This is a genomic window from Bacillus sp. RC252, assembly GCF_044909215.1.
Lineage (GTDB): Bacteria > Bacillota > Bacilli > Bacillales > Bacillaceae_G > Bacillus_A > Bacillus_A mycoides.
Map to the genome: position 1 here is coordinate 173015 of NZ_JBIYDV010000005.1, position 57671 is coordinate 230685.

A 57671-nucleotide genomic window follows, 5' to 3' on the forward strand; every position below is an offset into this window, starting at 1 on the left:
TCATTAATACAGGACCATAAATACGAGAATTCTTGAGCATTTCTTCTCCCCAATTCGTATACAACCATTTGTTCATTTTCCCTGGCAACTTTTCTATTAACATGTTTTGAGCAACTCGTTCGTTTGGTAAATCAAGTACTCCATATCCTTTAGCACTGTAACTTTTCTTATTTGAAATACTTAACGTTTTCTTCTCAAATCCCCAATCTATTTCCGCCTCATAATTATCAGTTTTACTATCAAATCCATCTTTTTTAGCCACTTCTAGTGCTTCTTGAATTACACCATTTTGAATAGGATATCTTTTTTTATATGTTAGCTCAAAATCTTTACTAAATTCTTTCTTTCGAATTCTCGCAAACCAACCTTCATTACTTAAATTTTTATTTGCCGTATCTAAAAATTGCACCTGTATTCTTTCATAATTTGTACCAGCCTGAAAATGTTCTAGTACCTCTTGATTCACCTCTTTGTTATAACCTAATACTTGTTCTGGCTTTAATAATAACTTCACTTCAAAGCTAGGTTTCATTGGACTAGCAGCAAAACCTTCCTTAACGTTATAAAGGAAACTACAAAAGAAAATACTTACGAATACAAATACTTTTTTCATATACCGATCTCCTTTACATTTTAAATTACTTCTATACGTTCCATTGCAAGTGAATATATATTTTCATATCCTGCTGTACTAAGCTTTTGCTGTAATCGATCCGTATCCTCTTTCAGTGCGTGTACTAACACCGTATGTTCTGGTAATAATGTATTTAACATCGCCTTAACGTCACTTATACTTTGATGAACCTTATATGGAACTCGCTCTACCCTACATTCTCTACTTACACATTCTTTCATCACCTTTTCTGCAAAACTCCCTTTAGCAATATGTCCAGTAAAGATAATGGAATTTCGTTCTTCATGCCGAAGCTGTTCATAATATAACTGTGCTCGTTTCGTTTGCATATTCGCATCACTCATTACAACTATTCCGTAACTATTTTGCATACAAATGTCATTATCCATAACTATTATGTTTCTTTTTAAACTCTCCACAACCCGTTCAAGTTTTTCATTATTTTTTAGCCAATCTTTATATATGAACATTTCTTCAAAACCAACCAAAATTTCTTTATCTACTATAAGCGGAAACTCTTTATATCGTTCATATAAATACAATACTATATCTTGCGCCCTACCAAGTGGAGGCAGTGGTAGTAATGCTATTCCTTTATTGTGCGCAACTCGTTCAATTTCTGCACATAATTCGTCCACTCGTTCATTTTGCGAAACATCATCAGTGTGATAAGCGGCATCTACAATTGCAATTTTTATATCGCTTCGCAAATTTTCAGGTAAATTAGCTCGTAGTATATTAGATTCTGCTGAATAATCACCAGAATAAAATACGTATGTATTACACATATCCACTAAAAACCAAACAGCTCCTAATACATGCCCACTATACCCCCATTGAAACCTCAACGTTGGTGTAATCTGTATCCATTCATTTGGATTACTAATCTCATCAATACATACATAATTTAAATCTTTAATATTTTGATCGTTATAAGGTAAATTCCACCCTTTTGAAAGATTGTAGTTTCCCCATTTTTCAAAATAAGCTGGAAGTTGCTCCTTCGTATAACGAGTTGTCCAAATTTTTTTCTTATATCCATACTTCGTCAATAAAGGTAAACCCATCGTATGATCTTCATGAATATGTGATAAAAATACTGCATCCAAAAATGGAACAACTTCTCTTTCTATTTTGGGATAACTATCCTCATATGATCGATTAATACCACAATCAAATACTATTTTTGTCTCTTTATTTTTTACAAAATAGCAGGAACGACCGTATTCTCCCGCTCCTCCCCATACTTCCATCCTCATCATGCTACCCCTTTTCGTTTTTGCTCCATATGTTGCAGAAGTAATAAGCACATTGTTGTAAGCCCAACAGAAACAACAGCCATTGCCATTCCTATAGATACTTCTCCTTGTTCAAATTGAGCAAAAATAAACGTTGCTGACGTTTCTACTGATGGAGGTAGTACGAGAAGCGATGCTACTAACTCTCGTATCGAAATCGTAAATGTCATCGCCCATCCAGCAAGAATTCCTGGAATAATAAGCGGCAATATTATTTTTCTAAAAATATAAATGTAATTCCCGGAAAAAATACTTCCTGCCTGTACAAGAGAATCATCAATTTGTCCGAGCGATGCTTTTACATACTGCACCGTATAAGGTAAAAAGAGAACAACATACGTTACGATAACCATGACTGGTGTATTGTAAATTGACATAGGCATATAGGGTGAATTCCAAAATAAAATAAGCCCTACAACCATCACTATTCCTGGTAACATATTCGGTAACATGCCGCACATATCAAGCCATTTTTCAGAGGACTTTTTCCCCTTTCGAATCATAAGCGCCAAAAATACGCCAATAATTACAGCAACAATCGCCGTTACGAGTGAAAAAAGAAAACTGTTCCATAAAGCTTCTAATCCCGGAGAACCAATTGTAAATAATGCTTCATAATGGCTTGTTGTAAAGTTATTAAAATGTAAGCCACCGCCTCTTAACTTCGACAAAGAAGCAATAAGTATAGAAAAGTATGGGATTCCAATTGCTACTATTAGTAAACCAATTACATAAACCCATGCTATAACGCGCGCAAATATAGACAAAGTATACCTTTTAGATTTCACACCTTTTCCACTAACCATTGCATATGTATACTTTCGATTCAATACATTTTGCATATACCAAATGAGCATACACGCACTAAGTAATAAAGAAGATAATGCTGTGGCACTGCCAAAATCAATCGGCCAACTAGAGATAAATTTATGAATCTCAGATGTTAACACATGGAATCCTATTCTACGTCCGAATGTAGCTGGTGTTCCAAATTCAGCAATCGTCTTTACGAAAATGAGTAAAGCACCCATTACATAACTTGATAACAATAACGGTAGTATTATTTTTCTTAAACGATAGAAAAAACTTCCACCATGAACTGCTGCAGCTTCTTCTTTACTACTCCCAATCTGAAGTAACGTGTTTTTCAACATGAAGTAAAGGAATGGGAATAAATGCAGACTCATAATTAAAACCATACCGCCTAAACTAAAAAACGATGATGAAATCGGCTTTAAAGCCGGAAAAAATTGTTCAAAATAACCGTTAGGTTGCATGAACAAAATCCAGCCCATCGATCCGATATAGGGCGGGGTCATAAATGGGATCATAAAAACAATATCTAACTTACTATACTTTCCTACATCTGTTTTGCTCATAATGAACGCCAATGGAAACGCAAATATTGTAGCGCCTATTACAACGAGTACACCTAGAAGCATCGAATTTAGAAAAATCCCAGCTAATCCACCACTCTGCATGACTTCAAAAGGCTTTAAAAAATTCCAACTGCTATTTTCATATACACTAGAAAATAAAATGAGAAAAAGCGGAATGACGATTAACATCGCCACAAGTAACAACGCTACTGTCATTCCAACTTGTCTTACTGATACGAATCGATTTACCATGTAATCACCATCTTATTGAAATACTTTCTTAAATTGTTTTGCTATTTCATCTTGTTCTTTCTCAACTGTTTTCCAATCAATATTTAATACTGGAATCTCTTCTACATTCGGTCTATTTTCAGCTTTTATATCTTTTCTACCTGGCAACAAATACGCTTTAGAAACTTGTTTTTGCACATCATCTGATAATAAATAATCAATAAACTCTTTTGCACCTTCTACATTTTTACTATCCTTCATAATGCCTGCTGCACGTGGACTAATGACTGTTCCGCTTTTTGGATATACGATATCGACCGGTTCACCCTTTGCTTTTGCACTGTACGTCATATAGTCAACACCTGCGATTACCATATCTTTCGCACCTGTTACAACTGGGTCTAACGCTTCTTGGTTTGCCCCAGCTACTGTAACTTCATTTTTCTTAAGCTGTTCAAATAAATTCCATCCATCTTGTCCATTCTTTTTCACATATCCTGTTACAAAGTCTAAAGCTGAACCTGAAAGTGCTGGATCTGGAAGATTCACTTTCCCTTTCCATTCCCCTTTCGTTATATCGCTCCAATCTTCAGGTGCTGTCTTCACATTTTTTGTGTTATACACAATTCCTAATGCTGAAGCACTATATCCAAAATAATGTCCTTTATCATCCGACCATTCAGAACGAAGCTTATCAGCTTGTTTTGCTTCTTTATAAGCTAACGTTTGCCCATCTTTTTTTAATCCTTCCATCGCTGGTAAAGAAGCAAGTACGACAACGTCAACGACTGGATTTTTCTTTTCAGCCTCCATTCTCGCTAAAATCTTACCTGTTGTTCCTTGAAACATTTCTACTTTTATCCCTGTTTTCTTTTCAAAGTCCTTTTGAATTTTTTCTGCTAATCCTTTTGGTCCTGCACTATATACAACGATTTTCTTTTCATTAGCGTTTTTATTTTTTGCATCTACACTGCCTGTCTTTGAGCTACAACCTGTTACTACAGCAGAAAATAGTAAAGTACATACAAATAAAGACTTAAGCGAACTGAATTTCTTCATACGATTCTCCCCCTATATGATGAATACATTTTTTTGGTACATATAACGATACCGGTTTACCAACGCTTAGCTTACTATTGTGATAAGCTGTCCATACACCGAGTGTCCCCATATTTACTTTTACTTCATAACGTTCTCCTACATATGTAACGTGCTGAACTTCACCTGTATACATTTCGCACAAGTCATTTTTTGTCCAGCTCACATGCTCTGGACGAATCATTTTTTTCCCCTCTACAAGCCAATTTGCCTTACCAACAAATTTTGCAACAAATTCATGAGACGGTTTCACATAAATGTCTTCTGGTGTTCCTTTTTGTAATACTTCACCCTGCTTCATGACAATAATTTGGTCTGACATTGACATAGCTTCTGTTTGATCATGTGTTACATACAATGCCGTTAAACCAATTGAATGAACGATGTCCATAAGTTCTAATCGCATTTCTTCTCGCAAAATTGCATCGAGTGCACTTAACGGTTCATCGAACAAAATAAAATGAGGTTTCGTTACAATTGCTCTAGCAAATGCGACACGTTGCTGCTGTCCACCTGAGAGTTCATGCGGATATCTTTTCTCCATACCTTGCAAACGAACTCGCTTTATCGCATCTTCTACCTTTTCTCTTAAGTGATTCGTTTGCTTTGTAGCCCTTAAACCAAATGCAACATTTTCAAATACAGTCATATGCGGCCATAAAGCAAAATCTTGAAATACCATGCCGATATTCCGCTCATGAGGAGATGTTTTTATCTTTTTAGCAGAAGAATACATGCACTTATCTCCAAAATATATTTCACCTTTATCCGGTTCCTCAAGCCCTGCAATCATTCTAAGTAAAGTCGTTTTCCCGCATCCTGAAGGTCCTAAAAGTGTGGTGAATTCCCCTTTTTTCATTACAATCTGTAACGGCTTTAACGCCTGTGTTTTCCCAAATGCCTTTTCTAATCCATAAATTTTAATATCCATCGTTTCACCTCTCTCCCCTCATTCTTAACCTGCTTTCATTCTATCTGGAAGTTTTATACTGAATGTTAATGTACTGTAAAGATTAAATTAAAAAATCTCTAATAAACTATTTATTTCTATAGATTTTTTCTATAGTTAGAAGAAAAAGGGGCCAACTTATAATGAATCTCTTAAAATTAGAAATTGTAGTGCTTATTAAGAAATACAAAAAGCTTACTATTGTTGCAGAAAAACTTGGCGTTAAACAACCTACTATTACGTTTCATATAAAAAGCTTAGAAGAGGAACTTGGTGTGCCTTTATTTGAATTACGTTCCGGAAGGTATTTCTTAACAGAAGCTGGTGAAGCGTTGCATCATTATGCTTGTAAAATAGATGCACTTATGAAAGAAGCTAGGCGGGTCACACAAGAGTTTAAAGATTTTAATAAAGGTGCTATAACAATTGGTGCTAGTTATGTACCCGCGACTTATCTTTTACCAGAAGTTGTTCACCAATTCCAATGCGAATTTCCAAATATAAAAATAACACTCATAGTAAAAACAGCTCCTGAAATTCGAACGATGCTACAAAATCATGAAATTGATCTCGGGGTAATTTCTGCGGCACCGTTTGACGAACCACTTCTAAAACAAATGAATGTAATGCCTGATACACTTGTTCTTGCCTTTTCCAAAGAACATCATCTTTCTAAAAGAACAAATGTATCATTACAAGATATCGAAAAAGAACGTATATTATTGCATCGTAACCCATCTACAACGAGAGATTTACTTACACAATGGACGTTAGCACATAACATTACATTCCAATCAGAAATTGAACTAGATTCATTAGAAACGATGAAACAAATTTTAAAATATGGTAATGGGGTTGCCTTTATTTCAAAACTTGCTATTGAGCAAGAAGTACAACGAAATGAGCTATGCTATATACCGATCCCTGATTTTGAATTTCAGCGTAATATTTATACCATTCATCATGAGGACAGATGGAATTCTAAAATAATTTCTTTTTTACTACATAGCATTACTTCTTTTGCAGAAAAAAATTAAAAGGCTGTCGTTATACACGACAGCCTTTTAAACTATAACTCTATTTGTTTTTCTTATCCTCAATTTTTGCTTGTGCCTCTTCAGCCTTATCTAATGCTTCTGAAACTTTTTTCTCTTTTTCTTTTACATCATCTATACTATCAACAGCTTTAATTAATTTATCGATTCCTTCTTCATTTACCTTTTTTCGTTTCGCTACTCTTTCATTTACTTTCTCTTCCACATCTTTTGCTTTTTGAAGCATATTCTCTGCATTTGATGTCACAGCTTTTTCAAGTGCATCATCTTTTTTCTTTTGTAACACTTCATTTGCAATATCTTTCGTTTCTAAATACTTACCGTCTTTTAATGCTGTCGCACCGCGATCTAGTAACTGAGCGACTTCTTTATATGCCTTCGCTTCATTTCCTGATTTCTCTTTTTCCGCTTTTTCAAACCACATAATCGCATCACTATATTTTTCATTTTTCAATGATTGCATACCTGTTTCAATATACGTGTCATAATTACTACATCCAGTCATTACGACTAACAGAAAAAGCATTACAAAACTTAATTTTCTCATGATGTTTTCTCCTTTTCTTTGCCTGCTCACTTTACTGTAACATACATGAAAAGGAGTTTCAAAAACTAAAATACTAATTTGGTCATTTTTATTATTTCCAGTCAATTTTTTATTACTTTCTTATTTTTAGGCCGACACATCCACTTGCTTTTTCGCCACTTGCTTTCTTACTCCAACTAATACAACTAATAATAACCCTCCACCTAATGTCATCATAACAATGCTAGTCGGTAACATATCTAATAATAATCCATATACAATCATTCCAAGCGGTGCGATTGCAGTAGAAATTGTTTCAAGTAGACCGAATACACGTCCTAAATAGTTTGGATCTGTCGTCTTTTGCATATGTACTTGCATCGGGATATTTACAACCATCATTGATATACCAGTTAAAATCATAAAAGTGATATAGTAAATAAAACTTGCTACTTTCGGAATGATAACTAACAACGGAAAGACTGTGCATAAACTCAAGCCCGCAAATAAAAACAGTCCAATATAAACAGAGCGAAACGGATTATTCACTTCTTTACGTACTGATAAAACAATTGCACCAATTAGCATCCCGACTGCTAACATTCCCTCTACAACACCGAGTTGCTTCGAGGATAAATGCAAATTTTTAATAATAATATATGGAAGCGAAACGAAAAGTGCACTCGCAAAAAAGTTTACCCCTACTGCAATTTTCATTAAACCATATATTTCATGCTGTCGTTTCACATATGAAAAACCTTCTTTTATACTCGTCAAGAAATGCTCTTTACTTTCGGCCAATTCTTTTTTATATAAATCAAATACGATGAATAATTGTACAATAACTGCTAAAAAGAATGTAATACTATTTAACAGGAAAAATGTTTTGATTGAAAAGAAACCAAATACAACTCCTCCAATAATCGGCGCTAAAATATTCGATAAAGATGATGCCGTCTGATTTAAAGCACTCGCTTTTTGAATACGCTCCTCATCTACTAAATTAGGAATAGACGAAGTTAATGAAACAGAATAAAAACTTGCACAAATTGATAATAATGCCGCTGATACATAAATAAACAGAAGTGATGGTCCAAATATAGTAGCAAGACTAAACATGATAAGCATTGTTAAGCTACTTAATAAATCAGTGCCAATTACAAGCCATCTTCGGTTCACACGGTCAGCTACAGCACCTGCAATTGGGCCACAGATCATTCTTGGTATTGATCCGCAAATAAGAGTAGTTGCAAACCCCATTCCTGAACCAGTTGTCTTTAATACGTATAATCCCATTGCAAACGTATAAATACCCGCCCCTAACAAGGACGTCATTTTTCCAATCATCATTAAAATAATATTTCTCGTTGCAATCTTCATTTCCCAATCATTTTGACCTATACTTACATCCCCCATTATGACACTCTCCCTTTAAAAGTTAAATTGTGCTAAACTTATTATATATACAACTTTCCAATTTTTACAACGAAAAGTTTAATTACATTTAACTTTTTGATTATAAAGGAGCATATGATGGCTACTCTCGGCGAGAAAATTAAAACGTTACGAAAAGAAAAAAAGCTTACTCAAACTGAATTAGCAGGTTCAGAACTGACAAAAAGTATGTTAAGTCAAATTGAAAATGGAAAAGCTACACCTTCCATGAAAACATTACAATACATCGCTGAAAAACTTGGATGCGAAACGAGTTTTTTACTAGAAGAAGATGATGTAGAAATTGTAGAAATCATTCAACAAATGGAACAACTAATAAAGGCAAATAAATGTGATGAAGTATATGAGACTTTACTACCTATCGTTCAAAAAGAGCTACCTTCTACTTTAAATACCGCTCGTTTATATAAACAATTTGTAACAGCTGCGGCGATTATGAAAGATTACAACATTGAATATTACGTTGAAAAGGCTACTTCTATTTTTGAAAAATATACGTTATACCGGGACAGTACGGAAACAAAATTAAAATTATCCTTTACGATATTCACACGTAAAAAATATGGTGAATGTTTACAACTTATAGCTAGTATTAGAAATGATTATGAGGAGAAACATTTAGAAATGGATCTCATTATACATATCGAGTTATGTTTATATGAAGCCATCATTTTACTAGCATGCGGCGATTATGAAACATGTGAAAAAACAATATTAGAGGCACTCGAGTTTTCAAAAAAGCATCAAGTATATTTTAAAACAGACGAATTTTATCGGATTTTATCTTACCAAAAAGTCATTACAGCTGATAAAGAACAATATTTATATTACATAAAAAAATCTGAGCAATTTGCCATTTTTACAGAAGATACTCTATCCATTGCGATTATTGATATTTTAAAAGCTTACTACTACAACACGATTACTAATGAATATACAATCGCATTAAAACATCTAGAACAATTTCGAGAGAAACTAAAAGATGAGCCACTTTTTCAAGACGACGGATTGTATTATCTTGAAAAAGGAAAAGCTTTATACGGATTGAAACATTACGAGGAAGCTTTACAAGCATTGCAACGTGGTATCATGCCGGATTATATGAACCATCCACTTGATCAAGCGTGGCTTACAACAGCAGGTGCATATCGTGCCCTTTGTTATGTAAAACTTAACGATAAAAAAAGGGCTCTGGAGGAAGCTACAGAAGCCGCTCAAAAGATACAATCCTACCCGGATTCCATCTTTTCTTCTTTTATTAAAGAAACATTACAAATAATACAAAAACTTTAAAAATGTCTCGAAATGGTATATTATTCCTCCTTTTTTGCAAAGATAATAATGATGGGAGGAATATAAATGAATATACAACGCGCAAAAGAGCTTTCCGAGTCATCTGAAGAAGCCAATGTCAGTTTTCAAGGCATGCCTGTTATGATTCAACACGTCGATGAAAGCAACGAAACCGCCCGCATATATGAAGTAACAAATCCAAAACGCGAATTAACAGTTCCAGTTAATAGCTTAGAGGAAATATAAGCAATGCCACTTCAATTTTCTAAAGTGGCATTTTTTTATTTCGAATTACTTATTAGCCCTCACAAGAAAAAGATACGTCAATTTCGAAGACAGCACATACGTGAACACCTTATGTCTCCGGGAACATTGCATATGAACGGAATACCAATTGAAGAAACAATTATCGATTATAGTGCAGGTAGGTGCCAAGTACAAACAAACGCCCCACTCACACTTGATCAAATGATACAAATCACAGTTAAAGAACGTGATATTCAAAATAAGAAAGCGCAAGTGCGCTGGATTCAAAAAAAAGGTCGTAAAATATATGCCGGATTTAAATTTACCTCCTAAAAAGAAAAGAAGCCTCGTGCTTCTTTTCTCTTTATTACGTGCTAAAATACAAACTATGAACTGATTTTAAAGGGGGAAAATGTATGGAGAATACTCCACAAAAAACTAGTCCTCATTATGCAGTTATATTCACTTCTAACCTATCAAATGATACAACAGATTATATTACCGTTGCCGGAAAAATGGAGGAGCTTGCGAAACAACAACCTGGATTTTTAGGTGTCGAAAGCGCACGTGATCATTCCGGACTCGGAATTACAATTTCTTATTGGGAGTCACTTGAAGCAATTGAAAATTGGAAAAGGAACACCTTACATAAAGAAGCGAAAAAAAGAGGCCGTGAGCAATGGTATGAAAACTTCCACCTGCGTATCTGCCTTGTTGAGAAAGAATATAAGTTTCATAGAGGTACATTGTAACTATGAAGAAAAAATTAGCTCTCGTTTCTGTTCATGAAATATACGGTGTGAACGATCATATGCATCATGTTATTGACCACTTCAATACATCTCATATAGATGTATTCTGTCCTAATCTTCTACAATTACAACAAGCATTTCATTATAGTGATGAAGAAAAAGCATATCATCATTTTATGAATCACATTGGATTTGATGATGGAAAAGAGCAAATTGAAGAACTCATTACTAGCCTTTCCAATAGTTACACACATATAGGACTTCTCGGTTTTAGCGTTGGGGCAACAATCGCTTGGCTCTGTAGTACCAATTCAAAAATAGATTTTATCATTGGTTGTTACGGTTCTCGTATACGCGACTATGTTCACGTGAAACCTTCGTGTGCTACATTACTTATTTTCCCTGAAAAAGAAACTAATTTTTCAGTATGCTCCTTAATGAAAACATTACAGCAACAAGATAATCCTTTATTAGAAATAAAACAACTACAAGGTGAACATGGATTTTTAAATCCATACACTGAAAAATATAACAAGGAATCTACAAAGCAAGCATACAAAATAATAGATTCGTTTCTTATGAAGACAATCTTATAAAGGAGCTTCATATGTCACTAACATTACTATTACTCATTTTCATAATAATTCCCTTTCTTTCAGCATTAGCTCTCATTTTTATAAACGTTAAAAAAGGGACATTATTAAAACGTCCCTACTTACAATCATTCATCGTATGCACTTTGTTTTTTTGCTAATTGGATATTATATTTAACAAATTTTTATTCATTACTACCTGAGAAAGTGAGTCAATTCATATTCCTGCCCATTTGGTTTTTCCTTTGCGTTTTAGGCTTTATCGTTTTCTCACGCGAATGGAAAAACAATCGTGTTTTCTCCGTATCTATCGGTTTTCTTTCCTTTATTAGTTTTCTATTTGGGTTATTGTTGTTAGTTACTTCCAGAATGTGACTATGAAATGGTATTAAAAACCTAATCGCTTTATTTCATTAACAGCTTTGACCTGAACTTGGTATAGTACCAAGTTCAGGCCTTTTAATTTCTCCTTAATTTTTATGTAATTATTATATCTCATCTATTTAACACTCTCTTCTTGAAATCATTCCACGGTCTTTTAAACTTAGAAATTCATAGTATCAAGGAATTGTTCAGCTGCTTCATTCTCCTCAATATACTTTTGAAGTCGTATATTCATGATCCCCATATAATCATACCAATTTTAATGAATTCATTAATCACTTTTTAACAATTGAACTATCTTATCTTAAACAAATTGAAACTATATGGCATTTTCTTAATGATTGTAAAACCATTGTAAAAATTATAAATCTTTATATCTTATTATTTACACGTGCATTTAAATAGATTATTCTCTTTATTGAGAAGGCCTCTCAATAATAAAATAACAGGGAGAAAAACATGAAAACAAAAATTTTTTCTATTATTACAGCTTTAACTTTAATGACATGTTTCGCTATACCAACATTAGCAGCATCTAGTAGTTACAGTTTTAAAATGGACTATCGAGTGGTGGATGGCAGTAAAAACAAACAGTTCCACACACTGTCTAAAGGAAGTGTATATATCAACGGGAGCGCATATGTATATTCTACTGATGGAGGAGCGATGGGACCTTACGATGTAAAATATACTCTGTACAGATCTGCATGGGGTTCGGACCCTAGTTATGGAACAGTTAATGGCGGCATAAATAAATCTTTCTCTGGTGCATACAATGTTGATACAAATTCAAATGAATACTACTTATTTATTTGGAAAACAAATGACGATGGACAGAATGTAAAAGGGAACGGAAAAATATCTAATTAAAATATTGCTACTAAACTATGATGTCTAATAATAGACATCATAGTTTAAATATGAAAATATGAGGGATTTTAAAAATGCTAATTGACTTTGATGGTTTTATTCTTATTGGAGCATTTATTATATGGTTATTTTCACTCCTCTTTTTTAAGTTACACCTAAAAAAGAGGAACATGTACTTACTATTTTTTTCAATATTTTATTTGTACCTTTGTGTAGTACTTAATTATACCCAATTCCCAATTATTATAGATGAAAATATGAAAAAAGAAATTGGACAAAATGTTTGGAGAGATGCTAATTTTATACCATTCAACACGGAGCATTTCGCTATAACAACATCGTTACTTAATATACTACTAACAATTCCTTTTGGCTTTGGTTTTCCTTACATAAAAAAGACGAATTTCAAACAAGTTGTTTTATCAGGAATTGTCTTAGGGTTCTTGTTAGAAAATCTACAACTTTTATCAGCACTTTATGCCGGATTCACTTTTCGATATGTCGATATAAACGATGTAATTTTTAATTGTATGGGTGTCATTTTAGGGTATGGTATATCAAAAGGCTTTACCCTTGTGTATAGAACATTTATACACAAACTTGATATTAAATTGAATTCCTTTTTAAGATATATTTATGAAACGAACAATTCCTCAACATGACTTCCCTTTTACATTAGCATGTTCTATAACGTTTTATAGAACATTATAAAGCAAAAAAAAATAGAAGAGAGAAAAGCCCAACATCAACTTTTCTTCCTTCTATTTTTACCTTTAGATTTCACTGTTACTGATTCACAAGGTGTGTAGTAAATTTGAGGTGTCGCCTTATCAACCACCATCATAAACGTAATAAAACCGATAATAAAGAAAATGAATACCGTTAATAAAATAGCGCCTATCGTTAAAAGTATCATAACACCACCCCTATATATTTCATGTTATTACACCTTTCGCTATTATATGAGCTGAATCCTTTTTAGAAAAATAAACGTAACAAAATAATTACAATGACTCCTGTTAATACTGTTCCTAATAAACTACGAGTATATATCGCTACGAAAAATGTAGGAATTGCCGCAATGATATAATCCCACTGCACTGTCTCATGCATAAATAATACTTGTGCTAAAAGTGCTGCTAATATCGCAATTGGTATGTAATTTAACCATTTTAAACCCCAGTCTGGAATTTGTAGTTTACTAAATACGAGAAGAGGTAAAATACGTGGTACGAGTGTGACAGCTCCGGCTGCTAGTAAAAGTAATAATACGTCCACTCTTACTTCCATTTTTCAATCACCACCCCGATTGTCGCAGCTAAAAGTGTTGCGATAATAACTGCTATACTATCTGGCATAAATAAGTGTGAAACGTATGCGATAATAATTGCTACAATTGCTACACTTAGATGAATGGCTAGTTTCGGTTTACTACTTATTAGCTGAAGTACAAATAATCCGATAAACATCGCTGGTAACGCATAATCCATTCCGTACGTATGAGGATCTGGTATCCACGCTCCAAAAAGCCCTCCGAGAACTGTAGCTAAAATCCAATTTAAATATGCTGTTACATTAAGTCCCATCATCCATTTCTCGCCTAAATGGCCTTTTTGTGCTGCTTGTTGCACTGCAACGCCGAAAGTTTCATCTGTAATTTGCGAACCAATTATTAAATTTTTAAAAAGAGGTATCTTGGTGAAGTAAGGTGCGAGTGCAGCACTCATTAATAAGTGACGTAAATTAACAAAGAACACAGTAAAAATAATTGCCGAAGCTGGGGCACCCGCTGCATACATACCCGCTAATATAAACTGAGCAGAACCTGCGTAAATTAATGTGGACATAAAAGCAATTTCTATGATCGAGAAACCTGCTGTTTTCGCAATAACACCAGCCGCTATACCGATGCTCAAATATCCAAATACAGTTGGTAAACAATCCTTTACACCTTGCTGAAATGAATCATCGCTCTGCAGTGTCATATGTGCTTGAGCTTTATTCACCATTATCTCCCTCCATTTCTTCTATAGTACGTTTTCCTGTTACGACATGAACTAAATCTATGTTTTCACGCCATAATGTATCTAATTTATCAGCTCCAAACTCCTTCGTAATCTCTTCCACCATAATGTCGTGCCGAACATATTCTGTAGCGACGAGAACTAAAGCTGGATCATACGTTGTAACGGCCCATGAAGTGCTATCATTTGAAAAGTTAGCAATTAATACTTCTTCCCCATCACGCGCGATAACAGTTAAATGACCACCCATTCTCTTTTCAACGACGTGAGGTGTCATATAATTATGGTGAAATGTCGCTCCTATTTTTGTTTCTGGAGCACCAAATAAAATTGAAAAAATATGTACGCCTTCCGCTTCCTTTTGATGAATGAATGGCTCAATCTCGTGCACTTGATCCTCCCATACAGAAATCCATAACTCTTCTTTTGCTCTATTAATTATATTGCATATTTCTTTCAAAACACGATCATTTGAGCGAATATGCGAAATTACATCAATTTGTCGCTCTTGTTCTAAACAATTTAATTTTCGGTCTAAAAATTCAAAGGACTTTTCAAAATCTTTTCGCATTCGATCCATTAATTCCGTAGCTGGCACTGGTACATATTTCACTGGTTCAGAAGGAACGATATGCACCGCTCCTTTATCCATCAACTTGCCAAGTACTTCATAAATCATCGAACGAGGTACGCCTGTTTGTTTACTCACTTCATAACCTGTTACTGGGGAATGTTTTAATAAACCAATATACGCTTTACATTCATACTGGGAAAAACCTAACTTTTGTAACTCCTTTATTATTTCATCCATCGGTAACCCCTCTCACAATTTATATAGCTCTAATTTCAAAACTACGATTTCACTTTCCATTAGTAGTTATTGCTATACCTACTAATATAAAAAAGAAGCCTCTACAAGTCAACTGACAATTCCGAATTTTTATTCGACATAAAAAGCCTTCTTTTGAAAGGCTTTTTGTGCATAATGAATTATTTCAACTGTAGAGCATTTGATATATTACCCTCCAAATGCTCACGTAAGGTTGAACCTGTATACTCTTCTCTAAATACACCTGCTCTCACGAATAAAGGAATGACTTCACTAAAGAATAAATCCAATGATTTTGGAGGTCCCCCTGGAATTGCAATAAATCCATCTAGTGCCCCTGCCTCAAATCTTTCCATAATTTGCTTACAAACATCTTGTGGTGTGCCTATAGCGACCCAATGAGCAGAACCAACAACTTCTGGTCGTTCTAGTATTTGCTCAACAGTTGGTTCATTTTTTATGATGAAATTCCGTAATAATTCGGCATGTGTTTTACTACGTACAGCTTGATTTCTACTTGGTAGCATATGTTCAGTAACCTTACTTTCTAACGGTATCCCTCTAACGTCTAACCCAAGAACCATTTCGAGTAAAGCGTACCTCTTCTCTTTTGTAAGATGTTGATGAGCTTGCCTGTGCATTTCTAGTGCTTCTTCATATGAATCACCAATAAAGAAATATAAACCAGGCAATACACGTATATCCTCTTGCTTTCGGCCATGCTTTTCTGCTCTTCTTCTTAAATCTTGACGAAGTTCGATTCCTGATTCTACACCTGGCATTGCGGCAAAAATCGCATCCGCAACAGAAGCAGCGAAATTCCGGCCTGACTCTGAAGCACCCGCTTGAAATAAAGGCATTTCCCCAGAAATATGTTGCGGGATATTAAGTGGACCCTTCACCTCAAAATGCTCACCACGATGCTCAATTGGCTGTACCATCTCTCTAATTGCATCTGCGTTGTCTTCTTTCAAAACTTCATAAGGATGACTCCTCCAAAGTTTTCTTACTAACTCTGTACATTCTGCCGCTTTCGCGTATCGTTCCTCAGATGGTGGCATCCCTACCTCACCAAAGTTTTCAGCACCATCAATTGATGTGACAATGTTCCATCCTACTCGGCCGTTACTAATCCAATTTAAAGATTGTAGTTGCCTCGCTAGTATATATGGTGGATAAAATGATGTTGAAGCGGTCGTAACGATTCCAATCTTTTCTGTTGCATAAGCGATAGCAGTAAACAATAGTGTCGGATCTAAAATTACATTCCCCTTATTACGAGCAATTAAATCGGGATGCGCTACTAAATAGTCAGCTTTAAAAACAAAATCTAACTTCGATTTTTCTGCTTGTTTTGCTAACTCTACTTGTTCATCTATCCCTGAATTAAACATACTCTCTTGTTCTTTCTTTCTAGAAATCAAACATAGTCCAATGCAAAGCTGTTTTTTTGTAGACATATGTACACACCTTCCCCTTATTTTTAATTCACCTAGTTAAACAAGTGATGCGACCATCACATCTTGTATTTTTTATAACACATAAAATGATAATGATTATCAATATCATTTTATGATGTTACTGAAATAAATGCAATAACAAAAAAGACTCCCGCTAATGGGAGTCCTTTATCTCAATATTTCATTTGCTTCTTTTTCATAAATTTTATCAAATGAAGTCATAATACGTTGCGATGCTTGAATCATTTTTTGACTCGACATAAGATCTGCCATCTCTTTCGTCATATCCACATTTGAATTTTCTAGCATATGATTTTTTACTATTCCTGTTCCGTTCGGTAAATCAGCGAGGTTACCTTCTGCTAGTGTAAAACTTTTATTTTCTCGTTGCACAAGGCGAGCATTCGTTTCTGCATCTACTGTTTTCGTTTGCAAGCGGCCAATATTATTTTGTGTTACTTCATCGTATAATGTACCGTCTGCTTGTACAGCTACCTTTGCTCCTTCTGGAATACGAATACGTTCATTATTCTCACCCATTACGAAAGCACCAGATGCTGTTTGTAAATAACGATCACTATTTAATGTAAAACTACCGTCTCTCGTTAAAAATGTTTCATCATTTTTAGATGTAACGAAAAATGATGATGTTCCGGCCGCACCGTCATCTAAAAAGAAATCTGTAGCACTATTTGTCATTTGTATATTTCCTTGCACTAAGTTCACATGCGTTGCAGCTGGTACGACAGCGTAATCAACCGAACCGATATTTGTCATCGCACCGTCACCGCGGCGATATGTGTCTTGCACATCAAATACTTTAGAAGTCATATTTTCTGCTTTAAATCCTGTCGTTTGGGCATTTGCAACGTTATTCGAATGAACATTAATATGCTGCATGTAATTCATCATACCCATAGAACCTATATAAAGACCGTTCATACTTGTTTGAATAAGGCAAGTGCCTTATTCTTCACCTCTTTTCTTACGATGTTTGTAACATTTGTTTTGCTAAATGTTCAGCTGTAGCGATATGTATATGTTGCTTCACGTCTTGTCCATCTGTCATTAATACAATTGGAGCTGATGATACAGCTGGAATTTTCAACAATTCACCACTGCTCGCTGTTTCATCAAATTTCGTAAACACGATACCATCTATATGAATATCTTTAAAGTTCGTAATAATTTCAATCATGTCTTTACTTTTCATGGAAGCTGATAACGTTAAACAAATATAATCTGGCTCTACTTGTCCCATCGTCTCAATCATCTCTTCAACTGTCTCTGACGTACGATAATTTTTACCAGCTGTATCTATTAATATATAATCGACGCGCGCTTCTTCTTTAAAATAACTGAGTGCCCTTGTCATAGCTGCTTCATCTCGCACAGCGATTACTTCTGACCCAATTGTTTTTACGTAATCTTGTAATTGCTGCACTGTTCCAATGCGAGAGTGATCTGTCGTAATAAAACCAACTGTTTTTCTCTTAGCATGAAACTGCCATGCCATTTTCGCAAGTGTCGTCGTTTTTCCAACACCAGTTGGACCTATTAATGCAATCGTTTGTACTTCTTTTTCAAATACGTTTTCAGTATTGAAATGAGATCTCATATCTTCCAATATGTATCCGATGACTTCCTCTTCTGTAATCATCGTTGCATTCTCAAACTTCACTTTTAATTTTTCAGCATATGCATGAATGAAATATTGTTCCACATCGTTTTGTTCTAACATCCGAATTACTTTTTGAATAATAAATGGCACAGATTCCTGCTTTTCTTTTTTAACAACTACTTCTTCTTTCTTTACAGGAACAGCTTGTTTCACAGTAGGCTGTTTTTTCGTTACTTTCGTCGCCTCCGTATGTTTCACAACGACAATCCCTTTTTCAAACAGTTGTAATAGTTTCTCTTTTTTTCTTGCCCATTCTTCACTATTTCCTGTTTGCATCGCTGCGTACGGCATAGAAGTCGTTACGTTTTCTAAATTGTGCAGTACCGATTGAATTCCATTTGCCTTCACAACTTCTTCTGAAGGTTCATTTACAACATCCATTAATTGGTCATGAAACTGAGTTACGCCTTCGTTACTTTCTTCCTGTTTATCTTCAGGAAAAGCGACTAACATTTCATAATTCTTCTTCCAAAAAAACGGGATGTTTCGTTTTACACTTTCATCGACAACGTAGTAATAATCTGTACCATATTGGTCAAATAACTTTCGATACAATTCATTTTTCGAAGCTGCTTTTATTCGCATTAACGCTTCTTTTTTTTCTGTACTTTCCATTACTTCACCCCCTACTATTCAATATAAGCAATTTGATCTACAACAATTTCTGGTGCTAATTCACTAATACATAATACTTTAGCTTCTATTTGATAACGTTCAAGAAGTCTCACAATCGCAAACCTGAAATCTTTTCTGCGTGTTAATAATACTGGCTCTCTTCCCATTAAACGAGCTTGTTTGAAAACGCGCTGTACTTGCTCTACTACTCGCGTTTCTAAATCTAAATCCCAGTTTAATAAATAACCTTGGTATGAATTATTAACAACATCCGCATCTAACTCGATTGAATCAGCGAAAAGCGCTGCATAAATTTTCCCATCAGGATTTTTCGCACTCTCACAAATAACTTTTGAAATACATTCACGAACAAATGCAGTGACACCATCAACATGGTTTTGATAAATTTCTTTCCCGTCAATAATACCTTCAATAATTGTCGGTAAATCACGAATTGAAATTCCTTCTTTTAGCAGTTGTTTAATAACATTTTGCACGAGTGATAAATCAATTTCTTTCTTCTTAATCTCTTCTAATAAAACGCCATTATCAGTTTCAAGCGAGTTAATCAAGTCTTTCACATGTTGACGCTGAATTAACTCATGAAGATTACGTCTAACGACAACATCTAAATGCGTAATTAATATGCTGAGTGGCTCTAACACTTGATAGCCTTTCATTTGTGCATCTTGTACCATATGCTCCAAAATCCAATATCCATCTTCACCGAAAATTGGATCTTTCGCTGGCTCTGCATCTAAATCAGCCATTACATTCGGTGTTTTCAGTGCTAATAAATAACCTGATTTTAAAACACCTTCAGCCGCCTTCGCACCTTTAATACGAATAATGTAACGTCCGCGTGGTCTAAAGCTCGTATTATCTTTAAAGTTAATTCCAGGAACGTTAATACCAAGGTCGGTAATAATCGACTTCCTCATAAGAACAACTTTATCACGAGCTGTTTCCCCGTTAATCTTCTGCTTTACAAGTGCCGCTAAATCTAAACCGAGCTCTACGATAATTGGATATTTATCTGTAAAGACTCCGAATGAATCTTCCACTTGCTGTAATTGCTCATCCTCGCCTTGAATCATTTCTAATTCTTTTTGAAGCTCGTCTTCTTTTTCTTTCTTTATTCGCTTTTTATTGCGAATTCCTAAGAAGATAATTGTTCCACCAACGAGAGCAAATGGTAGAAATGGTAGCGGGGTAAAAACACCCATTGCGATAAATAAACCACCAAGCGCATATACAACAACTTCATGCGCTAATAACTCTTTAAAGATTCCTTCAGTTACTGTATCTGCTGAACCGTCAAATACACGCGTTACGATAATACCTGTTGAAATCGCAAGCATTAACGAACCGATTTGGTTTACAATTCCGTCACCGACAGTTAACTGTGTATAGTGAATAGCCGCATCTGCAAAGCTCATTCCTTGCTGCATCATACCGACAATTAAACCGAAAATAATGTTTACGAATAAAATGACAATCCCGAAAATAACGTCCCCTTTAATGAACTTTCCGGCACCATCCATCGCTCCGTAAAACTCTGTTTCCATATTTAATTTTTTTCGTTTCGCCTGTGCATCTTTTTCTGTAATAAGACGCTGATTCAAGTCAGCATCGATAGACATTTGTTTCCCTGGTAAAGAATCAAGTGTAAAACGAGCTGCTACTTCAGCTGTACGAGACGCACCGTTTGCAACGATAAACTGGAATATGATTAATACTATAAAAATAACGATACCAATTAATAAGTTCCCGCCAATTACGAACTGGCCGAACTCTTCAATAACATGACCCGCATTTCCGTCTGTTAAAATCGCTCGCGTCGTCGAAACGTTAATCGATACGCGGAAAATCCCGATTAATAACAACATCGTCGGAAATGACTTTAATTCATCCCACTCGTTAATACTTGTAGCTCGCATATAAATAAGCACTGACATACTTAGTAGAAAAACGATAACGATATCAAGTATAAATGGTGGAAGTGGAATTAAGAGCGCCACAACGAATGACGCTGCTAAAAAGATAGAAAAATAGGTTCTTGCAGAATCCATCTTAAACAAAGAGATCCCCTCCAAACGCGCTATTATACTTCAAGTTCTTTCGTTTGAATTAAATAGCGCATAACTTCAATTACAGCTACATATAAATCTTCTGGAATCGTCTCATCTTCCTCGACTTGATAATATAAAGAACGAGCGAGCGGACGGTTTTCCACCATTGGTATTTCTTGTTCACGGGCAAGCGTTCGTATATATAATGCGAGCTCATCTTCCCCTTTTGCAACGACAACAGGCGCCGCATCAACTTGTTTATTGTAACGAAGCACCACTGAAATATGCGTCGGGTTGTTCACAATAAACGTTGCACCATCCATCTTCTTCGCGATTGTCCCTTGCAAGATGGCATGCATAAAGTTTTTTCGTTTCCCCTTTACTTGCGGGTCCCCTTCATTATCTTTATGCTCTTGTTTCACTTCTTCTTTTTTCATCTTAATATCTTGTTCGTACTCCCATTTTTGATAAATGAAATCAATAATAGAAAGAATGATTAAAATAATTAAAATGGCTAAAAAGATAAATTTAATTTGGCTAATAATTTCAGTAAGTGACGCTGTCCAGTTAAATCCAATCATACTAACAATCTTCTCTAAATTCTTTTTAAAGAGAACGTACGAAACGTAACCGATTAATCCCATATAAAACAGTGATTTCAAAATATCTACTAAACTTTTACGACTAAACAATCTCGTAAAATAGTTTTTCGGATTAATACGTGATGCTTTCGGCTTAAGTACTTTAGAAGAAAATAAGAAACCGACTTGAATCATATAATTGAATAAATGAAAAGCGTATACGAGTATTAATATAGGAGCTGATACTTTCAGAAGTAATATGCCCATTAAATAAAAATACTCGGTCGAATCTGTATTTTTTCCAATTTGATCAAACAGCACCGCTACGGAATTCGCAATCTCAAAACCGAGCCAATCTCCGAAGAAGTAAACGACAACTGCTAATACAAGAATGGAAAATAAATTATTTAAATCTTTACTCCGGGCGATATTCCCTTCTTCACGCGATTTTTTACGCTTCTGCGGGGTGGCCTTTTCTGTTTTATTATCCTTTGCCATGCGCGTCCCCCTACTTCGTTAAGAAAAAGTTAAATAGTTTCGTATACTCTTCCAGTAATACGTCTGTCATATTTTTAAACACATAACCGAGCATCGGTACACTCATCGCAATAAACAAAATACCACACGTTATTTTAATTACGTACGCATTCATAAAAACGTTTAATTGCGGTGCATTTTTTGCGATTAAAATAAGGACGAAATTAATAATGAATAGACTGCCCATAAGTGGCAAAGCAATTTCAACCGCTGATGTAATTGCAAACAATAACGTTGCGAGTAGACTATCTAAAAAACTAGTCGTCAACAATTTTGAAATCGCCTCTGTATATTGAAACGACTTTAAAATCGTGGCAACGAAATAGTTAATGCCGCCCAGTGAAATAAAAATAATAAGAAAAAATATATCAAAAATTGTTGATAGCAAAGTGGACTGTGACCCTGCATTTACATCAAATAAACTCGCCTGTGATAAACCGATATCAAAGTCTAAAATATGCCCTGCCATTTTCGGAATGTTCCACAGCATCTCTACAATTTTTGAAAGGGATAACCCAATTACAATTTGCGTTCCTGCATAAGCTGCTACATCCCAAACTGTCTTTATGTGAGAGACATCCACTTGATCTGCCACTGTAATCGAAAGAGCGAGTCCAAATGTAACCTTTGCCATCGCCGGAATCGATCGCCCTGAGAAAAACGGTAGAAAATATAAAAATGAAGTAATGCGACAAAACGCAAAAAACGTCGCCGCCCATAATTCCATATTCATTTCAGTTCACCTATCTTAGTACGAACGCAATAGCGATGGGATTTTATCAAATAAATCTAAAATAAGCATCGTTAACTCTTGAAACATCCACGGACCTAAAATGATAATAACGAGCACAATACTCGCCATTTTCGGTAAAAACGTCAGCGTTTGCTCTTGAATTTGCATCATCGCCATAATAACCGCGATAATAATAACGACAATCATACTTACAACGGCAATCGGCATTAAAATCATAACCCCTTTATAAAAAAAGGTTTGGAAAATATCTATAATTGGTGACGTATTCATTTATATGACTCCTATCACATAGCATCAAACGCTTCAGGCGACCGTCTTAAACATAATATCGACGATTTTTGTATATCCACCTAAATATACGAAAACGAGTATTTTAAATGGTAAACTTAAAATCATCGGCGGTACCATCATCATCCCAAGGTACATTAAAAGTGTACTAATAATTAAATCAATAAAGACAAACGCTAAATAAATGAACATCCCTGTAAGTAACCCTTTTTGAATTTGCGTTAACGTAAAGGATGGCACAAGCGTAAACAATGAAAGATCCTTTAAATCTTTCGGCAACTCTTCTCCACGCACTTTCAGCATCATTTTCAAATCATGCTTATACGTATGCTTCGACATATAATCTTTCATAATCGGAGCTGTCGTCTCCGCAGCTTGACTTACTGTTATTTTTTCTTTCGTCATCGGGTCCCACACATCACTCTTTAATTGACCAAGTACTGGCTGCATTGTAAACAGCGATAAAAATAATGCGAGTCCAACAAGCACTTGGTTCGGTGGTAAATTCATAACCCCAAGCCCTTGACGAGTAATCCCAAGAACAATCATAAAATAAGTAAAATGCGTAAATAAAAGAACGATAGAAGAAGATAATGATAGAAGGGTAACGAGCGCGAATAGTTGTACACTTGAATTACTCGTAAACTCTTTTCCATTTTCGAAATTAATAAAGCCGTTCGGGGCTGCATACGCTGGATTTACAAAAACAAATGAAAAAATAATAGAAAATGCGAAAATAACGGCAAATAACGATAACTGTTTCTTTATTCTCATGATGGATCCTCTACTTTTTTCGTTTCACTCTTCACCGCGTCTTCTAGCGCTTGTTGAAACTGATTTCCTGTTCCTGTTAACTGCACAGATTGTACACCGTTATTACTAATAACAGTGAACACTTGCTTTCCGTCCACTTCAAATAAAAAGGCGCTCGTTTGATGATTTAAATAAACACCGTCTTTCACTTGAATGTGTCCATTTTCACCTTGCTTAAAAAACTGCTGTTTGCGCGTCTTTTTCGTCATATAATATGCACCATAGCCTAGCGCACCAAACAGTAAAACGACTTGAAATAAGGTCGTCATATACGACATATGACTCCTCCTCTACTCTTTATCCTGCATTTGATTTTGTGCCTTCATAAGCGCTGCATGTTTCTTATCAGCTTCAATTTCAGAAATAATAATGCCAAACTTCTCGTCCATTACGATTGCCTCACCAATACCGACTTTCATATCACTTAAATATACATCTACTTTATGTCCTAAATTTTTCTCTACTTCAAGAACATCACCAACTTTTAACTGCTTCACATCACCAAGCGTAATAGATGACTTCCCAAGCTTTACTCCAAGTTCAATCGAAATGTCTGAAACGGTATCAATATGTGCCTTCCCCGCTTCATTTCGCTTCCCTGCAAATTCTTCTAATCCCATTAATGACACAGGAGATACTTCATGCTTCATATGGATCCTCCTACTCTATAAAACTTTTAAATAGGAGCGCCTTACGCGTTCCATCTTTCCCGATAAAACAATTAAATTTATGCTTTCCATCTACATAACCACGTAGTTGGTCTGAAACCTTTGTATGAAGCGGAATAATATCGCCTTCTTCAATTTGCTCAATCTCGCCCATTGTCATCTTCTGCTCACCAACCGCAACGTGAACAGGCTTGTACACTTGATTTACTTTCACTTCTACTTCAGACGTATACTTTTTACGCTTATCCGAAGAATGTTCGACAATATTTTCAGACGTTAACTTATCCATAATTTCTTCAACAGATAAGAACGGAATACCAATACGAACTGTCGTATTCCAAAACTCTGTTTTCATATTTACGTTCAATAATGAAATAATATCGCTCGCCGTCGTAATCTTCAGCGCATTCGGATCTGTCTCCGTCGTTACAAACTTCGGTTCAATCGCAACAACGCTTTCAAATGATTGCTCTAAATTTTTACAAAGAAGCAAGAATATATTATCAAGCGTTAAAAACTCAAACGCCGTTAGCGGTCTGCGCATCGTAAAGTTACGCTTACTATCTCCGCCAAGCCAACATTCATGAATATATATAACAAATGCTAAATCAATCTCAATAACAATTTCTCCAAGCTCTGGTAAACCGAGATCAATAACGCAATATAAATAATAATCTTTCGGCATTTTCTCCACATACTCACTCGTAAATGGAACTTGCTCAACCGTCGAAGGCTCTAGTTCAATTGGAATACGCATACGAGCTGACAACGTCTGTGACGTCTGCTTTCCAAATGTAGACGCAATCGCCTGCAAACTACGTAAATGTTCAACACCAAACTTCTCTGGTCTATTAAAATCATACTCTTGAAATTTATCTTGCTTCCCTGCTTCTTGTGCGAAAGCTGGCATTTCCTCGCCTTCATTCACCGCCTTCAGCAGGGCATCAATTTGCTCTTGGCTTAATTTTTCGCCACTCATGACAATCCCCTTCCCTACCTTTTCAATTCAACGATTTCAACGTACATTTTCCCATTCTTCGTCAAAATCTTTCCGGTTCCAATCTCTTCATTCTCAAGCATAAGACGCACCGTATTTTTCGTTGAATTTTCAAGACGATACAATGTACCTTTCGTAATATGAAGCAGATCTTCAATTTTCTTTTTCGTATTTCCGATTTCAAAATAAATTGTTAACGGAATATCATCTTGTAATTTCAAATCTAGCCAACTCCCATATCATGTTCACAAAAATTTCATGTTCTCTATTTATATAATGAAATTTTCTATTTCGAAACGTCGATATTTAATATTTTTTTAATATATCCTTGCGTTTCTTTAAATGGTGGTACGCCTCCGTACTTTCTCACATTACCAGGACCAGCATTATAAGAAGCAAGCGCCAATACGAGATCACCGTTATTTTTCTTTAAATAACCGCTTAACTCTTTCACACCGCCCTCAATACTTTCAGCTGGTGAAAATGGATTTTTTACACCCATCTCTTTCACATTCGCTGGCATAAGCTGCATCAGCCCCATCGCCCCTGCATGTGACACCGTTTTCGGATTAAAATTAGACTCTACTTCAATCATTTTTTGAATTAACGTTTTCGGAATTCCATATGTATTACTTACGCGATCAATAATATCCTCATACTTACCTTCATTTGAAGAACGTATTTTCTGAATATTATATTTATTCGTTAATCCCCACGTATCAGCAGCCTCATTTTTCGTTTCTGGAAAACGTCGTTCAAACTCTTTTTGTGCAACTTGCACTTCATCTACTTGCTTCGTTTCAGCTTTTTCCTCAGGCTTACTCGCTTCCTCTACTTTATGAATAGATTCTTCCGGTTTATTAACAACCGTTTCTATTTTCGTAGATTGTACCGGCTGACTCATATCCTCTACTTTTGCCGGCTCTTTAGCAACTTTCGTCTCCTTCGCAGGTTCACTCTGCAATTGATCTTGAAAACGGCTACTAACGAACGCCTGCGGACTACTTAACTTTTGCTGAATTTGTCCTTTTTTATATGCAAGAACTTCTTTTACTATATTTCCAACTACCATAATATCACCTTTTCGGTAAACAAAGATAATCTAATATTAGAGTTTTTTAAAAAAGTTTGCAATAATCCTTTTAATAATATTTTAATAAAAAAATGAATATATTGTTAAACTGTTATTTTTTTATATTTATTAATTCGAATTTTTAGTTGACACCCGTTATAGCAAGGCTTACAATAAATCTCGAAATCGATTTTTTCGCATATTACCGTTTTTCAATTTGCAGAAAAGTCAATATAAAAAAATGGGGGTTCTTAACATGAGAATCAATACAAATATTAATAGCATGCGTACGCAAGAGTACATGCGCCAAAACCAAACAAAAATGAGCAACGCTATGGACCGTTTGTCAAGCGGTAAACGTATCAACAACGCTTCTGACGATGCAGCAGGTCTTGCAATCGCAACTCGTATGCGTGCTCGTGAAAACGGTTTAGGAGTAGCAGCTAACAACACACAAGACGGTATGTCATTAATCCGTACAGCTGACTCAGCAATGAACTCAGTATCTAACATCTTACTTCGTATGCGTGACCTTGCAAACCAATCTGCAAATGGTACGAATACAGATAAAAACCAAGCAGCTTTAGATAAAGAATTCAGTGCATTAAAACAGCAAATTGATTACATCTCGACAAATACTGAATTCAACGATAAAAAATTATTAGATGGTTCAAATAAAACTATCTCAATTCAAACGTTGGATAACGCAGATACAAACAAACAGATGAATATTCAATTAGCTAATGTTTCTACTAAAGAACTAAAGCTTGATAATTTAGACATTGAAGGAACTACTACAGCAAACCTTAAAATGACAGACGAAGATATTAAAGCGCTTGGTACTGCACACACTGATACAAAAACTGCTGCTGGTAAATTAGCTGCTATTGATACAAAGTCTGTTGTTGCTAAAGACTTAACTGATGCTGTCGCTAACGTAGCAAGCTTCAAAGCAGGTTTTGATAAAGTAAAAGGATTCTTAGATTCTAAAGAAGTCGAAACTATTGAAAAAGCTTTAGAAAAATTTGATGCTGTTGGTGGCCAAACACTTGATAATGCAAAAGCAATTGGTGATGCACTTACAACTGATACATCTAAATTTGCTAAAGATACTGCTTATAAAAAAGAAACATCAGACGCTTCTAATGCAATCGCTTCAATTGATGCTGCATTAGAAAGTATCGCATCTAACCGTGCAACTCTAGGTGCTACATTAAACCGTCTTGACTTTAACGTAAACAACCTTAAGAGCCAATCTTCTTCTATGGCTTCAGCTGCTTCTCAAATCGAAGACGCTGACATGGCGAAAGAAATGTCTGAAATGACTAAGTTCAAAATCTTGAACGAAGCTGGTATCAGCATGCTTTCTCAAGCAAACCAAACTCCACAAATGGTTTCTAAATTATTACAATAAGCCATTTGATTTAGCTTCATGAATAAACCTCTCTGCTTGCGGAGAGGTTTATTTTTTCTATATAAATGAATTATTTGTAAAACCTTTCTTTTTTTAGGCGGAAGAGAGCATCCGTGGTGCGTAGAAGCGGTCAGTGCCTATCTGGATCCCCTCCCATGTTAAAATACAAACAGGAAATGAGCATAAGTCCTTTTTCTCTTCATAGCCATTTATTAGCTCTGGAACATCGACTATATAAATCTATATGAAGTGTCTATTATGCGTATTGGTACGAATGTTTTAAGTATGAATGCTAGGCAGTCATTGTATGAAAATCAGAAACGTATGAATGTTGCTCTTAGTACGAGTATGGTTTCTCAAGCAAATCAAATTCCACAAATAGTTTCGAAGTTATTGCAGTCTTAAATATAACCTTTAAAACTATTGAAATAACTCTACAAAAAATAAAAAGCGGGATACATACGTGCTATGCATCCCACTTTTATATCAACCTATCCGTTATAAATGAGATCCTCCGCTAAAGAAGCAAATATCTCCCCAACGAGCGAATCTTCATCATACACACATGAGCCATTATTTTCTTCACGTTTTGCAAACGGTATTTGGGCGATTACTTCTGTTTGCAGTTGTTCTGCTAACATTTCACCACCGCCTTTTCCGAAGAGGTAGTTTCTTGAGCCATCTTGCTCTTCGTAATATGCCATATTTTCAACGATACCTAAAATGTCGTGTTTCGTATGTTTCGCCATTACTCCTACTCTAGACGCGACAAATGAAGCTACGTTATGAGGTGTCGTAACGATAATTTCTTTCGCCTGTGGAATCATCGCTGCGACATCTATCGCAACGTCTCCTGTTCCAGGTGGTAAATCTAGAAGAAGATAGTCTAATTCTCCCCAGTGCGTATTCGCAAGGAAGTTTTGAATCCATTTGTTTAACATCGGTCCGCGCCACATAACTGGGTTGTTTCCTTCTGTGAAGAATCCCATCGACATAATTTTAACACCGTGACTAACGACTGGAATTGCTGTTTGATCGATCATTGTTGGTTTTTCATTCGTTTCCATCATAGCTGGGATACTGAATCCGTATATATCTGCATCTAAAATGCCAACCTTTTTCCCCATACTTGCTAACGCAGTAGCAAGGTTAATCGTCACAGTTGATTTACCAACTCCTCCTTTTCCGCTCGTTACAGTAATAAAACGTACTCCTGAATCAGGTCGAAGCATACTAGGCATTCCAGTTTCTGTTCTAGCTTCTTTCTTTAAAGACGCTGTTAATGCCGCTCGTTCTTCCGGTGTCATTGAACCAAATGTTAAAGACACTTTCGATGCACCAATATTTCGAAGAGAGTCTTCAATATCTTGTTGAATTTTCGCCTTTAGCGGACAACCTTGTATCGTTAAAACTACTTCTAGCCCAACCTCTGTACCATCTATCTTTATATTTCTGACCATATTTAATTCCACAATACTCTTGTGCAACTCCGGATCTTCTACATGGCTTAAAGCATTCATAATTTGTTCGTGAGTAATCATCATACACATTCCTTCCATTATAGTCATTTCACCTGATGGAAAAAGTCTCCGCTTTTCCCACCCGTTTTTTGCACTAAATACGTTTCTTTCATGACCATCGTTTTATCAACTGCTTTACACATATCGTAAAAAGTAAGGGCGGCAATCGATACGGCATTTAATGCTTCCATTTCTACACCTGTTTTCCCACTACATTTCACTGTAGCTCGTATCATTAATTCATAGCCATCGGTTTTCTTTTCATAATGAAACGTAAAGTCTGTTCCTTGGATTAATATCGGATGACACATCGGAATAATATCGGATGTTTTTTTAGCACCGATTATGCCAGCAACTTGCGCTACTTGGAGCGGGTCTCCTTTTTTCAATCCACCACTTTGAATTTCCTCAAATAATTCATTTGATAAAGAAATCGTACTTTGCGCAACAGCTGTGCGTGTTGAAATATCCTTTTGAGAGATATCAACCATTTTGGCTCTGCCCTCTTCATTCCAGTGCGAAAATTCACTCATAATGATCCTCCTTAACGTATGAAAGATTTAATACTCGAATAAAAAAATTACCCTCCACTTACAGGCGGGATAAACGCGACGGTATCTCCAGCTCTTACAATATCTTCGTCCGTTACAAATTCTTCATTAATTGCCACCATAACTTTATCTAGCGTCTGTAAGTGATAGTTTTCTTTCAACCATTTTTTCAATTGATGAACATTCATCTCTCGTTTTTCTATCATTACTAATCTCTCTGAGCCGACTTCTTCTCGTAAATTTGCGAACAATAAAATTGTAATCATTCTCTCATTCTTCTTTCTTTGGTTTTCCTTCTGGATAGGGAGTATTTTCAAGTTGATCACCAATCCACTCCGTTCCATCTTCCCAAAATTCTTTTTTCCAAATTGGGACGATTCTCTTTATACGTTCAATTGCGTATTCATTCGCTTCGTACGCTACTTTACGATGCGGCGACGATACTGCAATGACAACTGCAATATCCATTATTTCTAGTCTTCCTACTCGGTGCGTAATTGCTATTTTCGCATCCGGCCACTTTTTCTTAATTTCTTCTCCAATTGCAGTAAGCTTTTTTACCGCCATCGGTTTATATGCTTCATACTCAAGATGTAACGTTCGTTTTCCTTTCGTTAATTCCCTTACTGTTCCAATAAAAGTTGTAATTGCTCCTGCTTCTCGTCTTGCTACTTTATTCGTTACTTCTTCAACTACAATCCGATTATCGACAATTTCAAATAGTGCTTGTCCCATCAAAACCTCTCCCCACTTTACGGAATGTCCAAGGCCATTCACTACCTTCGTTATCTTCTAATAAAAGAATGTCTACAAACATCCCTTTCTTATATCCTCTCGTTCCGCCCTGTAGGACGATAAAAATGTTTGATTCTGCTAATGAAGAAACGGAACTAGATTTATCAAATCCTGATGGATAAGCGATTAGTTGTCCTTCGTTATACTTCAGCTTACCTCGTACAAATCTTGTAAATGGATTAGGTTTTAGAAAGTCTTCTCCGAGCATTGCTTTTTCTCGTTTTACATGTGGTTTTTCGCTAAACATATACGCACGAATGCTAGGTTTTACGAATAATTCAAAGCCTACGTAACAAGCAGATGGATTACCTGATAATCCAAATAATAATTTTCCGTTTAATTGCGCTACAGTCGTGACGCTACCCGGCCGCATGGCTACTTTATTAAAAAGAACTGATGCGCCTAATTTTTCGTATATAGCTGGCAAATAGTCATAGTCGCCTACCGAAACACCACCAGTTGTAATTAACATATCCACTTCGCTTAACGCTTTTTTCACTGCCTCGTAGCACGTATTCAAATCGTCGCTAAACTTCCCGAAGTATTTTACTCTTCCACCTGCTCTTCGAATTTGAGACGATATCATATACGTATTACTATTTCGGATTTTCCCAGGTTGTAGTTCTTCATTTACATCGAGAAGTTCACTCCCAGTCGCTAATAGTCCAATTATGGGCTTTTTCGCTACTGGCACTTCGCTATAACCGAATGTAGCAAGAAGAGCAGAAATACCTGGATTAATGTAACAACCTCTTTTTGCGAGAACGGTTCCTTTACGTGCATCTTCACCTTGAAAGGATATATTGTCCCCTTCTTTAAATGAGCGCCTCACTTCCATATAGCTTTTTCCGATATTTTCATATTGACGATGACGAGTGAGTTCTAGCATGACGACCGCGTTACATCCTTTCGGAATTTGTGCGCCTGTCATAATTCGAACTGCTTGAAACGCTTCTACTTCTTTATGGAATACAGAACCTGCTCCAATTTCACCGATGACTTCAAATACAATTGGATTCTCACGACTTGCCCGCGACGTATCTTCTGCCCTAATAGCAAATCCATCATATGGCGAGCGATCGAAGGAAGGAACATCGTGATCAGCTACTAAATCGTCTGCTAACGTCCGTCCGTATGCTAATTCCAGTGGTACTAGTTCTTTTACACCACAATTAGCAAATGCCATCACTTTATGAACAGCCTCTTCAACTGTAATTGGCACTCTTCTTTCCATCATTACCAATCCCTCTCTATTATCCTAATAACCGATAGTATAGTTGTTTCGCTTTTTGAATTTCATTCGTTCCGTGAATAAATACACGCCCATCTTGAAAAATGACGATGCGATACTCTTCTAATTGGCAAGAGAGCAAATATGGATTCCGATCAACTTTCCCGTGGTTTTTCAATACTTTTTCTAACTCGTCAAAGTCGTAATGACTATTATGCGCCGGTCTAATTTGAACTGTATTTCTTCCGCATAACACAGCTGTCTTCGTTTGATTTTCGTATGATAAATAAGGATAAGTTCTATTTGTTCCGCACGAAGGACAGTCTTCTGTTTTGATTTTTCCTAGTTTGAGAGAATGATGTTGATTACTCCATATATCAAACATTAAAAAAGTTTTTCTAATTGCTGTATAATCTTCTACTAAAATTTTGAATGCTTCTGCTACTTGATACGCTGCGACGATTTGAACAGCTGGACTAATAATTCCAACTGTGTCACATGTCGCCCCTGTAACAGGAACACTTTTCAACACGCAATGTAAGCACGGTGTTTTCTTCGGAATAATTGTATAGCTCATGCCATAACTTCCGACACAAGAACCGTAAATCCAAGGGATATTGTATTTTTGTGATGTTTCATTAATCACGAACCGAATATCGAAATTATCTGTTGCATCAATAATGACATCGACACCACCTAGTAAAGCTTCCATATTATCTACTCTTGCATCCATTACAAGAGCTTGAATTTGCACGTCTGAATTAATTTGTTTGAGACGATTCTGCGCTGCAATTGCTTTTGGCAATTTTTCTATCGCATCTTGTTCAGCGTAAAGTTGTTGCCGCTGTAAATTGCTCCATTCTACGTAATCGCGATCAATAATCGTTAATTTCCCGATACCTGCACGTACAAACGCCTCTGCACTTGCACTTCCTAACGCACCTGCCCCTATTATTAATACATGCTTATTTCTAATCTTCTCTTGCCCTTCTTTTCCAATAGGAGTGAACAACTGTTGTCGTGAATACCGCTCTATCATGAGGTAACCTTCCTTTCATGTAAAAATCAGCTTCATATACTGTTATTTTTTCAATACATCTTCTTCGATAGCACTTTGTTTCTGATAACAAGAAAAATAAGCGAATCCAACAAATCCCGCTCCGCCAATTACATTTCCGATAAAGACAGGCACAAAGTTTTTCGCAAGATCCATCCACGTAAGGTGACCCGCAAAAATCACGGCTGAAATGACAAACATATTTGCTACTACTTGTTGAAATCCAATTACGACAAATGCCATAATCGGAATCCAAATTCCAACAATCTTCCCAATTAAATCGTTCGTTCCGTATGCTAACCAAATCGCAAGGCAAACGAGCCAGTTACAGCCAATTGCTAAAATTAACGTTCTCCCAAAAGATTCATGTAACTTATCTTGAGCTATCGCTATCGTTTTATTTAAATACGCTCCCTCAGTTAACCCGCCAAGATGACCGAAACAATACGCTACGAAAAGTGCACCTACAAAGTTAGTTAAAGTAATCCAGGCCCAATTGTGTAACACATGTTTCAATGAAATTTTCCGTGCATAAAGTGCCATAGACATTGACATCATATTTCCCGTAATTAATTCTCCTCCTGTTAACACAACTAGCATCAGTCCGATAGGAAAAACCGCTCCTCCTATAAAATTAACTAAACTTCCCCATTGCTCCGGTACATTACCGAGAACACGAATATTAAGTAAAAATCCTATCGAAATGAATGCTCCTCCTAAAAAACCAAGGATAAGCATAGCTGATAGCGGTTGCCTTACCTTTTGAACACCGGATTCAATCACAAGCGCAGCAATTTGTTCCGGTTTATGAAATGCCATAACCAATTCCTCCATTTTTCTCATCTAAAAAAAGCAGCACCAAAAACCCTTACCATCGTAAGGATTTTTGAATGCTGCTTAATCTCTCTGCATATCTCTTACAGAAATATCAATCATCATTTTTACTATACTCATAGAAAGTGTACAAAACTTGCACATTTCCCACTATTTACGTTAACAAAGAGAATCCATATTCATAGTAGTTTCTCAGCCACCGATATGAGACATTTCAATTTTCGGCATTATTTTTTTATTCGTATCGCTTAACCGTTCATCTGAATAACGGTCTGAACGATTATTCCAAATGTCACGAATAACATTAGTAATCTCCTCATCCGTATATCCAGTACGAAGTAATTCTTTAAGATCGTTTCCTTTAGAAGCAAACAAACAAGTATACAATTTCCCTTCTGCGGAAATACGTGCTCTTGTACATGATGAACAGAACGAATCTGTTACAGATGAAATAATTCCTATTTCTTCATCACTACCGATATAGCGATAACGTGTCGCAACTTCACCAAGATAGTTCGCTTCAATACGTTCAAGCGGCATAACTTTATGAATCATCTCTACTATTTCTTGCTTAGAAACTACTTCGCCTAATTCCCAGCCGTTAAAATTTCCGACATCCATATATTCAATGAACCGAAGGATATGCTTATTCTCTTTAAAGTACTCTGCCATCTGAACGATGTCTTGTTCATTTTTCCCTTTTTGAACAACCATGTTCATTTTAATTTTCATTCCGGCTTCCGCCGCAGCCTGTATTCCTGCAAGAACCGTTTTTACTTTACTTCTATTCCCATTTAAATAAGAAAATCTCTCTTCATTTAACGAGTCTAAACTAACTGTCACACGAGATAAACCCGCCTTATATAAATCTGGAGCAAACTTTTTAAGTAATGATCCATTTGTCGTTAAACCAATATCCTCTACTCCGTCAATTTCGTTTAACCGTTGTATGAGTTCAGGTAGGCCTTTTCGAAGTAAAGGCTCTCCCCCAGTAATGCGTAACTTTCTTACACCTAAAGAAACGAAAATACGTGTAATCCTTTCAATTTCATCAAAAGATAAAATTTTATCATTAGACAAAAAAGAATAATCACGACCAAATATTTCCTCCGGCATACAATATCGACAGCGAAAATTACAACGATCAGTAACAGAAATACGCAAGTCCTTTAAAGGACGATCCAATTTGTCTAATGTAACAGATTTCATATTTATTGCCTCGTTTCTACTTATTTATATTTACAATCCGCTCTGGATGCGTATATACATTTAAAGATTTATTACGAATGAAGCCTATTGTAGTAATCCCTAACTGCTCCGCTAGCTCTAATGCTAACTCAGTTGGAGCTGATTTTGACAATATTACTTCACAGCCAATTTTCGCAACTTTTAATAGAATTTCAGAAGAGATACGTCCGCTAAAAACAATAATTTTATCACCAATCGAAATGTTATTTTTTAAACAATAGCCGTAAATTTTATCTAAAGCGTTATGTCTTCCTATATCCATGCGGCTTAAAACAATTCCACTCACATCACATAAAGCTGCATTATGAACGCCGCCTGTATGTTGAAACGTAGACGCAGATTGCTGCATATCATTCATTAACCGAAAACAATCCTCGGCAGAGATTTCCACGCGAATATCCTTCATTTCTTTCGCAGTCAGCGCATCGTTCGCAAAAACAAACCCTTGCCTACTCATTCCACAGCACGAAGTAATATAACGTTTGTTTTGTATGTCACGATAATAAGGATTGATTTTCGTCGTTTTTACATGTACATAGCCTTCTTTTTCTTGCATCCATATTTCATCAATATCTTCATACTTTCGGATAATGCCTTCAGAGGCTAAAAAGCCAATTACCATATCTTCAATATACTCTGGAGTACTAACCATTGTAACAAATTCCTGGCCGTTAATTTTAACCGTAACAGGAAACTCTGTTACAATGCTATCCTCTATATATTTAAATTCCCCTTGCTCATATTTGAAAATTTTCCGTTCCACCTGAATCGATTTCACGATGAGCATCCTTCTCTCACGTTATATTTTTATCAAAAACAAACACGGAAACTGCAATATCTTCATCTACTTTCATATCAGAAAACAGATGAACTAACTTCGCACCAACAAGTTCTTCTAAATGTTCATGAGGATTAGCCACATACACTTCTTGAATCATTTTCGTTCGAGCCATATGAACCATTTCCGCCCCATCCGTAGTTCCCGAAATAAATTTCTCAGTAGGTGTTAAATTCCCATAAAGTGTTGCAATAGCCATGTTCTCGGTAAATACAGTATGAATTCTTTCCGGTCCTTTCCCGAACAACTCTTTTCGAAGCTTTCGGATCATATCATTAAATTCATGTACCATTTTTGACATACTCTCATTCCTTCCTAGTTATTCCATCACAACTATTTTAACAAAATGACCATTTCGCCTAAACTATTTAATAATGAGACGAAATGGATCACCTTTTACAATTATCTCAAGTACGCAAACAACATATGAAATACTATTATTGTTGCTTATCTATTCTTCTTTTAACCCTTTACCCATACCTTTTAAGAAATGAAGACCAAATCCGATAGCACGATTAATATCTGGGTCTTTCAGTACTTTCATAAGGTCTAATATTCCTACTTTTTTATTGCTTTGCAGATGCTGGTTTCCTTCATCCATACCTGTCAATACGCTACCTATAAGCTTTTTCGTAAGTTCCGGATCAAGTTCTGTTAAAGCTCCTGCAGCGCCCATCATATTATTAATTAAATTTGTAACTGGTTCACGGGTGACTTGACCTAGAACAATTTTTGCGATTGGTTCTTTCGCTTTCAGCATAGAATTTGCAGCTTCTAGCATCCCAATGTCATTTAGTTCACCTACTATATTAAACATTTGATTTAAAGCTTCTTCATTATTAGCTAGAAGTTCTTTTAAATCTTCGAGTTTTTGTTGTTTTCGTTCTTCCTCAGTTAGCTCCTGCTTTTGGATTGCTTGAATAGGTGCCGCCATATCCTTTTCTCCTCCCTATTTATCCCGCTATTTGCGGGCAGTAAGACCCCTACCTCAAAATTCAATGAAAGCCAAGAAGTTAGGTGGGGGTTGGGCTGCCCATAAAAGCCCGATTGGTGAAGGCTAATAATCAGTAGGGGATAAAGAACCCCCACCTGATTAAAGTTTCACTTTATCCGTTAAGTGTACGTATCCTGGACGAGCCCACTTGCGATTTACCTCAATGCCGTTTTGAGGATGACGCTTTTTATTACGCGGGTTCGTTTTTGGCATCGGATTTTCACCTTCTACTTGTAACACTTCCATACGCACTTTCGTTTGTTTATATGCAGGCGTATTCGTACGTTGATCGACCGCAGGACCTGTTAAGAAATTAATCGCCGTTTCATTGTCTGTCGAGTTCATCGGTAAATACAGCTCATTCGCTTTTACACGATCCGTTACGAGTGCACGTAATTTAAGTGCTCCGAATGGAGAAACAAGACGTACTAACGAACCAGTTTTCACTCCACGTTCCCTTGCTAACTCTGGAGAAACTTCAACGAAAACACCTGGTACTTTCGATTGAATACCAGTTGATTTATTTGTCATGTTCCCTTCATGGAAATGTTCAAGCATACGACCGTTATTAATGTGAAGATCGTATTCTGCTGGGAATGCAGCAGGACGTACCCAATCAGCTATCGCAAAACGAGCTTTTTTGTCCGGGAAGTTAAATCCATCTTTAAATAGCAGCGGCGTATTCGTTCCATCAAAACTTCCCCAGTGGAAACTGTTCCACCCTTCAAGCACTTCATAGTTTGCGTGTGCGAATAGTGGTGATAAGCTTGCCATTTCAGCAAAGATTTCACTTGGATGATTATAATTCCAGTTTGCGCCTAACTTATTAGCAATTGCCTGCACGATCCACCAGTCTGGTTTCGCATCTCCTAGCGTTGGAAGCACTTGATATAATCTTTGTACACGACGCTCAGTATTTGTAAAAGTACCTTCTTTCTCAAGAGATGGCGCTGCTGGTAATACTACATCAGCGTATTGAGCTGTTTTAGAAAGGAACACATCTTGAACGACAAAGAATTCAAGGCTTGATAACACTTCATGTACGTGATTTGCGTTAGAGTCTACAAGAGCCATATCTTCTCCAACAAGATACATAGCTTTCATTTTCCCTTCATCAATTGCGTGAAGCATTTCAATGTTATTAAGACCTGGTTTGTTATCAATTTTTACTCCGTAAGCTATTTCAAATTTCGCACGTTCTACATCGTCAGTAACGTGCTGATATCCTGGAAGCCAGCCTGGAAGTGTCCCCATATCACAAGCACCTTGTACGTTATTATGACCTCGAAGCGGGTATGCTCCAGCACCTGGACGACGATAGTTTCCTGTTGCAAGAAGTAAGTTTGAAATTGCAGCGGAAGTATCTGAACCACCAGTATTTTGCGTTACCCCCATTCCCCAAAGAATACACGTACCATCTGCATCACGAATCATTTCTGCCATTTTAACGAGCGTTTCTTTTGAAATACCTGTAATCTCTTCTGCATATTCAAGCGTATATTCCGCGAGACTATCTTTGAAATCATCAAAGAAGTTTACATTCTCATCGATGAACTGCTGATCGTGCCAACCTTGATCAATCATATATTTCGTAACAGCCATTAACCATACTTGGTCCGTTCCTTGCTTTGGACTAATAAAGATATCCGAACGCTCTGCCATTTCAGTTTTACGAAGATCTGCAACAATTAGTTTTTGACCGTGAAGTTTATGCGCACGTTTCACACGAGTTGCTAATACTGGGTGACCTTCTGTTGGATTACAACCAACGATAATAACAAGACCCGATTGTGCGATATCTTTAATCGTCCCTGCATCTCCGCCCATACCAATTGTACGGAACAATCCATCTGTCGCTGGTGATTGACAATAACGTGAGCAGTTATCAACGTTATTCGTTTCGAACACTTGACGCGCTAACTTTTGAATAACATAATTATCTTCATTCGTAATTTTAGAAGAAGAAATAAAGCCGATAGAGCCTTTACCGTACTTTTCTTTAATAGAGCCCAATTTATTCGCCACTACATGAAGCGCTTCTTCCCAAGTCGATTCAATGAACACTCCATTTTTACGAATTAAAGGTTTCGTAAGTCGTTTTTCAGAATTAACGAAATCCCAACCGAATTTTCCTTTTACACAAGTAGAAATTGCATTAACTGGTGCCTCAGAAGTTGGTTGCACCTTTAAAATTTTGCGCCCTTTCGTCCATACTTCAAATGAACAACCTACACCACAAAACGTACATACTGTTTTCGTCTTCTTCGTACGAGTGTCGCGCATCGCAGCTTCTACTTCTGACACAGCGAAAATACCGCTATATCCAGGTTCAACCTCTTTAATAAGATCGACCATAGGTTCAAGAATATCCGGCTTCAGCCCAGTCATAAATCCAGCTTCACCGAGCATCGATTTCTCCATTAAAGCATTACAAGGACAAATCGTTACACATTGACCGCAGCTTACACATGAAGAATCGTTAATATCTACTCCTTCATCCCAAATAACACGTGGGCGCTCTGCCTCCCAATCAATAGATAACGTTTCATTAACTTGTAAGTTTTGACACACCTCTACACATTGACCGCACGCGATACATTGATTCGGATCATAGCGATAAAATGGATGAGACATATCAACTTCGCTTGCATCAACTTTTGGCTCATAAGGATATTTTTGATGCTCAATTCCCATTAATTCTGCCGTATTATGCAGTTTACAATTCCCGTTATTGTTGTCACAAACCGTACAGTAAAGTAAATGATTTTCTAGTAAACGGTCCATCGCCTCATATTGTGCTGCCTTTGCACTAGTAGAGGACAGCTCAATATTCATACCGCTCGTCACTACAGTAGAACAGGATCGCACAAGCTTTCCGTTAACTTCTACAATACAAGTATCACACGTTTGAATAGGATCCACTTCCGGCACATAACAAATTTGTGGATGTTCAATTCCGTTCTCATTAATAATGCCCAGTATAGTTGAACCAGGCTCAGCATTATACTCTTTGCCGTTAATTGTAATATGAACCATGCTGTCGTTCATGGTTACTCCCCCTTTTTGAGAATAAAAAAACTCCACCACGAAAATATACGCACCACATTTTTGGCACGTTATCATCATGGTGGAGTAGTTTATTAGCACATCTTGCTAAAATACCAATCCATTTATTCATAAATAAAATGATAGATTCATAACAGGTCATATCACGATTCCATCTTTAACACTGTAATTATAGCGTTAAATCGAAAAATACACAATATAATTATCATTACAAAGGACAAAGCACATAATGCTCTGACCTTTGTATTACATTTTAGGATTATTCTGAGATGACTTACTTCCCGGTGCAAACCAACCAATTAGTGCGATGGCAACTAATACTCCGTAGAAGATTAAAGTCCAAGTTGTACTGTGTGGAAAATCATGATCTAAAATACCTATATCCTCATGGGCAAGTGTAATTACAGCTAGTTTGACACCGACCCAGGCAACAATTGCATATGCTGTTGTTTCTAGTGCTGGACGTTTCTCCAGTAATTGTACAAACCAAGTTGCCGCAAATTTAATTAAAATAAGTCCAGCTATCCCTCCAAGAAGTACAACAATGAACTGTCCTCCATCCATACCTCCGAAATCGTCAAGCGGAGAATCCGGAAGCCCCAGAGCAAGAGCAACTGCGGCTAAGATTGAATCAATCGCAAAGGCAAGGTCAGCTAATGCAATCTTTCCTACTGTGAACCAGTAGCTTTTTCCTGCTGCTTCCTTTTCATCTTCCTTGTGAATATTTTGATTATTTTTTCCGAATTGCGCCTGAATGACATGCTTTAATCCTAAGTAAAGAAGATAAGCTGCTCCTATCGCCTGTATTTGCCAAACATTTGCAATAAATGATATAGCAAAAAGGGCTGCGAATCGAAAAACAAAGGCCATAATAATTCCGTAATTTATAGCTCTTTTTTTCTCTTCTTCGGGTAAATGCTTGGCTATAACTGCTAGTACAAGGGCATTGTCAGCCGATAACAATCCTTCTAATCCGATTAAAATTAACAATGCCCAAGCATACTCTAGCCATATTGAATCCATCCGCTTCTCTCCTTTCTAAAACTAAAATCAGATAAGGTCTTTGCTCATTAGAATTTCCTATTAAGCCAAATTAAATGCTAAAACATTTTGACAGTTACTTTGCTGTCCTCTATTTGTTATAATTTCAACAAAAAACAAATCTAGATTGTGGTTTTCTTAGAAAAGGTGACGCGACATTGTGCTTAAAAACTTGATGAATTCATCTTCACTTACAGGTTTACTGTAGTAATAGCCCTGAATTAGATAACATGCATTACGTTGTAACACTGTTAATTGTTCCTTCGTTTCTACCCCTTCTGCGATCACTTTCATGTTTAAAGTATGTGCTAGTGAAATAATGGTATGAATAATTTCATTTCCATCAGTAGAATTTCCGATCCTATTAACAAATTCTCTTGGAATTTTTAAGGTATCAATTGGATACAAAGGGAGATATGCTAATGAAGAATACCCTGTGCCAAAATCGTCAATTGATAAATGTACACCATATGATTTTAATGCTTTTAACTTCGATAAGGTTTCTTTTTCGTCTACCATTGCTATCCGCTCAGTTAATTCTAAATCAATCGAACTAGCAGGTACCCCTACTTCTTCTATGGTAGATATGATTGCTTGAACAAAATCTTTCTGTTCAAACTCTATAGCAGATAAATTTATCCCCATTTTTAGATTTACATAGCCTGCAGAATGCCACTTTTTCAGTTGTCGACACGCTTCCTGTAACGTCCATTTCCCAATTGGAATAATTTGCGACGTTTCTTCCGCGATAGGTATAAATTCAAAAGGAGAAATAAGTCCCAGTTCTGGATGTTGCCAACGAATTAAAGCCTCTGCACCAATAACCATACCAGTCTTACTGTCAGCTTGTGGTTGATATAATAAAAACAACTCATTATTTTCTAATGCCTTCGGTAAATCCTGTTCTAATCGTAATCGTCTTGTTATTTTTTTTGATAATGTCTCGTCATACATGCAAACAGCATTATTACCTTTTTCCTTTGCACTATACATAGCAATATCAGCATGTTGTAAAAGTGTAGTAGTATTTATTCCTCCAAACGGATACACTGCTATTCCTATACTAAGAGATAAGTAAAAGCTATGCTGATTTACTACAAATGCTTCTTCAGTTATACGAAATAGAGTTTCACACAAATCCAATAGCTGTTGCTCTGTATGGTTATGGACTATGATCGCAAACTCATCTCCCCCTATTCTCGCTAGATGAATAGCCGGTAACAGACATGTCCTAAAACGTTTAGCAACTTCTTTTAAAACACTGTCACCAATTGAATGTCCCAGTGTATCGTTAATGGTCTTAAAACGATTTAAATCTATATACAAGATTCCAAATTCACCCTGCGTTTTTCGTGCACGCTCAATGGATTTTTCTAATTCTTTTTGGAAGAATATTCGATTTCCAATCTCCGTCACTGTATCGTGGAATGCTAGATAGTTTATCTCATCTTGTTGTTTCTTCATTCTCGTAATGTCTTTTACCATTACATAACTCCCAAAAGTTTGTCCTTCTATCATAATAGGAACAATGGTGACGTACCAAAAATGAATGTCCTTCTCATTATTATTTTTCACACGTAATTGTAACGAAGCCGAACTGCATCGTTTCCCTTCCTGTAGAGCTGCTTCCAATTCAGATCTATCTTCGTCTAAAAAAATCGAGAAGCACTCTTTACCTATTAATTCATCACTGTTTTTTCCTAATAACATACTTCCAGCCTGGTTTATATTTAACACAGTACCATTTGAATTAATCGTTAAAATAGGATCTGGATGATACTCATATAATGACTTAAATCTCTCTTGATTTTTGACCAAGTCATTGGATTTGTTTATTAAATCTTCTGTTCTTTGAGATACTTTTTGTTCTAATTGATTATTAAACACTTTTAACATTTCGGTTAAATCGCTGTTTTGCATTCGTACGATAGTATGACGAATCAGCACAAATACAAATGCAATACAATTCCCAGTAATAAGTGTAGCCGAGGAAGTTTGCTCTTTTAAAGTAAAGCCAATTAATACCGCAACTGCAAGATAAGGAAATATAACAAGAAGTTTCTTCCCAAATGTGGGATCGATAATGAAATAATTCCTTCTAGAAGATGCATTCTTTGAGATCGAAGCAGCAATAGCGATAAATAATAGGAAAACTCTATACAAACACCTTAATAATATAAGTGAACGATCTGACAAATCATCTTGTAAGTAAAAATACAAGTAGTCCGTAATAGCCAATCCAGTTAATACGAGAATAAAAATAAATAATTTACTTTTCGCATTAAAAATAGCTGGTCGAAAGATTAGACTAACTCCTAATAAAAGAAGTAATAAATCTATAATCGGAAAAATAAATGAGAGAAAAACATCTCCAATTGATAAGAATAAGATATTTGCAGAAGGTTTATTAAACAGGTACCACTCTAATGTAAAAATGGCAGTAACAACAATACATAAATCACAAATTAAATACGCTTTTTCCCACTTGTTACATTCCATAATGATTTTATAAAAGAATGCAAAGAGAAAGAAGAATAAGAAAAACAACAAAAACACATCAGAGATATTAAAATTTTGTATCGGTAATTCTACATTAAGTACTTGAAAAGCGGATATAAAATTCCCGATCAAGAAACACCCTATTGCAATAGTAATGCAAACCCAGAATACTCCTAACTTAATTTTTCCGGATAATATAGAATAAAGTAATGAGATAAATACAGTAGTTTCAACAACTAAGGATGATAGTCGGATATTAAAATCTGATACAAAATAATGATTCGGAAAAACAAATAAAAATATAAAACAAAAGCTTATATAGAATATTAGAGCTATTGTTAATAAGATAAATTGCAAATGTGAATGTTTAAGCAATATATTCACCTTCTTAAGTCTTTCATCATTTTTAAAAAATTTGTTTCTAATTATTATTCATATTATGACCATTTCAAAAGATTTCTTTCAAAATAAAGCAGCCTTACATTACACCTGCAAATATTTAACAATTCCATAACAGGAATTACAAAAAAATATGAACAGCTATGTCCTTAACACTATCAATTATTGTTATACGAACTATTTATGTAACAAGTTTATTTAATAGCTAATTAGTTCAAAGAATGTTTTCTTTGAACTAATTGTATACTGCCCATCTGAATCATATAACTTAACTATTTTTAAATTAAAATTTCACGTAAAAATAATGAATGTAGGTGTATGCCCCTATCTATTTATCTTTTTTTCTTCATAACTTCTATAGTATTCATTAAGTACGCTAACTTAAACACCGATTTATTTATAATCCTTAATAAGTCGGTGCTAGTATACACTATAAAACTAAAACACATTTCAAATAACAAAACTATACTTTAGCAATTTATAAATTTCATATTCCTAGAATTACTAAACTTTCTTTTACCTATTACAATCTATATTCAGATACATTATTTCCTTTCCATTCATAATAATCTAAAACCCCTTCATAAATGGCTTCTGCTGCAATCTGTCTGCCGTTTGCCGTAGATAGTTTACTGTAATCGATACCATTATCTATAAAAGCCAGTTCCGTTAACACAGCTGGCATGTCGTTTTCTCTTATAACATGAAGATCTCCGTGTTTAACGCCTCTATCACGTGTTTGAAGAGCCTCTACTAAACGTGTTTGAATTTTTTCCGCTAACACACGACTTTCTTCCACATGAGGATTTGTTTTTTCGGATTCAGAAGATTTATAGTAGTATGTTTCTGTCCCTTTTGCATTACCATTAAAAGCATTTGCATGAATGCTTTTAATGATATCCCCCTCATTTTGCTTAGCAAATTTAACACGTTCCTGTAAAGAGCTTTTTTGGTCATGTCCAGGTCTAGTATCAGATTCACGAGTTAGTAAAACTGTAAATGGTGTATGTTTTTCGAGCAATTGTTGTAGGCGTAAGGAAGTGTCTAATACGATTTTACTTTCAGGCAATCCTTTTGTGGACTTTCCGGGATCTGCACCACCATGTCCAGGATCAATAATGATTGTTTTACTTTCTAAAGGGTTTTTCGGACTGTATTGAAGGGTATCTGTTTTGGCAGTAAGTTGTGCGGCTTCTGCACGTGTTATGAATTTATTTGGTTGCCAACCATTATCAGTACCAACAGAAATCTTTAAATCAATTAAAATATTGGCAAATTTTTCACCCCAATGTCCTTTTAAATCATCAAATTTACTTTGCCCATTACTATTTGTTCTATCTTGTAGCTTATATGCATTTACTAACATTGTTGCCATTGCAGCACGAGTAACTTTTCCAGAAGGATTAAATATTCCATTTCCTTCACCTTTAATTATTCCTGCTTTTTCAGCAGCAGCAATATACGGCGTTCCCCAGTGGTTTTGTGAATCTGTAAAAGATGGTTTTGCATTTAAGTCAATATGTATACCAAGGGCCTTTGTCATAATTGTTGCCGCAGAAGCCCTATCTAATGTATCACTTGAACCAAAAGTTCCATCTGGATAACCACTCAATACTTTTTTATCAACTAAATAATTAACGGATTTGTCAGCCCATGCAGGAACATCTTGGAATTTATGAGTATTTGCAAATGCACTAGATGAGTAGGATAGTAGACTTCCAGCAAGAATTCCTGTAGCAATTAATTTTTTCTTCAAAATTTAGCACCTCTAAAAAATTATTACAAGTTGGTAAATATATCATTTATAGTTAATCTTTAAATAATACGACCTAGAATAAAGAATAGATTAAATCCGCATTATCCCTATATTAAAGATATTAAATACAAATCGAACTATTATTCCGAACAGAATCCTGAGACATACACTTATAGATAGAAAATATTAAATATATTCACCAACGTCGTGTAACCAGTATAGTTACTCGTATGTACGAGTGTCAATTAAAAAAACCTTACATTTTTGTAAGATAACCATGTTAATAATGTAGTAAGTAATTATTATATAATGTGAATAATTACTCGGTATAATAAAATAGTAATCTTATATTTTAAACAAATATTGATTATCTTGGTAGGCAAATAACTTATAACAGCCACCTTTTTGGCCATGCTTTGGAATCCTACTTTACTCTTCAATTCTCCGTATTAAAAGTTGGTTGATGAAATGTAATAACAACTGTACGATTATACAACTTATTCACCTCAATTAAATCAGTTAAATCTTGATGAAGAGTCGGTTTATCTTTAAAATCATTATGTATTAAGTCCTTTCACAGTGACAATACGCATATTCCTAGTATTTTTCTGATCGTAATACTACAAAGTAAGACCTAGCTCCTTCCTTTTGTACAAATTTTTGATTTACTAAAATTAATTGTAACTTTTCCTCTGTCCGAAACGATTCCATACAAAACAAAAGGGAAATACATATACACTATGTATCTCCCTTTTATTTTGTACCCAATTTTTTTATTGTGTTACGGTCATAACTTGTCCACTACGGTCAACCATAATTTTCATTTTTCCGTCTTGAGCGTTATATAACCCTAGCTTATGTAGATCTTGTTTGCATTCTTTTACGAAGTAAGGCAATGTACGAATTTGATCGATATCAGAGCTCGTAATAAAATGAATTAAATGATGCGTCATCTCTTTAATATCATGAACGAGTTCTTCCTTCTCTCGTTTTAATCTTTCATTTTCAGCTCGTAATGAATGTAATTCACCTTCAAGACCACGTGCATTCTTTTCATCTTTTGAACGCTCTGCTGCCATACTGGAAAGCTTATAGATTCCCTCCATGAACTGATGCAATTCGTGTTCTTTCTTGTCACTACATTGACTAATTGTTTCAAAGTTATCCACGATGCCAGATATAACTGTTACGAGGCTTTTTTCATCATCTTCATTTCGAACGTCTTCAATTACTTCCTGCTTACTTTCTTGTTTTTTCTCAGCAATTGTCTCTTTTACAGGTGCATATTTACGTTTTCGCCCCGGCTTTTGTTTTTCAATATTTTCAAACGGGATTTCTTGTTTTTTTAATTTATAATACGTGTTTTGCAATTGGCTTTCCGTTTTCGGAAAAAGATTCAGTTCATTTTTACTAACATATTTTGAAATATTTGCGATGTTTAAGCCGTGACGTTGACAAAATTGATACACTTCATACAATAATTCTAGTTCAGACTTCAACCAAGTAATCGCTGATTTTTCATATTCTCGCATACCGCCATTTTTTTCTATATCTATTTGAAATAATACCATTCTATTATATAAATCGATTAGCTCTTCATACCCGATTTGGAATTGTTTCTCTATTTTTTTAAATTCCGCCTCTAATTTCATATCGTTCGTTTTATTATTTGACATGTTTTGTAAAAGACTTAATACATTGATTGCTGTGTGGTGATACATAATATGTGTCACTCCCCCTCATCCTTTCACAATTCTCATCTGACTCCCATGTCTTTTAAGAAAATAGAAATTTCCACATATCCATATTATAACATTTCGAAATTGTCTGTCAAATAATTAACATACAAAAAGGTATAAAAAGTATCGAAATAAAAAATGATTTTTAACAAATATGAAAAATTAAAAAATAGCTAAGCAAAATATTATATCAGAAAAATTCTACTTAATTATATTATATGGTATTCCTAATATATTTTCACCGAAAAAGTTTGCGCCACCACGAAATCTTATAGATGAAATAATTGAACATCATGTAAAAAAACCCTCACCTTTATAGTAAAGGTGAGGGTTTTACACAACGCTAACTAATTAACCGAAAGAATGACCATTATTACCACGGTGGCTACAGAAAAACAAAAATATCTCAGAAACACTCTACCTTTCTGTCTTTACACACATGGCTGGCTCCTCTCTTCCAACTAAAAGAAGCTTTATAGTACTAACTTATCAACTAGCCCGATTAATTCTTGGATATCTGGCTTACTTACTTGAGCATTCGCTCCTACCGCTTCACCTTTATGGAATAATTCATTTGTAATTAATGAAGAGAAAATAATGACTGGTAATTGATTCATTACTTCACTATCTTTAATTACTTTCGTTAAATGGTGTCCATCCATTTTCGGCATTTCAATATCTGTAATAAGCAGGTGAATATGTTCATACATTTTTTCACCTTGCTCTTTTGCTAATTTTTCAATTTGAGCTAATGCTTCTGCACCATTGCTGAAGAAGTTCATTTTCGTATATCCAGCTGATGATAATGTTTCTTCTAGTATTTGACGAAGCATCGCTGAATCTTCTGCAATATAAATAACTTTTTCAGCTCGATCTGTTTTTTGCTCTAATCCTGCAAGTGATTTATTGTCATAACCAGTACCGCTAATTTCACATACAATTTTTTCATAATCTAATAATAAGATGATTTTCCCATCTAGTTTTACAATACCAGATGTCGTTTCTTCTAGTCCCATAGATAATGAAGCTGGTTCATCAATTTGTTCCCATGAAATACGTTGAATACGATGCACTTCATCAACACGGAAAATAACTTTCATTTGGTTTAATTCTGAAATGATAAATTTCGTTTGATCAAGTGGTTTTATAGATTTTAAATTAAGAGCCGTTGCTAAGTTAATAACAGGTAAAATTTCACCACGTACTTGAACAACACCTTCAACTGCATGATGAGCTTCTGGCACAGTTGTAACAGGGAATGGATTAATAATTTCACGCACTTTCATTACATTAATACTAAATAAATTTTCACCAACAGTGTACGTTACGATTTCTAATTCGTTTGTTCCGCTTTCTAATAAAATACTTTGTGCTTGTGACATAAAGGTGTCGCTCCCCTTCCATTAATTCCGTATATTTAATTATTAAGCTTTATTAAAACCAAAAAGTCAACTACCTATATGAAAAATATAGATAGTTGAGTGATCCTCACAGTTTTAAAGTAGAAATACTACCGGTAAAACTTAATCTTGTATAAACGAAGCAAGTGCCTCTAGTAACACTTCTTGTGCTCCTACAATTTCTGTCGGCATTGCTTCCCATTTTTTCGAAAGCTCCGTTTCCACTCTTATTCTTAGCTCCGGATTCATTTCTTCTAGCACGTATTCTTTCGTTGCTATATCAACATCAAGTAGCGCAAGTGCATATAACTCCGGATCGTTTATTTTTTTAAATACTTGTTTCAATACCGCCGGTGCTATATGTTTTAACTTTTCAATGTGAATTTCCTTATCAGAAAATAGTAACTCATATTGAATATACGTAACATTTTCTTTAATAACTTTAAAATAGCAATTATTTTTTTTATCATTTACAAAATAACCGTTCGGATCTGCAATAATACTCTCTACTTGACGTATTAAATTAGGTAAACTACTCGCCGCCATTACAGTACGTTGCTCAATCTCACTTGGCGAAATGAATGTAACGCGATACTTATTCTGCGCCATCCTCCTCACCTCTCCTTTTATATAAACTTAGTCTAATTGTACAATATAGCACAACTATCTTAAATTAATCTAACTCTATTTCAAATCATTGCTCCTAGAATCAGAGAAATCCTCTCTCCAAAAAGTGAAGAGGCACCACCTAAAAACTTGGATTACAGCCTCTCCAACTACCTTAGAACTACTCCATATCTCTACAACATGCGAGCCACTCATAAGCACTGTCGCTACTACAATCCGGTGAGCCTAACAATCTCATTCATGGCTCCCAGCCTCTTCAACTAACCTAGAACCACTCCATATGCACTGACCGCTACTAAACATCGCTGGGCCCTCTCTCAAAACCTAAAAGAAAGCTTTTAAGCCCCTTTCAACAACTCAATGTTATTGAACCAAAAAGCAAGCTGCTGATCCGTAATATCCGGCAACATAACGAAAAACTCACGGCACTTCATCTCATCTTTAAACAGTTGATACTTCCAAACACCACTACTACCAATACTTACGAAGTAAAACTCGTGTATACGGCCAATGATTGCTTGTTTTTCACCAAACGAATATGGAGGCACTTGTTTGATTTCAAATTGATCTGGTAAATATACATGCTCTTCTCGTTCTATTTTTAACATTTGCTCAGCAAGCTCACGTTTATTTTCGAAAAAAGGCAATTGTAAAATTCGCTCTTGTCTTGTCATACGAATATAAAACCCTTCCTACTACGTTACAATTTTTCTTTACGATTTATTATCGAATTAAGTTCACAACTTCATTTAATACTTCATCTGAAATTTTGATTACTTTCGCATTTCCTTGGAATCCGCGTTGGTATAACATTAAATCAACGAATTCTACAGATAAATCTACGTTTGCACCTTCTTGTGCACTACCGCGTACTTTTCCTGCACCATTTTGACCAGATACACCCATTGCTAAAATACCAGTTGTATTTGTCGCTGTGTAGTTACCATTACCATTTTTCATTAAGCCGCCTTCGTTCGGGAACATCGCAACAGCTAATTGACCCGCAGCTTTCATACTTCCATCAGAATATTTTACCATCACATATCCACCGTCAGCAATAAAGCAATCTTTAACAGTCGCTGCTGCTCTACCATCTACGTCTGTTACTGCTAATGTTTTCTCTGTCGGATGGTTTGTTAATTTACTAAAATCTAAATTTACTGTTCCGCCATTAAATGGAATAGACGCTCCAGGGTTTTGCTGATTTGGCTTTCCTACCGCATCGAATGTTACATCACCGCCTGCGCCTTGAACCTCTTTAAACTCTGTTTCTTTTTTCGAGTCGTTACGCATATGTACTGTATATTTATAATTATGTTCACTAGTTTGTGTAAATTCTACACGCATTGTCCATGTATTACCGGCATCATCGTATGCAGGCAATTCTTGCGTAATCTGTTTTGCATCGGCTGGAATATTCCCTCCAACGACTCCTTTTGACGTTCGAATACCACCGATTGCTGATCCCATTGGAATTTGCAACGGTCCTGGAATACCAGATAAATCAACTTCACCAGTTGCTGCATTTGCAGGATATGCAAATACATATTGCCCTTCTGTATTCGTAATATAGTAATCTGAAGATATTCCAAATGTACCTTTACGCGTAAATTCCGTGTTGCCGCCTTTTGAATCGCCAACCACGAAGAAACCATTACCTTCCATTGCTGCTTGTGTTTTACCACCAGTTAGCGTAATTGTACCATCGCTATAATCCGTAACTGTTCCGCTCATTTTCACACCGTTACCGATACTTTTCGGGTTCGTCCCTGCGTATTTATCGTCGCCTTTTGAACCAATTGAATTGTTATACAGTAAATCATCAAACATTGCTTTTTGTTTTTTATAACCAACTGTTTGTGCATTGGCAATATTATTTGAAGTTACACTTAATGCATTTTGTGTTGCATTCATCCCTGTAATACTTGTATATAACGCTTTAATCATAACGTATGTACACTCCTTATGAATTTGTAGTTTTTACTTCTTCAGTTACTTTTTGATCGTCTTTCTTTGCATCTTCTGGATTCGTTTCTCCAATCGGTTTATCAGACACCCTCTCAACAAAGCGAAGAGATACAATCTTATTATCAATAACGAGCTGTACATCATTATTTTCCGCAAGGCGAACTGTCTCTACTTGACCAGTTACTTTTTTACCGTCACCGTCGATCCCTCTTACGTATTTCCCTAAAAACTTCATTCCGCCATCAAGCGCTGTCGAATACATCGTCGTTCTTAAAGAATCAACTGCTTTTGTCATATTTTGCACTTGTTCCATAAGAGATAACTGCGCTGTCTGATTCATCATTTGATTCATATCCATCGCATTGAATGGATCTTGGTGCTGGAAACTTGATAAAAATAATTTTAGAAAATCATCTTTCCCCATTACACCAGGAGTCTTTTGCTCTCCTGCTGAAACTCCATTTGTTTGTTGAACTGGCGATTGTACACCGTTAACAGGTACATAACTTTTTTGCGCTCCTGCTTGTAACGGAATATGATTTGTACTCGTTGTATTTAATCCAACTGTTGGCACGCTTTATTCCTCCAATAATCCCGCAAATTCTTTTGACTGTTGTTTCTCATGTTTCGTATTTGCTAATTTTTGTTTTTGCCTTTGTTCTTGTTCTCGCTGTTCTTTACGTTGTTCATCTTTTTCTGAATAACTTATTTGAATATTAATTTCTTTTTCTTTTAATTTTAGCTTCAATTCGTCAAAAATTATTTCAACACGCTTTTTCGCATCGTGTTTTTCCATTTCTACATGGACTTCAATTTGATCTCCATGCTTTTTCATAAATACAGTTAATGAACCAAGTTTCTCTGGATTTAGCTGGAATAAAACACGTTCTTGTTTCACTACAAACTTTTGCAGAGCCTCTACTTGTGCTTCCATTTTCTTGCCTAAGTCAGGTAATGTAACCTTCTCAGCTCCACTATTTTGTTTTCCTATTTGGTCAGTACCCGTTGCTTTATTTAATAACTCAGCTCCGGCCGAACTTGAGTCATTTAACTGATCGACTTTTGGTAACTCTACCTTCACATCATCGCTCTCTGCTTTCGGGAGTTCTACTTCCTTAGACTCCTCTTGTTTCTTTGCAATATTACAAGTTTCTGATTCTACGACTTTTAATACTTGCAACGTCTGCTCTGGCATCGTCACCTTGTCTAGCGCCATTTGCATTGTATCTTCTAAACATATGGCATTTTTAATATTCATGTTAGAAAAAAGCTCTTGTAATTGCTGTAATTCAGCTGCGGGCAATTCGTTCAGTTTAATATTTCCGTATTCTTTATATAACGCCTGTATTTTTTGTATGTATTGATATAACAATTCTGGCTGCACACGCAATTGCTCAATTGCAACCATCTGCTCAGATACAGCTAACAATAACTGTTCTGTCTCTTTCTTTTCTTCTTTCTTTACAATCGGCTCTTCTTTCGTTACCGTTTTTTTTGCGAGAATATATTCTTTCTTCTCTTCTTCTGGTGCTTCTTCTCGTTTCGTTTTCTCCGTTTTCGGCTGTTTTTTATTTTCAATTCTCATTGTATTATCGAATGAAGAATTTTCATTTTTCGATTGTACTTCTAGCCCTTTTTCTTTTTGCGGAGGTAAACTTTGCTGCACCGGTAATACAAACTGTATCACTACATCCACCTCATCCGTTCATACACATTTTTAAATCAAGAAGCATTTTTTCTTCCAGCTTTTCTTTTACTTTCGCAAGCTTCTTACAATCTTCTTCATACATTTCATCAATGACACGTTCTTTTTCTTTTATTTGCTCTAAAAAGCTTTCATTTTTTTGAATAAAACCTTCTGTTTTTTTAATTTTTCGATTCCATTCTTCTATTCTTTCAGGTGAAAATGTATGTGATGAAAGCATACCAGCCATAATACGTTGTCCCGTTTGTACAACCTTATTGCGTGATTTCACAACATATAGATCATATTCTTTTTTTTGTTCTATTTTTCTTTTTTCAGCTGTTAGTTCGTACACTTCTTTCAAGATATGTTCTTTCTCTTGATTAATCTGCAATTTAATCGTGTCGTACTGCTGCTTATCCACCCGTTTTCATAGCCCCTTCCTATTATAACGTTACCTTTTTCTATTATATAGTTTTTTTACAAAAAAATCTGTGAAATATTAAAATCAAAAAAATAAGACCTCAAAGGGCGAGATCTTATACAATATGGTGCATCGCTTGGACAACATCTTCAAACTGAAAACTATCCGTTCGACCTTGTTTTAAAAACGTATTTATAGCTTCTACTTTATTTTTACATTCAAAAATATAAGCATTTTCTTCATTCTCTTGAATTGTTCCAAGTTTAAAATACAATTCATTCTCTTTATAAATAGATAGAATTTTTCTCATTTCATTTGCAAGTTGCCAATGATTCGGCGATACGATTTCTTCCATAATCCTACTTACCGAATCTAATACCGAAATGGCAGGGTAATGACTAAGAGTTGCGAGCTCACGTTTTAATACAATATGTCCATCTAAAATACCACGAGCTAAATCTGGTACAGGACCATTTAAATCATCACCATCAACTAACACTGTATAAATACCTGTTATTGACCCTTTTTGCGTTTTTCCTGATCGTTCTAATAACTTTTTCATATAACTTTCCATTAACAGTGTTTTACCACCGATCGGTAATTCCTTTACCGCAATATCAACACTTCGGCGTGCATCAGCAAAACGAGTAACAGAATCCATCATAAGTAATACGTTATTACCTTGGTCACGGAAATATTCAGCAATAGATGTTGCAAGCTTAGCCGCACGAAGTTGCATAAGGTGACTTTCATCTGACGTTGCTACAACAACGACACTTTTTTTCATACCTTCTTCGCCTAATTCTTTTCGAATAAAGTCTTTTACTTCTCGGCCACGTTCTCCTACTAAACTAATAACGTTAATATCAGCTTTTGCGTTTTTCGCAATCATTCCAAGCAAGGTAGATTTACCAACACCCGATCCTGCGAAAATACCAATCTTTTGACCAATCCCAATCGTTAACATGGAATCAATCGATTTAATTCCCGTTTCAAATACTTCTGTAATTTCTTCACGCTCAAATGCATGAATCGGCGGTGCATCTAATTTTATTTTTTGTAGTGGAATGTTTTCAGTGTTCTCATTTAACACTTCACCATTCGCACTTAACACTTTCCCAAGTAAATGATTACCACGAGGTACAACAACATCTTCTTCAATTAATGTAACTGCATCTCCGTAACATACTTTTTCTGTCTGTCCAAATGGAAGTAGCATATTATTTTCTTTTTCAATCGCAATTACTTCACATAAGACACTATGTTCTCCAACGAGACAAACATCTCCAATCTTTGCTTTCGGACCTTTCGCTACAAAAAACTGCTCTTGTACACTATGAACTTTGCCAACTTTCGTATAAAACGGTGTTTCAATAAATGTATTCCATTTATTATGTTCATTCATTAGCTCGTTGTTCATACATTTTGCTCCTCAAACAACTTCTCTTCTTCCCACTTATGACGAAGCTTCGCAAATATAGGCGCAAATTTAAACTCAAAAAACTCTTTCTCTTCTTCCAGAACAAATTCGCCAAACTGTAAAGAAAAATCATACTTCCATTCTACTAATTGTAGTAGCCAATACTCTTTCGTATTTTCTTTCTCTTCTTGTATACGTTCAAATGTTTCTGGATGAACCGTTATAATTAATTTTTCAAATGAAGTAGGCAATGTTTGCACGATGCCTGTTAAAATCGGCAAAACGTCTAATAAGCGCGAATCTACCGCTTGATTCACTACTTTTTCTGCTAACTGAAAAGATTGATTCCATAATAACTCTGTCCATTCGTATGCTGTTTCTTGTTGTTCTTTTTGAAACTGTATACGCGCTGCTTCCATCTGTTCCATTTGTTCATGAATATGCATTTGAAACTGTTCTTTATCTTGCAACAACTGCTGACGCTCTCGTTCTAGCATTTGCTGCTGCTGCCTTAGCTGATTCATTTCAATATGTAATGCATCTTGCTGTGCAAGAAGTTCTGCATGATCCACTTGTATCTCTTCTTCAATGTGAACTGATACTGGTTTCGGAAATTGTAATTCATACGTTTCTTCAGAAAAAGAAACAGAATTCTTCGGAATTCTGTTTTTAAATAAGGACATCATCTTCACCTCTTTGAACGATAATTCTTCCTTCTTTTTCTAACTTTTTCACCGTACCTGTAATCGTTTGTTGTGCTTTTTCAGCATCCGTCATCTTAAGCGGTCCTAAGCCATCTAACTCTTCAAGAATCATCTCTCTACGGTTTGAAGACATACATGTAAATAGTTTCTCTTTAATTTCTTCTTTTGCAATTTTAAGTGCTTTCGCGATAACACCGTTATCTGTAATTTCCTCTAATACACGGCGAAGCGCAAGATCCTCAAGACCAAGTAAGTCTTCAAAGACAAACATATTTTCTTTAATTTTCTCAGATAACGCATAATCGACTTCATCCAGCTTTTGAAAGACTGTTTTTTCAACACCTCGTGAAACATTATTTAAAATGTTCACTATTGTTTTCAATCCATCTGTTTTATTAATAGCACTAAATGCCATATTATTTAATTTTGCTTTTAATAACTCACCAATTTGATTAATTAATTCACCATCTACTTGTTCAAGCTTTGCAATACCCATTACCGTCTCTACACGTTTATGATCTGGTAATCTCTCAATTAATTGAGAAGCAAGTTGCGGCTTAATATAAGAAGCAATAATCGCTATCGTTTGTGGCGATTCATCATTAAGCACTGTAAGAAGTGGCTCTAAATCTGTAAGTGAATTTAAGAATTCAAATGGATTATCTTTGTTATACCAAAGGTCTTCCAATAATTTTTCCAACTCGTCTTCTGGCATATTTTTAAATATACGACGAATGTATTCTTTATCTGGAGTTACTAAATTCAACTCTTTTACATTTAGTTCGTACAAAAACTCCCCTAGTACATTTTCTAACGTTTCTGGTTTATATACACGAAACTTCGCGATTTCGCGAAGTAACACTTCTTTTTCCTCAGCCGTCATATATTCAATGACTTTTGCTGCCACCTCTTCGTTTAATGTACGAATGAGGATGGCAGCTTTCTCTTTGGAGGAGATTTCATCTAACATTGTTTTTCCTCCCTTACTGTCCGTTTAACCATTTTTTAATTACTTTTGCAGTACCTTCTACATGCTCTTTCGTAGCTTCCTGCACTTGATCATCTAATGTAGGTTCTGATGGTTCTACCGGTTCTGGTTCTGGCTTTGGCTCTGGTACTATTTTTTCTTCAGGAATTTCCAGGATACTTTCACTACTAGCAGCAATTTCTTCTTCTGCTAAGTATTCTTCATATTCCTCTTCTTCTCTCTTTTTCTTACGTCTTGCTAAGAAAAACCATACTAGGCCAATTATTGCTAGCAAGCCAGCTGTAATTCCACCGAATAACCACCAGTTCATACCACTTTTT

At 35.6% G+C, this 57671-nt stretch carries 61 protein-coding genes and 3 pseudogenes (2 of these 64 running past the window's edge); 11 read left to right on the plus strand and 53 right to left on the minus strand.

Going from position 1 to position 57671, the window contains the following annotated elements; translation table 11 throughout:
* The 5 genes in view from ABH960_RS09225 to ABH960_RS09245 are tightly spaced (at most 20 nt apart) and all read right to left on the minus strand, a layout consistent with a single transcriptional unit that may run on beyond the window.
* Positions 1 to 613, minus strand: the 5' portion of a protein-coding gene (locus tag ABH960_RS09225) for a hypothetical protein (protein WP_404444619.1). It extends 221 nt beyond the left edge of the window; only the first 613 of its 834 coding nucleotides appear in the window; its start codon is at positions 611 to 613; its stop codon lies beyond the left edge, outside the window.
* Between the two features lie 20 nt (positions 614 to 633).
* Positions 634 to 1896, minus strand: coding sequence for an MBL fold metallo-hydrolase (locus tag ABH960_RS09230; RefSeq protein ID WP_404444622.1), 1263 nt, complete (start codon positions 1894 to 1896; stop codon positions 634 to 636).
* Positions 1893 to 3563, minus strand: a complete 1671-nt coding sequence (locus ABH960_RS09235; RefSeq protein ID WP_404444625.1) for an ABC transporter permease — start codon at positions 3561 to 3563, stop codon at positions 1893 to 1895. Before ABH960_RS09235 ends, ABH960_RS09230 begins: the two co-directional genes overlap by 4 nt.
* Before the next feature lie 12 nt (positions 3564 to 3575).
* Complete coding sequence (locus ABH960_RS09240) at positions 3576 to 4601, minus strand: ABC transporter substrate-binding protein (protein WP_002086426.1); 1026 nt, start codon at positions 4599 to 4601, stop codon at positions 3576 to 3578.
* A complete protein-coding gene (locus ABH960_RS09245; protein WP_215591104.1) occupies positions 4579 to 5571 on the minus strand; it encodes an ABC transporter ATP-binding protein in 993 nt (330 codons plus the stop codon). Before ABH960_RS09245 ends, ABH960_RS09240 begins: the two co-directional genes overlap by 23 nt.
* 161 nt (positions 5572 to 5732) lie before the next feature.
* Between ABH960_RS09245 and ABH960_RS09250 the strand changes: the two genes are divergently transcribed.
* A complete protein-coding gene (locus tag ABH960_RS09250) occupies positions 5733 to 6626 on the plus strand; it encodes a LysR family transcriptional regulator (RefSeq protein ID WP_002126660.1) in 894 nt (297 codons plus the stop codon).
* Positions 6627 to 6666: 40 nt separating this feature from the next.
* On the opposite strand, the gene ABH960_RS09255 is transcribed toward ABH960_RS09250, so the two are convergent.
* Together ABH960_RS09255 and ABH960_RS09260 are read right to left on the minus strand one after the other, a co-directional pair.
* Positions 6667 to 7191, minus strand: coding sequence for an outer membrane protein assembly factor BamD (locus tag ABH960_RS09255; RefSeq protein WP_002086429.1), 525 nt, complete (start codon positions 7189 to 7191; stop codon positions 6667 to 6669).
* A gap of 126 nt (positions 7192 to 7317) precedes the next feature.
* Complete coding sequence (locus ABH960_RS09260) at positions 7318 to 8586, minus strand: MFS transporter (protein ID WP_404444630.1); 1269 nt, start codon at positions 8584 to 8586, stop codon at positions 7318 to 7320.
* A 117-nt stretch (positions 8587 to 8703) separates the two neighbouring features.
* Here ABH960_RS09260 and ABH960_RS09265 point away from each other — a divergent pair, with 117 nt between their 5' ends.
* From ABH960_RS09265 to ABH960_RS09300, 8 genes and pseudogenes are all read left to right on the plus strand, one after another.
* The gene (locus ABH960_RS09265; RefSeq protein ID WP_002086431.1) at positions 8704 to 9918 is read left to right on the plus strand and encodes a helix-turn-helix domain-containing protein; all 1215 of its coding nucleotides are present in this window, start codon (positions 8704 to 8706) and stop codon (positions 9916 to 9918) included.
* Positions 9919 to 9984: 66 nt separating this feature from the next.
* Positions 9985 to 10164, plus strand: a complete 180-nt coding sequence (locus tag ABH960_RS09270) for an H-type small acid-soluble spore protein (RefSeq protein ID WP_001025736.1) — start codon at positions 9985 to 9987, stop codon at positions 10162 to 10164.
* A 63-nt stretch (positions 10165 to 10227) separates the two neighbouring features.
* Positions 10228 to 10497: pseudogene (locus ABH960_RS09275) on the plus strand (PilZ domain-containing protein); the annotation flags it as partial.
* Between the two features lie 83 nt (positions 10498 to 10580).
* Positions 10581 to 10916: an antibiotic biosynthesis monooxygenase family protein gene (locus tag ABH960_RS09280; protein ID WP_404444635.1), complete on the plus strand. Its 336-nt coding sequence runs from the start codon at positions 10581 to 10583 to the stop codon at positions 10914 to 10916.
* Positions 10917 to 10918: 2 nt separating this feature from the next.
* Complete coding sequence (locus tag ABH960_RS09285) at positions 10919 to 11512, plus strand: dienelactone hydrolase family protein (protein ID WP_328068781.1); 594 nt, start codon at positions 10919 to 10921, stop codon at positions 11510 to 11512.
* 11 nt (positions 11513 to 11523) lie between these two features.
* A pseudogene (locus tag ABH960_RS09290) lies at positions 11524 to 11884 on the plus strand (hypothetical protein).
* A gap of 468 nt (positions 11885 to 12352) precedes the next feature.
* Positions 12353 to 12763 carry a hypothetical protein gene (locus tag ABH960_RS09295; protein WP_002011979.1) on the plus strand — a complete coding sequence of 137 codons (411 nt, stop codon included), beginning with the start codon at positions 12353 to 12355 and terminating at the stop codon, positions 12761 to 12763.
* 74 nt (positions 12764 to 12837) lie between these two features.
* On the plus strand, positions 12838 to 13425 hold the full coding sequence (locus ABH960_RS09300; RefSeq protein WP_340803319.1) for a VanZ family protein: 588 nt from the start codon (positions 12838 to 12840) through the stop codon (positions 13423 to 13425).
* A gap of 83 nt (positions 13426 to 13508) precedes the next feature.
* Here the strand turns inward: ABH960_RS09300 and ABH960_RS09305 are convergent, their stop codons facing one another.
* The 17 genes from ABH960_RS09305 to ABH960_RS09385 form a co-directional block, all read right to left on the minus strand.
* Positions 13509 to 13679, minus strand: a complete 171-nt coding sequence (locus ABH960_RS09305; RefSeq protein WP_002135439.1) for a DUF3951 domain-containing protein — start codon at positions 13677 to 13679, stop codon at positions 13509 to 13511.
* 62 nt (positions 13680 to 13741) lie between these two features.
* Positions 13742 to 14053: an AzlD domain-containing protein gene (locus ABH960_RS09310; RefSeq protein WP_002168712.1), complete on the minus strand. Its 312-nt coding sequence runs from the start codon at positions 14051 to 14053 to the stop codon at positions 13742 to 13744.
* Positions 14044 to 14772, minus strand: coding sequence for an AzlC family ABC transporter permease (locus tag ABH960_RS09315; protein ID WP_404444640.1), 729 nt, complete (start codon positions 14770 to 14772; stop codon positions 14044 to 14046). Before ABH960_RS09315 ends, ABH960_RS09310 begins: the two co-directional genes overlap by 10 nt.
* Complete coding sequence (locus ABH960_RS09320) at positions 14762 to 15598, minus strand: TrmB family transcriptional regulator (protein WP_078203044.1); 837 nt, start codon at positions 15596 to 15598, stop codon at positions 14762 to 14764. The genes ABH960_RS09315 and ABH960_RS09320 overlap by 11 nt, the downstream gene beginning before the upstream one ends.
* Before the next feature lie 179 nt (positions 15599 to 15777).
* Complete coding sequence (locus tag ABH960_RS09325) at positions 15778 to 17076, minus strand: NtaA/DmoA family FMN-dependent monooxygenase (protein ID WP_404444643.1); 1299 nt, start codon at positions 17074 to 17076, stop codon at positions 15778 to 15780.
* A 168-nt stretch (positions 17077 to 17244) separates the two neighbouring features.
* Positions 17245 to 18018, minus strand: coding sequence for a flagellar basal-body rod protein FlgG (locus ABH960_RS09330; RefSeq protein WP_002064667.1), 774 nt, complete (start codon positions 18016 to 18018; stop codon positions 17245 to 17247).
* A gap of 43 nt (positions 18019 to 18061) precedes the next feature.
* Positions 18062 to 19372: a flagellar biosynthesis GTPase FlhF gene (gene flhF / locus ABH960_RS09335; RefSeq protein WP_340951884.1), complete on the minus strand. Its 1311-nt coding sequence runs from the start codon at positions 19370 to 19372 to the stop codon at positions 18062 to 18064.
* 14 nt (positions 19373 to 19386) lie between these two features.
* Positions 19387 to 21453, minus strand: a complete 2067-nt coding sequence (flhA, locus tag ABH960_RS09340; RefSeq protein WP_002166035.1) for a flagellar biosynthesis protein FlhA — start codon at positions 21451 to 21453, stop codon at positions 19387 to 19389.
* A 23-nt stretch (positions 21454 to 21476) separates the two neighbouring features.
* Complete coding sequence (gene flhB / locus ABH960_RS09345) at positions 21477 to 22523, minus strand: flagellar type III secretion system protein FlhB (protein ID WP_147740447.1); 1047 nt, start codon at positions 22521 to 22523, stop codon at positions 21477 to 21479.
* Between the two features lie 10 nt (positions 22524 to 22533).
* Positions 22534 to 23295, minus strand: coding sequence for a flagellar biosynthetic protein FliR (locus ABH960_RS09350; protein WP_001055697.1), 762 nt, complete (start codon positions 23293 to 23295; stop codon positions 22534 to 22536).
* Between the two features lie 15 nt (positions 23296 to 23310).
* A complete protein-coding gene (locus ABH960_RS09355) occupies positions 23311 to 23586 on the minus strand; it encodes a flagellar biosynthetic protein FliQ (RefSeq protein ID WP_002011993.1) in 276 nt (91 codons plus the stop codon).
* A 33-nt stretch (positions 23587 to 23619) separates the two neighbouring features.
* Positions 23620 to 24378: a flagellar type III secretion system pore protein FliP gene (locus ABH960_RS09360; protein ID WP_002126633.1), complete on the minus strand. Its 759-nt coding sequence runs from the start codon at positions 24376 to 24378 to the stop codon at positions 23620 to 23622.
* Complete coding sequence (locus tag ABH960_RS09365; protein WP_000121176.1) at positions 24375 to 24695, minus strand: hypothetical protein; 321 nt, start codon at positions 24693 to 24695, stop codon at positions 24375 to 24377. The genes ABH960_RS09360 and ABH960_RS09365 overlap by 4 nt, the downstream gene beginning before the upstream one ends.
* Before the next feature lie 12 nt (positions 24696 to 24707).
* Positions 24708 to 25067 carry a flagellar motor switch protein FliN gene (gene fliN, locus ABH960_RS09370; protein WP_002011996.1) on the minus strand — a complete coding sequence of 120 codons (360 nt, stop codon included), beginning with the start codon at positions 25065 to 25067 and terminating at the stop codon, positions 24708 to 24710.
* A gap of 10 nt (positions 25068 to 25077) precedes the next feature.
* Positions 25078 to 26064 (minus strand): flagellar motor switch protein FliM, encoded by a 987-nt coding sequence (gene fliM, locus ABH960_RS09375; RefSeq protein ID WP_002011997.1) that lies wholly within the window; start codon positions 26062 to 26064, stop codon positions 25078 to 25080.
* A gap of 14 nt (positions 26065 to 26078) precedes the next feature.
* On the minus strand, positions 26079 to 26303 hold the full coding sequence (locus ABH960_RS09380; RefSeq protein ID WP_000775712.1) for a flagellar motor switch protein FliN: 225 nt from the start codon (positions 26301 to 26303) through the stop codon (positions 26079 to 26081).
* A 65-nt stretch (positions 26304 to 26368) separates the two neighbouring features.
* Positions 26369 to 27154, minus strand: a complete 786-nt coding sequence (locus ABH960_RS09385; protein WP_002126630.1) for a lytic transglycosylase domain-containing protein — start codon at positions 27152 to 27154, stop codon at positions 26369 to 26371.
* A 256-nt stretch (positions 27155 to 27410) separates the two neighbouring features.
* Here ABH960_RS09385 and ABH960_RS09390 point away from each other — a divergent pair, with 256 nt between their 5' ends.
* Positions 27411 to 28568, plus strand: a complete 1158-nt coding sequence (locus ABH960_RS09390; protein ID WP_215561029.1) for a flagellin N-terminal helical domain-containing protein — start codon at positions 27411 to 27413, stop codon at positions 28566 to 28568.
* A 258-nt stretch (positions 28569 to 28826) separates the two neighbouring features.
* Positions 28827 to 28973: a hypothetical protein gene (locus tag ABH960_RS29550; RefSeq protein WP_483862326.1), complete on the plus strand. Its 147-nt coding sequence runs from the start codon at positions 28827 to 28829 to the stop codon at positions 28971 to 28973.
* Between the two features lie 86 nt (positions 28974 to 29059).
* On the opposite strand, the gene ABH960_RS09400 is transcribed toward ABH960_RS29550, so the two are convergent.
* From ABH960_RS09400 to fliF, 29 genes and pseudogenes are all read right to left on the minus strand, one after another.
* Positions 29060 to 30112, minus strand: coding sequence for a P-loop NTPase (locus tag ABH960_RS09400; protein ID WP_404444767.1), 1053 nt, complete (start codon positions 30110 to 30112; stop codon positions 29060 to 29062).
* Between the two features lie 20 nt (positions 30113 to 30132).
* Positions 30133 to 30621, minus strand: coding sequence for a cyclic pyranopterin monophosphate synthase MoaC (gene moaC, locus ABH960_RS09405; RefSeq protein WP_404444659.1), 489 nt, complete (start codon positions 30619 to 30621; stop codon positions 30133 to 30135).
* A gap of 47 nt (positions 30622 to 30668) precedes the next feature.
* Positions 30669 to 30905: a molybdopterin converting factor subunit 1 gene (gene moaD, locus ABH960_RS09410; RefSeq protein ID WP_088045785.1), complete on the minus strand. Its 237-nt coding sequence runs from the start codon at positions 30903 to 30905 to the stop codon at positions 30669 to 30671.
* Positions 30906 to 30909: 4 nt separating this feature from the next.
* Positions 30910 to 31374, minus strand: a complete 465-nt coding sequence (locus ABH960_RS09415) for a molybdenum cofactor biosynthesis protein MoaE (protein WP_050000168.1) — start codon at positions 31372 to 31374, stop codon at positions 30910 to 30912.
* Positions 31355 to 32668, minus strand: coding sequence for a molybdopterin molybdotransferase MoeA (locus ABH960_RS09420; RefSeq protein ID WP_404444770.1), 1314 nt, complete (start codon positions 32666 to 32668; stop codon positions 31355 to 31357). Before ABH960_RS09420 ends, ABH960_RS09415 begins: the two co-directional genes overlap by 20 nt.
* 19 nt (positions 32669 to 32687) lie before the next feature.
* Entirely contained in the window at positions 32688 to 33704 is a 1017-nt protein-coding gene (locus tag ABH960_RS09425) for a molybdopterin-synthase adenylyltransferase MoeB (protein ID WP_404444663.1), read from the minus strand.
* Positions 33705 to 33746: 42 nt separating this feature from the next.
* A complete protein-coding gene (locus tag ABH960_RS09430) occupies positions 33747 to 34541 on the minus strand; it encodes a formate channel (RefSeq protein WP_002126614.1) in 795 nt (264 codons plus the stop codon).
* 207 nt (positions 34542 to 34748) lie between these two features.
* A complete protein-coding gene (gene moaA, locus ABH960_RS09435; RefSeq protein ID WP_078178247.1) occupies positions 34749 to 35765 on the minus strand; it encodes a GTP 3',8-cyclase MoaA in 1017 nt (338 codons plus the stop codon).
* A gap of 16 nt (positions 35766 to 35781) precedes the next feature.
* A complete protein-coding gene (gene fdhD, locus ABH960_RS09440; RefSeq protein WP_078178248.1) occupies positions 35782 to 36582 on the minus strand; it encodes a formate dehydrogenase accessory sulfurtransferase FdhD in 801 nt (266 codons plus the stop codon).
* A gap of 16 nt (positions 36583 to 36598) precedes the next feature.
* Complete coding sequence (locus ABH960_RS09445; protein WP_002012015.1) at positions 36599 to 36943, minus strand: Na-translocating system protein MpsC family protein; 345 nt, start codon at positions 36941 to 36943, stop codon at positions 36599 to 36601.
* A 150-nt stretch (positions 36944 to 37093) separates the two neighbouring features.
* Positions 37094 to 37576, minus strand: a complete 483-nt coding sequence (locus tag ABH960_RS09450) for a helical membrane plugin domain-containing protein (protein ID WP_061675184.1) — start codon at positions 37574 to 37576, stop codon at positions 37094 to 37096.
* Positions 37577 to 37735: 159 nt separating this feature from the next.
* Positions 37736 to 40684 carry a formate dehydrogenase subunit alpha gene (gene fdhF / locus ABH960_RS09455; RefSeq protein ID WP_404444669.1) on the minus strand — a complete coding sequence of 983 codons (2949 nt, stop codon included), beginning with the start codon at positions 40682 to 40684 and terminating at the stop codon, positions 37736 to 37738.
* Entirely contained in the window at positions 40653 to 40844 is a 192-nt protein-coding gene (locus ABH960_RS09460; RefSeq protein WP_002158491.1) for a hypothetical protein, read from the minus strand. The genes fdhF and ABH960_RS09460 overlap by 32 nt, the downstream gene beginning before the upstream one ends.
* A gap of 104 nt (positions 40845 to 40948) precedes the next feature.
* A complete protein-coding gene (locus ABH960_RS09465) occupies positions 40949 to 41725 on the minus strand; it encodes a TerC family protein (protein ID WP_002086470.1) in 777 nt (258 codons plus the stop codon).
* Between the two features lie 156 nt (positions 41726 to 41881).
* On the minus strand, positions 41882 to 44617 hold the full coding sequence (locus tag ABH960_RS09470; RefSeq protein ID WP_404444673.1) for a sensor domain-containing protein: 2736 nt from the start codon (positions 44615 to 44617) through the stop codon (positions 41882 to 41884).
* Between the two features lie 547 nt (positions 44618 to 45164).
* Complete coding sequence (locus ABH960_RS09475; protein ID WP_404444676.1) at positions 45165 to 46397, minus strand: N-acetylmuramoyl-L-alanine amidase; 1233 nt, start codon at positions 46395 to 46397, stop codon at positions 45165 to 45167.
* Positions 46398 to 46845: 448 nt separating this feature from the next.
* A pseudogene (locus ABH960_RS09480) lies at positions 46846 to 47087 on the minus strand (Ger(x)C family spore germination protein); the annotation flags it as partial.
* 83 nt (positions 47088 to 47170) lie between these two features.
* Positions 47171 to 48118 (minus strand): DNA-binding domain-containing protein, encoded by a 948-nt coding sequence (locus ABH960_RS09485; RefSeq protein WP_002126601.1) that lies wholly within the window; start codon positions 48116 to 48118, stop codon positions 47171 to 47173.
* 491 nt (positions 48119 to 48609) lie between these two features.
* Positions 48610 to 49518 (minus strand): chemotaxis protein, encoded by a 909-nt coding sequence (locus ABH960_RS09490; RefSeq protein ID WP_002126599.1) that lies wholly within the window; start codon positions 49516 to 49518, stop codon positions 48610 to 48612.
* Positions 49519 to 49659: 141 nt separating this feature from the next.
* Complete coding sequence (locus ABH960_RS09495) at positions 49660 to 50145, minus strand: hypothetical protein (RefSeq protein WP_002012030.1); 486 nt, start codon at positions 50143 to 50145, stop codon at positions 49660 to 49662.
* 356 nt (positions 50146 to 50501) lie between these two features.
* A complete protein-coding gene (locus ABH960_RS09500) occupies positions 50502 to 50837 on the minus strand; it encodes a DUF3964 family protein (RefSeq protein ID WP_002030948.1) in 336 nt (111 codons plus the stop codon).
* Positions 50838 to 50886: 49 nt separating this feature from the next.
* Entirely contained in the window at positions 50887 to 52110 is a 1224-nt protein-coding gene (locus ABH960_RS09505; RefSeq protein ID WP_002126594.1) for a flagellar hook protein FlgE, read from the minus strand.
* Between the two features lie 16 nt (positions 52111 to 52126).
* Positions 52127 to 52705 (minus strand): flagellar hook assembly protein FlgD, encoded by a 579-nt coding sequence (locus tag ABH960_RS09510; RefSeq protein ID WP_404444681.1) that lies wholly within the window; start codon positions 52703 to 52705, stop codon positions 52127 to 52129.
* A gap of 3 nt (positions 52706 to 52708) precedes the next feature.
* Positions 52709 to 53818, minus strand: a complete 1110-nt coding sequence (locus ABH960_RS09515) for a flagellar hook-length control protein FliK (RefSeq protein ID WP_002126592.1) — start codon at positions 53816 to 53818, stop codon at positions 52709 to 52711.
* 10 nt (positions 53819 to 53828) lie between these two features.
* The gene (locus tag ABH960_RS09520) at positions 53829 to 54239 is read right to left on the minus strand and encodes a hypothetical protein (RefSeq protein ID WP_002012036.1); all 411 of its coding nucleotides are present in this window, start codon (positions 54237 to 54239) and stop codon (positions 53829 to 53831) included.
* Positions 54240 to 54354: 115 nt separating this feature from the next.
* Positions 54355 to 55659: a flagellar protein export ATPase FliI gene (gene fliI / locus ABH960_RS09525; protein WP_404444684.1), complete on the minus strand. Its 1305-nt coding sequence runs from the start codon at positions 55657 to 55659 to the stop codon at positions 54355 to 54357.
* Positions 55656 to 56342, minus strand: a complete 687-nt coding sequence (locus tag ABH960_RS09530; RefSeq protein ID WP_033706611.1) for a FliH/SctL family protein — start codon at positions 56340 to 56342, stop codon at positions 55656 to 55658. The genes fliI and ABH960_RS09530 overlap by 4 nt, the downstream gene beginning before the upstream one ends.
* On the minus strand, positions 56329 to 57333 hold the full coding sequence (gene fliG, locus ABH960_RS09535; RefSeq protein ID WP_002030936.1) for a flagellar motor switch protein FliG: 1005 nt from the start codon (positions 57331 to 57333) through the stop codon (positions 56329 to 56331). Before fliG ends, ABH960_RS09530 begins: the two co-directional genes overlap by 14 nt.
* A 13-nt stretch (positions 57334 to 57346) precedes the next feature.
* On the minus strand, positions 57347 to 57671 hold the end of the coding sequence (gene fliF, locus ABH960_RS09540; protein ID WP_201055944.1) for a flagellar basal-body MS-ring/collar protein FliF. 1256 nt of this gene lie beyond the right edge of the window; 325 of the gene's 1581 nt are visible here — the last part of the coding sequence; its start codon lies beyond the right edge, outside the window — the gene reads right to left on this strand; the stop codon is at positions 57347 to 57349.

Bases quoted from the DNA above. Each gene is read 5' to 3' on its own strand.
- ABH960_RS09245 (WP_215591104.1), bottom strand. From the start codon at position 5,571: ATGGATATTAAAATTTATGGATTAGAAAAGGCATTTGGGAAAACACAG.
- ABH960_RS09230 (WP_404444622.1), bottom strand. From the start codon at position 1,896: ATGATGAGGATGGAAGTATGGGGAGGAGCGGGAGAATACGGTCGTTCC.
- moaD (WP_088045785.1), bottom strand. From the start codon at position 30,905: ATGATTACAATTTTATTGTTCGCAAATTTACGAGAAGAAGTCGGCTCA.
- ABH960_RS09465 (WP_002086470.1), bottom strand. From the start codon at position 41,725: ATGGATTCAATATGGCTAGAGTATGCTTGGGCATTGTTAATTTTAATC.
- ABH960_RS09415 (WP_050000168.1), bottom strand. From the start codon at position 31,374: ATGGGACAAGCACTATTTGAAATTGTCGATAATCGGATTGTAGTTGAA.
- ABH960_RS09505 (WP_002126594.1), bottom strand. From the start codon at position 52,110: ATGATTAAAGCGTTATATACAAGTATTACAGGGATGAATGCAACACAA.
- ABH960_RS09495 (WP_002012030.1), bottom strand. From the start codon at position 50,145: ATGGCGCAGAATAAGTATCGCGTTACATTCATTTCGCCAAGTGAGATT.
- ABH960_RS09425 (WP_404444663.1), bottom strand. From the start codon at position 33,704: ATGATAGAGCGGTATTCACGACAACAGTTGTTCACTCCTATTGGAAAA.
- ABH960_RS09255 (WP_002086429.1), bottom strand. From the start codon at position 7,191: ATGAGAAAATTAAGTTTTGTAATGCTTTTTCTGTTAGTCGTAATGACT.
- flhB (WP_147740447.1), bottom strand. From the start codon at position 22,523: ATGGCAAAGGATAATAAAACAGAAAAGGCCACCCCGCAGAAGCGTAAA.
- ABH960_RS09360 (WP_002126633.1), bottom strand. From the start codon at position 24,378: ATGAGAATAAAGAAACAGTTATCGTTATTTGCCGTTATTTTCGCATTT.
- ABH960_RS09240 (WP_002086426.1), bottom strand. From the start codon at position 4,601: ATGAAGAAATTCAGTTCGCTTAAGTCTTTATTTGTATGTACTTTACTA.
- fliG (WP_002030936.1), bottom strand. From the start codon at position 57,333: ATGTTAGATGAAATCTCCTCCAAAGAGAAAGCTGCCATCCTCATTCGT.
- fliI (WP_404444684.1), bottom strand. From the start codon at position 55,659: ATGAACAACGAGCTAATGAATGAACATAATAAATGGAATACATTTATT.
- ABH960_RS09385 (WP_002126630.1), bottom strand. From the start codon at position 27,154: ATGGTAGTTGGAAATATAGTAAAAGAAGTTCTTGCATATAAAAAAGGA.
- ABH960_RS09320 (WP_078203044.1), bottom strand. From the start codon at position 15,598: ATGGATGAAATAATAAAGGAGTTACAAAAGTTAGGTTTTTCCCAGTAT.
- fliM (WP_002011997.1), bottom strand. From the start codon at position 26,064: ATGAGTGGCGAAAAATTAAGCCAAGAGCAAATTGATGCCCTGCTGAAG.
- ABH960_RS09420 (WP_404444770.1), bottom strand. From the start codon at position 32,668: ATGGAAAGAAGAGTGCCAATTACAGTTGAAGAGGCTGTTCATAAAGTG.
- ABH960_RS09450 (WP_061675184.1), bottom strand. From the start codon at position 37,576: ATGGCGGCACCTATTCAAGCAATCCAAAAGCAGGAGCTAACTGAGGAA.
- ABH960_RS09250 (WP_002126660.1), top strand. From the start codon at position 5,733: ATGAATCTCTTAAAATTAGAAATTGTAGTGCTTATTAAGAAATACAAA.
- ABH960_RS09430 (WP_002126614.1), bottom strand. From the start codon at position 34,541: ATGGCATTTCATAAACCGGAACAAATTGCTGCGCTTGTGATTGAATCC.
- ABH960_RS09305 (WP_002135439.1), bottom strand. From the start codon at position 13,679: ATGATACTTTTAACGATAGGCGCTATTTTATTAACGGTATTCATTTTC.
- moaC (WP_404444659.1), bottom strand. From the start codon at position 30,621: ATGAGTGAATTTTCGCACTGGAATGAAGAGGGCAGAGCCAAAATGGTT.
- ABH960_RS09310 (WP_002168712.1), bottom strand. From the start codon at position 14,053: ATGGAAGTAAGAGTGGACGTATTATTACTTTTACTAGCAGCCGGAGCT.
- moaA (WP_078178247.1), bottom strand. From the start codon at position 35,765: ATGAAATCTGTTACATTAGACAAATTGGATCGTCCTTTAAAGGACTTG.
- ABH960_RS09300 (WP_340803319.1), top strand. From the start codon at position 12,838: ATGCTAATTGACTTTGATGGTTTTATTCTTATTGGAGCATTTATTATA.
- ABH960_RS09485 (WP_002126601.1), bottom strand. From the start codon at position 48,118: ATGTATCACCACACAGCAATCAATGTATTAAGTCTTTTACAAAACATG.
- ABH960_RS09280 (WP_404444635.1), top strand. From the start codon at position 10,581: ATGGAGAATACTCCACAAAAAACTAGTCCTCATTATGCAGTTATATTC.
- ABH960_RS09285 (WP_328068781.1), top strand. From the start codon at position 10,919: ATGAAGAAAAAATTAGCTCTCGTTTCTGTTCATGAAATATACGGTGTG.
- ABH960_RS29550 (WP_483862326.1), top strand. From the start codon at position 28,827: ATGCGTATTGGTACGAATGTTTTAAGTATGAATGCTAGGCAGTCATTG.
- fliN (WP_002011996.1), bottom strand. From the start codon at position 25,067: ATGAAGCATGAAGTATCTCCTGTGTCATTAATGGGATTAGAAGAATTT.
- ABH960_RS09355 (WP_002011993.1), bottom strand. From the start codon at position 23,586: ATGAATACGTCACCAATTATAGATATTTTCCAAACCTTTTTTTATAAA.
- flhF (WP_340951884.1), bottom strand. From the start codon at position 19,372: ATGGAAAGTACAGAAAAAAAAGAAGCGTTAATGCGAATAAAAGCAGCT.
- ABH960_RS09270 (WP_001025736.1), top strand. From the start codon at position 9,985: ATGAATATACAACGCGCAAAAGAGCTTTCCGAGTCATCTGAAGAAGCC.
- ABH960_RS09325 (WP_404444643.1), bottom strand. From the start codon at position 17,076: ATGTCTACAAAAAAACAGCTTTGCATTGGACTATGTTTGATTTCTAGA.
- ABH960_RS09295 (WP_002011979.1), top strand. From the start codon at position 12,353: ATGAAAACAAAAATTTTTTCTATTATTACAGCTTTAACTTTAATGACA.
- ABH960_RS09265 (WP_002086431.1), top strand. From the start codon at position 8,704: ATGGCTACTCTCGGCGAGAAAATTAAAACGTTACGAAAAGAAAAAAAG.
- ABH960_RS09500 (WP_002030948.1), bottom strand. From the start codon at position 50,837: ATGACAAGACAAGAGCGAATTTTACAATTGCCTTTTTTCGAAAATAAA.
- ABH960_RS09490 (WP_002126599.1), bottom strand. From the start codon at position 49,518: ATGTCACAAGCACAAAGTATTTTATTAGAAAGCGGAACAAACGAATTA.
- ABH960_RS09330 (WP_002064667.1), bottom strand. From the start codon at position 18,018: ATGAACGGTCTTTATATAGGTTCTATGGGTATGATGAATTACATGCAG.
- ABH960_RS09530 (WP_033706611.1), bottom strand. From the start codon at position 56,342: ATGTCCTTATTTAAAAACAGAATTCCGAAGAATTCTGTTTCTTTTTCT.
- ABH960_RS09460 (WP_002158491.1), bottom strand. From the start codon at position 40,844: ATGACCTGTTATGAATCTATCATTTTATTTATGAATAAATGGATTGGT.
- ABH960_RS09445 (WP_002012015.1), bottom strand. From the start codon at position 36,943: ATGTCAAAAATGGTACATGAATTTAATGATATGATCCGAAAGCTTCGA.
- ABH960_RS09260 (WP_404444630.1), bottom strand. From the start codon at position 8,586: ATGGGGGATGTAAGTATAGGTCAAAATGATTGGGAAATGAAGATTGCA.
- ABH960_RS09350 (WP_001055697.1), bottom strand. From the start codon at position 23,295: ATGAATATGGAATTATGGGCGGCGACGTTTTTTGCGTTTTGTCGCATT.
- ABH960_RS09365 (WP_000121176.1), bottom strand. From the start codon at position 24,695: ATGTCGTATATGACGACCTTATTTCAAGTCGTTTTACTGTTTGGTGCG.
- ABH960_RS09315 (WP_404444640.1), bottom strand. From the start codon at position 14,772: ATGGTGAATAAAGCTCAAGCACATATGACACTGCAGAGCGATGATTCA.
- ABH960_RS09235 (WP_404444625.1), bottom strand. From the start codon at position 3,563: ATGGTAAATCGATTCGTATCAGTAAGACAAGTTGGAATGACAGTAGCG.
- ABH960_RS09400 (WP_404444767.1), bottom strand. From the start codon at position 30,112: ATGATGATTACTCACGAACAAATTATGAATGCTTTAAGCCATGTAGAA.
- ABH960_RS09390 (WP_215561029.1), top strand. From the start codon at position 27,411: ATGAGAATCAATACAAATATTAATAGCATGCGTACGCAAGAGTACATG.
- fdhF (WP_404444669.1), bottom strand. From the start codon at position 40,684: ATGAACGACAGCATGGTTCATATTACAATTAACGGCAAAGAGTATAAT.